Raw genomic sequence first — 57671 nt, 5'->3', positions numbered from 1 at the left:
CCCCCGCCTGTCCGATAGTTATTACGCCGATTTTCTCACCGTATTTTTGGGAAAGCACGTCTATTACCTCATAGTTGCCCTTACCCAGGAGTTCCTTTTCTTCCTGGACCTTGATGCCGTTTTTGTCCACATGTAAGTTATAGTATTTACCACCTTCCGGCATCCCTTCAATAATGATAGCCTTGATACCCAGTCTGGCCAGCTTTTGTGCTGCCGTGCCGCCCGAGTTGCTCTCTTTTATACCGCCTGTCAGCGGGCTTTTGGCGCCCACTGACATGCGCCCTGAATTGGGCGCCGTTGTTCCCGAAAGCAAGCCCGGCGCAAATACGAGTTTATTCCTTTTTCCCAACGGATGGCAGGTGGGATCAACCTCCTTGGCCACAATGGCCGAAGTCAGAGCCCTGCCGCCGAGATATTTCCATTCTTCCGGCACATCTTCAGTACTTACAGATAAATTGGCCATATTTACTCGGCATATTTTCATAAAAAACCTCCTAAAAAAATTTTCTTTTTCATCATTACATCCAGGATGTCTATTAAATCTAAAGAGCATTTTTATAAATCTGAATAATGTCTTCCAGGGTTGCTTTGCGCGGATTGGTAAAGCTGGTGGCATCTTTCATGGCGTTTTCCGCCATCAACGCCAGATCGTCTTCCTTCACCCCAAGCTTCGTCAACCCCGCCGGAATTCCGATGTCTTCAGCCAATATTTCAATGGCCTCTATCGCTACGTCAGCCGCATCCCGGACCGACAGTCCGCTGATGTTTTCACCCATAGCCTCGGCTATATGGGCAAACCGCTCCGGAGCGGCAATCAGGTTAAACCTTTCTACATGAGGCAGTAAAATCGCATTGCAAACTCCGTGGGGTAGGTTATATAAACCGCCGAGTTGGTGCGCCATGGCATGCACAAAACCCAGGCTGGCATTGTTAAAAGCCATACCGGCCAGGAATTCGGCGTAAGCCATCTTGTCGCGGGCTTCAAAGTTATCCCCGTTGGCCACGGCTTCCCGCAGGTTCCGGGCAATAAGCCTGATAGCCATCAAAGCTGCCGAATCCGTTACCGGCGTGGCAATTGTAGATACATAAGCTTCCACCGCATGGGTAAGGGCATCCATTCCCGTGGCTGCCGTCAAACTCGGCGGCATGCCGGTCATCAGCAGCGGGTCATTAATAGCTACATTGGGTGCACACCGCCAGTCCACTATCGCCATTTTCACGTGAGTATCGGTATTGGTAATAATGGCAAACCTGGTCATTTCACTGGCGGTCCCGGCGGTGGTATTTACCGCAATCAGCGGCAGCATGGGTCTGGTCATCTTGTCAATCCCCTCATAGTCCCGGATGCAGCCGCCGTTGGTGGCGACGATCCCTATTCCTTTGGCGCAGTCGTGGGGGCTGCCGCCGCCCAGGGAAACTATCACGTCACACCCCTTCTCCTTCAGTAGCTCCACGCCTTCATGCACATTCTTATCAGTAGGGTTGGGTTCGGCTCCCGGATAAATTTCCACCTCCACTCCTGCCCCTTTAATGTAGCCGGCAATTTGCTCAGCCATCCCGCTGTTGGCTAAAAACTCATCTGTTACGATTAAAGCCTTTCTTCCGAAATTTTTCACCTGGTCACCGGTTTGCTTGGCGGCGCCGGCGCCCATTAAACTCACCGGCGGCATAAAATAGCTGTAAACCGTTTCTCCTAAAGCCATGTTGCCACCTCATTTTCATTATTTATGGTTATTATTCACCAAAACTTTGTACATTTTGCATTCCGCCAAAAAAAAGCTCCGGTTACCCGGAGCTTTAAAAACATCTAACCAAAGTATCTTTTCAGTAACCCATCCAGGGCCAGGGCATGCCGTGCTTCATCCTTGGCCGACTCGTCAAAAACATCATGGGCCTCATCAATATTGTTTTCTTTGGCCTTTACAGCCGCCTCCTTTTTGCCTTTGTTGGCCATGGTTTCCCCTTTCAGCATTTTTTCCACGTTTTCCTTGGTAGAACTGCTAATGAGCCCGTTTAATTCGGCAAACCTAGCCGCATGCCAGGCTTCATCCATGGCAATGGCCTTAAAGACCTCGGCAATTTCTGGGTATCCTTCCCTTTGGGCCTGCCTGGCCATGGCCAAGTATAAGCCCACTTCCATGGTTTCTCCCCGGAAGTTCTGGTCCACTGCCTCCTCAACAGCGGTTCCCTTTGTAACACCAATTTCGTTCTTAGTAGCAAATTCCATATTCATTCCTCCTCACATAATATGTTTTTTAAACTGGATTTACAAAATTTCCAGTTAAAATTGTTCCCTATTATTGTTGGTTTCGAACGAAAATTAATACCCCTGCCGACCGGCTTGGACTTTACCCCGGAATACGCGGTAAACATAGGTTGTATAAAAAAGGACTACCGGTACTCCCAACAGAGCAATAATAAGCATTATCTTAAGAGTTAACGGAGAAGAAGACGCATTGTATATAGTTAAGCTCAGGTTGGGGTCTGTGGCAGGCACCCAGTTGGGATACATACCCAGGGCCATAGTCAAAATCATGGCGGCCATAGTTACCGATGAAGCCAGGAAAGCCATGCCATACCGCCCGGCCTTGGTAGACAGGGGCCCCAGTATTATACCGGCAAGGGCCAGTAAAGGCACCAGGAAAAGCGCCGGCATTTTGGCGTAATTCGCAAACAAACCGGGTGCAACGATATAAGTAGCTACTGCCGATATTACATAAACAGCCACAAATACGATCCATATCCTGGTAAACAGACCTTTGGCCCGCTCCTGAACAGCGCCTTCCGTTTTCAGCATGGTATAGGTGACTCCCTGCATCAGGAAGGCCGCCAAACCAAGGCAACCCAACAGCAGAGAATAAGGATTGAGGAGCGCCAGGAAACCGCCCGTATAATTATAGGCGCTGTCCAAAGGCAACCCTTTAGCTACGTTGCCGACGGCCACCCCAAACAGCAGGGCCGGTAAAAAACTGCCCAGGAAAAAGAGGAAATCCCATCTCTTTTTCCACGTCTCGCTTTCAACCTTGTTGCGGAACTCTATGGCCGCGGCCCGGAAAATCAATCCCAGCAGGACCACCATCATCGCCAGGTAAAACCCGCTGAAAACGGAGGCATATACCTGAGGAAAAGCCGCGAACAGCGCTCCGCCGCCCGTTAAGAGCCATACTTCGTTCCCGTCCCAAAAGGGGCCCACAGAATTTAACAGTACCTGTTTTTCCTCTTCCGTTTTTCCAAGTAAGTAATAGAGAGAACCCACGCCCAGGTCAAAACCGTCTAAAATGGCATAGCCAATAATTAATATACCCACTAACAGGAACCATATTGTGTTTAAATCCATATTCCCCACCCCCAATTATTGCTGTACCGGGACTGTGCCGGAAAGGGAAACAGCAGAAGTTGCGGTCATATCTTCTTCTACAGCCGCCTTTTTTACTTCCCGCCGAATCAAGTAGACCAGCGCCCCCAACAGACCGCTGTATACCACAACAAACAACAGGATGGTCAGCAATATCTCACCGGCGGGCAGTGGTGAAACGGCAACCCCGGTTTTAAGTAACCCGTTGACAATCCAGGGCTGACGACCGATTTCCGCTGCGAACCAGCCGAACTCGTTAGCGGCCAGTGGCAACAGCATGGAATAATAAGCCGTCTTAAGGAATCTCCTGTCTGTATATATCCTGCCTTTGATGAACAGGTAAGCGCCCCAGAGTACCAGTAGCACAAACCAGCCAAAAAGGAAGATCATGACCCGGTAAGACCAGTAGGTAGCCAGAACAGGCGGCCTGTCTTCAGGCGTGAATGCCTTGAGGCCTGTTATCTCAGCCCTGGTGTCTCCGTATACCAACCAACTCAGGAGACCGGGAACACCGATAGAAAATCGGGTTTCTTCCTTTTGCGGATCAGGAAAGCCGATAAGATTTAATGAGGCATTGGCACTGTTTTCCCACATTCCTTCAAAGGCCGCCAGTTTAGCGGGCTGGGTAACAGCAACCTGCTTGGCGTGCATATCACCAAGGAACCCCTGGGCCACCACGGCAAACAGGGCAAATATCAGGGCAATCTTCATGGAACCTTTGGCCACTTCTACATTTTTATTGCGTAAAAGGAACCAGGCACTGATACCGATGACAAAGAAAGCAGCGGTAATGTAGGAAGCATCAACAGTGTGCAAGTATCTTGGTATCGTAGACGGATTGAACACAGCCGCAAAGAAGTCGGTCAACACGGCCCTGCCTCCTTCAATCTGGAAGCCGGCCGGCGTCTGCTGCCAGGAATTGGCCACGATAATCCAAAAAGCCGATAAGGTACTCCCTAAGGCCACAAAGAAAGATGCAAAAAAGCGCATGGCTTTGGAAATCCTGTCGCGGCCGAAAAGCAGCAGGCCCATAAAGGTTGATTCCAGGAAGAAAGCGAAAACTCCCTCAGCGGCAAGCGGCGCACCGAAAATATCACCGACGAACCTGGAGTACTCCGACCAGTTGGTGCCAAACTGGAACTCCATCGTTATACCGGAGGCAACCCCGACAGCAAAGATAATGGCAAAAAGTTTAAACCAGAACCGGGACATCCGGTCGTAAACTTCCTTACCGGTCCGCCAGTACAGAAACTCCATGACGGCAATAATTGTAGCCAGGCCGATGCTCAAAGGCGGAAAAAGAAAGTGAAAAAATGCAGTCAGACCAAATTGCAGTCTGGATAAAAATACGGCATCCATGGCATAACCTCCCATTTTTTATTGTTTACTATTTTGGTATACTTTTGGAGTAAAAATTATACACTACTTTAGTATACTTTTAACGTAAAAAAATTTAATTTATCAGATTGCCAAAGTTATGGTTTTTCAGTTCGTTATACAACTTTTTCTGAATACCGTCCAGGGCCCTGTGCACTTTGCAGCCAGGAGGACCTTTTTTGCTGCAGTATTCGGGATCTATGAGGCACCTGTTAATAGCCACAGGCCCTTCAATAGCCGTTACTACATCCAAAAAGCTGATATCCCTGGGGTCCTTCGCCAGGTAATATCCGCCGCCCACCCCGCGCTGCGACCTGACAATGCCGGCTTTAATCAGGGAGGGCATAATCTTAAGCAAGAATCGCATGGGAATAACTTCTTTCCGGGCAATAACCTGCGCTTCCACCACCTTTCCTTTGGGCTGCTGAGCAAGGAACAGTACTGCTCTGAATGCATAATCTGTTGCCTGGTTTATGTGCATGACCAATTCCCACCTTAATTGTTTACCGTTTTTGTGTACTTTCATTTTACAAAACTATACTATTTTTGTCAAGATTATTTTTAAAAAATCTTAACCAGAGTCTTGCTTTATCATTTTATCATTCTTTCAAAATCATCTTCGCTAATGACAGTAATACCTAACTGTCTGGCTTTTTCCAGCTTGGAACCGGGGTCGGCGCCGGCCAGCACGTAGTCAGTCTTTTTGCTTACACTGGAGCTGACTTTGCCGCCCAGTTTTTCTATGAGTTCCTGGGCCTCTTTCCTGGAATATTTTTCCAGAGCACCCGTTAATACAAAGGTCTTGCCCTCCAGGGGTCTTTCTCCCCTTTCCGGAATATCCTGGGTCATTTTAACTCCGGCTCCCCTCAGGCGCTCGATCAACCGCAAATGGGCAGGGTCCCGGAAATAGGCCACAATACTTTCCGCCATTTTGGGACCTATTTCGGGAATAGCGGTAAGTTCTTCCTGTCTCGCCTCTTTAAGGCGGTCCATGGAGCCAAAATGGGCCGCCAGAATTTTGCCTGCCCTGGCTCCCACGTGGCGAATTCCGAGAGCGAAAACTAAGGAGGCCAGGTCTTTTTGTTTACTCCTTTCTATGGCATTGAGCAAGTTTTCTACCGATTTCTTACCCATCCGTTCAAGTTTAATCAGGTCTTCGGCTTTGAGGTAATACAGGTCAGCGACATCCTTAACCAAGCCTGCCGTCAATAATTGGTCTATCACCGCCGGCCCCAGTCCTTCAATGTCCATGGCATCCCTGGAAACAAAATGAATCAATCCTTCACGGCCCCGGCCGGGACAATCTTTGTTTACGCACCGGACAGCCACTTCACCGGCCGGTTTCCGGACAGGTCCGTGGCAGACAGGGCACTCTGCAGGCATAAAGAACTCCTGCTCCTGGCCCGAGCGCTTCTCTTTCACCACTTCTATTATTTCCGGAATAACGTCCCCGGCCTTGTGTATGATTACAGTATCGCCGATCCGGATGTCTTTTTCCCGGATGATGTCTTCATTATGCAGGGTAGCGCTGCTGATAGTGGAACCGGCCACCCGCACCGGCTCCAATTCCGCTGTAGGGGTCAGCACACCTGTCCGGCCAACCCGCACGTAAATTCGTTTGACCTTAGTTACAGCCTGTTCAGCCGGAAATTTATAAGCTATGGCCCACCTGGGACTTTTGCTGGTGAACCCCAGTGCCGCCTGCTGATCCAAACTATTGACTTTAATCACCATGCCGTCAATCTCATAAGGCAGGTCATGCCTTTTTTCCGTCCAGTTCTGGCAATAATCAATGACCTCATTGATATTTGGCAGCAGAACTATGTTAGGATTAATCCTGAAACCCAGGTCTTTCAGAAGATGTAGGCCTTCCAGGTGGGTTTTAACCGGAGCTTGTCCCTGTACCGCACCAAGGGAATACAGGAAAATGTCCAGGGAACGTTCCGCCGTGACAGCCGGGTCCAATTGCCGCAAAGAACCGGCGGCGGCGTTCCGCGGGTTAGCGAATAGAGGTTCGCCAGCTTCTTCCCTGGCTTCGTTTACCCTGGCAAACTCTTTTTTCGGCATGTAGGCTTCCCCGCGAACTTCCAGAAGCTCCAAATCCTGGCGCAAACGCAGGGGAATGCTCTTAATCGTTTTCAAATTCTGGGTGATATCTTCGCCAACTTCCCCGTCGCCCCTGGTGGCTCCCCGGACAAACCGCCCGTTCTCATAAAGCAGGGAAACAGCCAGCCCGTCAATTTTTAACTCCACTACATATTCCACCCTTTCCCCTGCCAGGCCGTTCCTTACTCTTTTGTCAAAATCAAGCAGATCTGCAGCGGAAAAAGCATTGGACAAGCTCAGCATGGGAGCCAGATGGCGGACACTCTGAAATCCCTGGGCGGGAGCCCCGCCCACCCGCTGCGTGGGTGAATCGGGCGTGACCAAATCGGGATACTGTTCCTCCAGCTCGGTTAACTCACGCATTAGCCTGTCGTATTCAGCATCAGTAATCCTGGGCCGGTCCAGCACGTAATAATAATAGTTATGTTCTTCGATTTGTTTGCGCAGCTCATTAATTCTTTTCGCAGCAGCAGCCTTATCCAAACTCGATTCCCCTCTCTTGACACCTGAAACTTCCGGAAATCCGGTTATTTCGCCTCAACCTGTTGTTTCGAAAGCTAAATCAATTTAGCCACCTGTACAATAAACCAGGCAGCGGGAAAGAAAATCGCCTGGGCGAGGATAGTCCCGCCAATCCGGCTGAGAGCAAGATAAACAGTCATGTCTTTAACATCAGCCTCTGCCCGCAACCCTCTGGCGGCCTGGTCGGTAATGGATGCCACCTTGGGGTCTATGACAGTAACCCCTAAAACCGTCGCGAGCCCGTTAATAATGCCGGTCATATTGGTGGCCGTCCGGACATGATTTATGTCCATCAGCCCCGCGTAAAGAGCAGACAGAACGCCCGTCGTGTAAATTCCCGTAACCAGAATATTTAAAACAACAATCCGCTTAGGTACCTTTTGCCGCGAAATATGCGCAATCTGTTTTTTGCCAGGCAACCTGACGGCGCCCAATAGGCTTTTGATTTTTTGCGGGCTCAACAGCATCTTAACCATTCCGGGTACAGAACCGACCCGTTCAAAGAGAAAAATTCCTTTAGTAAAAATCCTGACAAAACTGGGTATCATAATCGTCCCCAGGATAGTCCCGACGGTAGCGGCCAAAAGCACTAATCTCATTTCCCGGCTAACGGCCAGTAAAACCTCCTGCCGGTTGACAGCCACCATGGCGCCGGCCCGGTCAATTATTTTACCCATCAATGGCGCCTGAATGGTATTGGCCGTGCTGGAGATCAGAAATATGACGTTCCACAGGGAAAAAGCCAAGGCCAGCCGCTGGGTCCGCACTCCAGCCAGGCGGACAGAATAGCCAAGCGTATTGATTAAATGTATTAAGGCCGTCAAAACCAGAACAAGCCACAGACGATGCGTAATAGTCATGCTTCACCAACTTCCCGGAACTGCACACCCACCAAAGATATTTTTATCCCGAAACCTTCTTCAAGGGTGCGTATCGTACCATCAGCTTTTTAATGCCCAGGTCGGGAAAAGCGATACTCAATTCGGCATCCTCCCCCTTGCCGTTGACGGCAACAACCACGCCCACGCCCCATTTGCTATGCTGTACTTTATCACCCAGGTCAAAGAAACTTTCTTTTGGCCTGTCCTCTATTTTGTAACTTCCCACGGGCGAAACATGGGCCCTGTCAGCAAAAGATCTCCGCCTATCGTTATCCCGTGAACCCCGGAACATTTCCCGGGACTCCTGTTCGTGACGGCGCCTTTCGCCACCTTCCGTATCCAGTAAGGTAGGGGGTATCTCCTCGATAAATCTCGATACAGGGTTAAACATGGTGTTACCGAAAAGGTTCCTTTCCCAGGCAGCCGTAAGGTATAACCGCTCTTTGGCCCTGGTGATCCCTACGTAACACAGGCGGCGTTCCTCTTCCAACTGGCTGTTGTCCAGCATTGACCGGGAATGTGGGAAGATCCCCTCTTCCATACCGGCAATAAACACCACGGGAAACTCCAGGCCCTTGGCGCTATGCAGTGTCATCAACACCACGGCATCGGCCCCTTCCGTATATTCATCCACATCGGAAATCAGTGATACCTCCGCCAGAAAGTCTTCCAACCGGTTTTCAGCGGCCCTGGCGTCAAATTCCTTGGTCACTGATAGGAATTCCTTAATATTCTCCAGGCGGGTTTGCGCTTCTACGCTTTTTTCTGCTTCCAGTTCCCGAATATACCCCGTTTGCTGCAACACTTCATTAACCAGTTCAGTTACAGAATAATGCCGGGCCTGCTGCCTAAAAGCTTCTATCAATTGGCCAAAATTCTTTACCGTTGACAGTGACCTTCCTGTAAGCCCCGGTATTTCCTCTGCCCGGATCAGCGCCTCGTAATGCGAAATTCCCTGGTAATTGGCATATTCTGCAATCTTACCCATAGTGGTGTCACCGATCCCTCGCCTGGGCACATTGATAATCCGCTGTAGGCTAATGTTATCGGCCGGGTTGGATATCACACGGAGGTAAGCCAGGATATCCTTTATCTCCTTACGCTCATAAAACTTCAAACCGCCTACGATGGTATACGGAATCCCATTCTTGATGAAAACTTCCTCAATTACCCTGGATTGGGCGTTGGTCCTGTAAAGTACGGCAAAATCACGGTAAGGCCTGTCCTCTTCAAGATGCAGGCGATAAATGCGTTCAGCTATATAATAGGCCTCCTGGTATTGGTCCTGGGCCCTGAAAAATACAGGCAGCAGGCCTTCCTCATTTTCCGTCCACAGGGATTTTTCTTTCCGGCCTATATTCCTTTTGACCACGTGATTTGCCGCCGCCAGGATGTTTTTTGTGGAGCGGTAATTCTGTTCCAATTTGATTACCCTAGCTTCCGGGTAATCCCGCTCGAAATCAAGGATATTCTGAATATCGGCTCCGCGCCACCCGTATACCGACTGGTCGTCGTCTCCGACAACACACAGGTTTCTGTATTTGGCTGCCAATAGCCTGATCAGCCTGTATTGGGCGTGGTTGGTATCCTGGTATTCGTCCACTAAAATGTATTTAAACCTTTCCTGATAATAATCCAGAACCTGCGCAAACTTTTCAAACAGCTCAACGGTTTTCATGATCAGGTCGTCAAAATCCATGGCATTATTTTCCTTTAGCTTGTGCTGGTACAGTTCATAAACCCGCGCCCCGACCTCCTGGTAATAGTCCTGGGCCTGCCGCTTAAAAGCCGCCGGGTCCTGCAAGCCGTTCTTGGCCTGACTAATCAAAACTTGCATGGCCCGGGGAGGATATTTTTTATCGTCAATGTTCAATTCCTTTAAACAGTTTTTCAGTAAAGTTTGTTGGTCTGCCGAATCGTAAATTACAAAATTCCGGCCATACCCTAGCTTATCTATTTCCATTCTCAGAATACGCACACAGGCCGAATGAAAAGTACAAACCCAAAGGTCCCGCGAATCATATCCCAAAAAGCGTTCCACCCGCTCTTTCATTTCCTGAGCAGCCTTATTGGTAAAAGTAATAGCCAGGATGTTGCGGGGGAATACCCCTTTCCTATGTATTAAATGGGCTATCCGATAGGTTAACACCCTTGTTTTACCGCTTCCCGCTCCGGCCAGAATAAGCAGCGGTCCTTCCGTCCATTCTACAGCTTCCTTTTGTTCCGGATTCAAATTAGCTTCAGTCAAAACTTTCCCTCCCTGAATATGTCAAAAGTGACTAATTGTAGTTCTCCACCGTGTAATTGTTGCACCATTAGATTCGGATTACTTATCACTGAAGTTCGCTGCCAGGGAGCCTGTTTCCTCCTAAAACTCCCGGCCGATAAAAATACTTACCGTCAGGATTAAAAGTACGGCCAGGGAAATCAGGGCATATTTTTTGTCCTGCTCAATGAAATAAAAAACAAGAACGGCTGTAACCACCCGCAACAACGGCGTAGCCAAAAGGATGAACAAACCTGCTTTTATAACTGTAACAGCCCAGGATCCCGCTCCGGCCAAATGGAGAATCAACCCGGCCAGAGTAATGATTATGCTGACATAATAACCGACAGACAATACCTGGCTGACAATACTGTTAAGCTTCACATTGACCTGATTACGATTTACCATAGCTTAACCCCCAACCCCTTTAATATCATGTCTGCAGCCAGGTATAAAAAGATGACGACAAATACTTTTTTCAGGCCGGCCACAGAAATTTTGTCATTGAAACGGGTTCCCAGCCGGGCGCCCAGAAAAACCCCCAGGGCTGAAGGCGCTGCGGTAACAGGGTCAATCAACCCACGAAAAAAGAAGATAAAACCGCTGGCCGAGGCAGTAACCCCGATCATAAAATTACTTGTGGCTACAGCCCTTTTTAAAGGAACCCCCATCAAAATATACATGGCCGGAATTTTTATCAATCCGCCGCCAATACCCAATAAGCCAGACAAAACCCCGGCCAGCCCGGATGCGGCAAGGCCTGCCGGCAAGCGGGAATACCGTCCGGCACTATTGACCGATGCCGCTGCCGCTTCCCGGTGCCTGACCATAGAAACTGCATTATATAACAACAAGAGGCCAAATAATATCTGCAAGGTAGAACCGTCAACCATATTGGCTATTAAAGCCCCCGCAATAGCTCCAATAGTAGTACTCAATTCCAATACCATGCCCAACCTGATGTCCGCCTTGCCCTCCCTGACGTAAAGGCTGGCTGCTCCCGTCGATGTGGCTATTACACTGATCAGACTGATGCCTATAGCTTGATGCATGGGTAAACCCAAAACAATAGTGAGGGCCGGAATCAGTATAAAGCCCCCACCTAACCCCAACAGCGCACCAAAAATGCCACTTAATATACCGACGATAAACAACAAAAATAACTCCTGCATTTCCTCCACCTACTTGGCTGCGTTTTTTTTTATTATATCACATTATAGCCAAAATTTAACCTTAAGCAAAAACAACCTCTCCCGAAAAGAGAGAGGTTATCAACAACAACATAAATTAGGACCAGTTGCTTAATCATTAGTGGTCTGTACCCCCATGGTGCCGGTTAAAGTTCTGGTTCTGGTTCTGGTGCTGGGCCTGGTTCCACTGTGGGGTTTGCTGACCCTGTACCTGCTCCTGAAATATATGGCCCGTTTGCATGCCGGGCAGCGTGTAAGGGCTGTATTGGTATTGCTGGGACTGGGCAGGTTGCCTGGCCTGCTGTCCCTGCTGCATCTGGTAAGGTTGTCTCGTTTGCCCCTTTTGGTTGAGCAGTTGCTCCACTTCCTGGCGGCCTTTGGCCAGAAACTGCGCTTCCTGGGAATCCAAAATTTCCATCAAACGCAGCAGTTCTCCCACATGCTGGCGTTCCTCGTCCCGAATGGAATACAATATGGTTTTTACCCGCTGGTCATCAGTAGCCATCGCGTGAGCATCATAGCCCATAATCGCTTCCAGTTCCCCGGCAATGTCCACTCTCAAAGCCTGTATCAACTCTTCCCTGGAGAGTTTCTTTGGCACATTACCCACAAAGGGGTCGCCCATCATTACCATAAAATCGCCTCCTTGATATTTTTTTCTAGTTTTTACAGTTGATTTAAATTTATGTATAACAACTTTTTTCCAATGAACTGAATTTTGCAGGAATTAGTATTTTTTTGTCGAAATTTGGTATTAGTTTAATTTTTCGATATTTACAAACTACCAAGCCAGTTATCCCTTGTAGTAGTTTCCGCGGGAGGTGATATGTAAAGACCCGCATAACAGAAAAACAGGAAAACGTAGCTCCTAACAGGGGGTTTTCAACAGGGGGGTTTTTAATAGGGGGGGTTTTTTTGAAGAATATCACAATCCGTAAAAAAATTTTGTTTGCTTTTGTAGCTCTGGTAATTTTGTGCATTATTCCCATCACATTGGTTACTGTTTTTTCAATGAAGGAAGCAGTTGTCAGTACGGTACTGGAGAAAGCCAAAGCAGATTCGGCTACCGGCCTGGCCATTATTGACCAAACATACCCTGGCAACTGGGCTATCAAAGACGGAAAGCTTTACAAGGGTTCCCAATTGATGAACGACAATTTCGCCATAGTTGACAAAATTGCTGAATTGACAGGTGATACAGTCACCATATTCCAGGGAAATACCCGGATAGCCACTACTGTAAAAAAAGACGGCAAACGGGCAGTTGGCACCACTGTATCCAAGGAAGTTGAAGACATTGTTATCGGCAAGGGAGAGCCATATTACGGTGAAGCCGATGTGGTGGGGGTGAAATACCAGACAGCATATCAGCCTATCCGGAATTCCGAGGGACAGATAATCGGTATCTGGTATGTCGGTATTTCAAAAAAGTTTCTCGATGACCTTACCTTCAGATTTATAGTCAAACAGATCATAACAGGGCTGATTGTTCTCCTGCTGGCCTTTGTACTGGCATGGATAATTGCCGGAACCATTTCCTCACCCCTTTTCCGCCTGAAAAATGCCATGGAGCGCGCTGAAAAAGGAGACCTCACCGTTGACCTCAAAGTTGACACCGGTGATGAACTCGGTATCTTGGCTTCTTCCTTCAACAGAATGGTAGCAAATATCAGAGAAATTATCGGTGACATCATTTCTGCCAGTCTGAAATTGTCCGATACTGCCAATGAATTTACCCAAAACGCCGGTAATCTCAGCAGGTCCAACGAAGAAGTAAACAAAGCAATTGAAGAAGTTGCCAAGGGTAATACCACCCAGACCCAGGAAATTGCCGCAGTAGTGAAAAGCATTGACGAGCTCAGCCAGGCCATTTATTCAATCGCTCAGGGTGCCGATCAACAGGCAACCAATGTAAACAGGGCCTCGTCGGCCATCAGCCAAATGGTTGCCGAGGTGGAGGAAGTAGCCGCAAGTGCTCGTTATGCCGCCAAAACTGCCGAGGAAACATCTGAAGTTGCCAGTGCCGGCAGTGAAGTTGTTGAAAAAGTTGTTGGCGGAATGGAAACTATCAAGGCCAAGGTATTTGAAGCAGCCGACAAAATTAAAGAACTTGGTGAACAGTCGCAGCATATCGGAGAAATAATACAGGTTATAGATGAAATAGCCGAACAGACTAACCTGTTGGCCTTAAATGCCGCTATTGAAGCAGCCAGAGCAGGTGAACACGGAAAAGGTTTTGCGGTAGTTGCCGATGAAGTCAGAAAACTTGCGGAACGAAGCAGCAAAGCAACCAAAGAAATTGCCGAATTGGTCAATAATATCAGGCAGGGCACTGACAAAGCCGTCCTGGCCATGAATGAGAGTACAACAGAGGTTGAAACAGGAGCAAATCTTGCCATTGATGCCGGCAAAGCCCTCGAGAGCATATTAAACAATGTGACCCGAACCAATGACGAAATACACAAAATTTCAAACGCTGTCCAGCGTATCTCCGGTCAGAACGCAGAGGTTGTTGAGGCCATAGATGTGGTGGCTCAGGTTACCGAAGAAAACTCATCCGCTACAGGAAAAATGGCCGCCAACAGCGATGAAGTAAAGAAATCCATCCAGAACATAGCCTATGTTGCCGAAGAAAGTGCTGCTGCCGCCCAGGAGGTAACAGCTTCAAGTGAACAGATGTATACGATCAGCGATGTATTAGCTTCTTCTTCGAAAGAACTGGCTGAAATGGCTGCCGCATTAAAGAACCTGACCGGTAGGTTTAAAGTTTAAGTAGGCTCGTAAAATAACCATGGCCGATTATAGTGAGGTAAAAGTAAAAGGGGCAATCCCAACAGTTAACCGGGACTGTCCCTTTCAAGTTTTCAATCAGGTTTACCGCCTCTTCCCCAATTCCGCAAACACATCATCTGGTTTGATGTCCTGTTCCTTCAGCAGAACAAGCAGATGATACAACAGGTCGGCGACTTCATAAACCACCTCTGCCTTGTTCCTGTTCTTGGCTCCGATTATTACCTCGGCCGCTTCTTCCCCCACTTTTTTCAGTATTTTATCCAGTCCCTTATTAAACAGATATGTAGTATAAGACCCTTCCGGCCGTTCAACATAACGGTCGGCAATGACATCATATACCTCGTAGAGTATCTCTGCTCCCGCTGGTGTCCTGTCCGTAGTTTGATTTCTGACCTGTGAGCAATTTCCCTGAACATCTTGATTTTCCTTAATTCCATCCACTCTGTTATGAAAACAGGTTTTTTCGCCGGTATGGCAAGCCACTCCCTGCTGCTCCACCATAACCAGCAGCGCATCAGCATCACAGTCATAAAAAACCTCTTTAACCTTTTGAATGTTTCCGGAAGTGGCCCCTTTGTGCCAGAGCTCTTGCCTGCTGCGGCTGTAAAACCAGGTTTCGCCGGTTTCCAGGGTTTTATGCAAACTTTCCGCATTCATGTAAGCCAGCATCAAAACCTCTTTGCTTCTTACATCCTGCACAATGGCCGGAATCAGTCCGTCCGCATTAAATTTCAGGTTATTTACCTCACAACTCAAAGTCTCATCGCCACCCCTCGTTGGATACAGAACTCTTTGCACTCCTTGATTGAATACTCGCCAAAATGGAAGATAGAGGCAGCTAATGCAGCATCGGCTTTTCCCTCCAGAAATCCGTCAGCAATGTGCTGAAGATTGCCGACTCCTCCGGAGGCGATAACAGGAATATTGACAGCTTCCGCCACAGCCCTGGTCAGTGCCAGGTCAAAACCTATTTTGGTGCCGTCCCGGTCCATGCTGGTCAGCAGGATTTCCCCCGCTCCCAATTCCTCTGCTTTCTTTACCCATTCCAGCACATCGATGCCGGTAGGCGTTCTGCCCCCGTGGATATATACCTCCCACTTTCCCGGTTCTCCCGTACTTTTGGCATCCACCGCCAGCACGATACATTGCGAACCAAATTTACCGGCTCCCTCCGCAATAAGGGCCGGATTCTGAACAGCAGCGGTATTTACCGATACTTTATCGGCGCCTGCTGTCAGCATCAACCGCATATCATCTATGGTCCTGATCCCGCCTCCCACGGTAAAAGGAATAAACACTTCTTCCGCCGTGCGTCTGACCACGTCTACCATAGTAGCCCGCCCGTCGGAAGAGGCGGTAATATCCAGAAAAACGAGCTCGTCAGCGCCCTCCCGGTCATAAAGAGCAGCCAGTTCCACGGGATCTCCGGCATCTCTAAGATTAACAAAGTTAGTCCCTTTTACTACCCTGCCACCTGTCACATCAAGACAGGGAATAATTCGCTTCATTAGCATATGTATACTCTCCTTTAATGCGTTGGCACTGCAAGGTGAAACAATCGTTGCTCCAATTGACAATTGCCAACTATCAATTCTCAATTCTCAATTCTCAATTGTCAACTGTCAATTGTTAACTGCCAACTGTTAACTGTCAACTGTCAACTGTTAACTGTCAACTGCCAACTGTTAACTGTCAACTGTTAACTGTCAACTGTCAACTGCCAACTGTTAACTGTCAACTGCCAACTGTCAACTGTTAACTGTCCTCAGCGCCTCTTCCAGATCTATACGCCCATCATAAAGGGCTTTTCCCGTAATTACCGCTTCAACGCCGTAAGGTTCCAGTTGGCTGACGGCAATCAGGTCTTCCAGGGAAGAAACACCGCCGGAGGCAATTACTTTCAAGCCGGTGGCCTCCGCCATTTCCCTGGTGCTTTCCAGGTTAGGACCTTTCAATGTGCCATCCCTCTTTATATCGGTATATATTATCCTGGTGACTCCCAGGTCCTTCATTTCCCGGCCCAGGTCCACAGCCTTTTTGGCAGCCGTCTGGTCCCAACCCTCAACAGCCACATAACCGTCCCTGGCATCAATACCCAGCACTATTCTTTCACCGTACCTGGCGCAGGCCTTCTCCACCAACCGGGAATCAGAAATGGCAGCCGTGCCCAGAATTACCCTGTTCAGCCCCATGTCCAGGTACATATCAATGGTATCCATGTTCCTGATACCGCCACCCAACTCAGCCGGTATATCCACAGCAGCAATGATCTTCCTGACAGCTTCCACATTTTTGGGTTCACCGGCAAAAGCTCCGTCCAGGTCTACCAGGTGCAGGAACCTGGCTCCCTTGGCCGCCCATTTCCTGGCCATTTCTGCCGGGTCATCGGAATATATGGTTTCCCTGTCCAGCCTGCCTTCGACCAACCGGACGCATTTGCCGTTGCGCAGGTCTATAGCCGGAATGATTAACATGATACCAGACCTCCAAAATTCTTTAAAATTTGCAAGCCTAACTTGCTGCTCTTTTCCGGATGAAACTGGATACCAAAAACAGTGTCGTTTCCGGCTATCGACGTAAATGGTATGCCGTACTCTGTTCTGGCCAGCGTTACATCTTCTCCGGCATCAACATAATAGGAATGCACAAAATAAAAAGCTGATTTATCGGGTATACCCTTGAGAATAGGGGTTTCTTGCTGTATTTCTATCTGGTTCCAGCCCATATGGGGAATTTTTAAGCCCGGAGGAAACTTTTTGACGCGGCCCGGAAAAAGACCCAGTCCCCTGTGCAGGCCCCATTCCTCGCTCTCTTCAAACATGAGCTGCAGGCCCAGGCAAATACCCAGAAAGGGAGTACCCCGGGATACAACCTCGTAGATAGCTTCAATAAAGCCGGCAGCCCTGAGGTTCCGCATGGCATCGCCAAAGGCTCCCACTCCTGGCAAAACAACGCCTTGTGCCTGCAGAACGGCCTCCGGCCCGGTGACAATCTCGGCAGGAAAGCCTACCTTCTCAAATCCTTTTTGTACACTCCGCAAATTACCCATTCCATAATCGATAATAGCAATCATATGTTCCTCCGCTTACAAGCTCCCTTTGGTTGACAGTACGCCGGAAATGTTTTCATCTATAGCCGAAGCTTCATTTAAGGCTCTGCCCAAGGCCTTAAATATGGCCTCAATAATGTGGTGGGTATTTTTCCCGGCCATCTGTTTCACATGCAGGGTTAATTCGGCATTGACGGCAAAAGCGCGTAAAAACTCCTCCACCAGTTCGGTGTCAAAGTCACCCACCTTCTGGCAGGGAAGCTGCGCATCAAAAACAAGGAAACCACGCCCGCTCAGGTCCACTACCGCCATAGCCAGGGCCTCGTCCATGGGCACTAAAGCAGTACCGTACCGCCGGATCCCTACTTTATCCCCCAAGGCTTCGGCAAAAGCCCGTCCCAGGCAGATGCCTATGTCCTCCACCGTATGGTGGTCATCTATGCCTGTATCACCCTGGGCAGTGATATCTAAATCAAAAAGCCCGTGTTTGGACCACAGGGCCAGCATATGGTCCAGAAAAGGAACACCGGTATCAAGGAAATAGCTTCCTTTCCCGTCCAGGTTCAGTGCTACCTGAATGTCGGTCTCCGTGGTAGTCCTTGTATATTCCGCCGTCCTGCCATGCCCTTTTTTACTTTTACCAGCCACACCCATCACTCCTTGTTATCCCTTAGAATTACACCTAATTTCTCCAAAAAAATTGCGTTTTCCTCTTTTTTCCCAATGGTTACCCGCAGACAATCTTCCAAACCAGGCACTTTTCCTAAATTCCTGATCAGGATGCCGTCTTTAAGCAGTTCCTGATACACTTTATCCGAATTTACCGGGGTTCTGAACAGGATGAAATTGGACTGACTGGGAAAAGCCGTTACACCGCTTAAACCTTGCAGTTCCATGAAAAGTTTTTCCCTTTCTTCAATAATCATCCCTATTTGTTCATCAAAAAGTTCCCTGTATTTGAGAGCTGTCCTGGCAGCCAGTTGGGAAAAAGAATTGACATTAAAGGGTTGTTTTATTTTGTTCAGTTCCTTAATTACTGATTCGTTGGAAATCAGGTAGCCAACCCTCATGCCCGCCAGCCCGAAGGCCTTGGAGAAAGTTCGTAATACTATAAGGTTGGGATACCTGTTTAAATGAGAAACTATGGTTTCCCTTTTAAATTCAAAATAGGCTTCATCTACGATAACAAGAGCGCTGGTATTCTCGAGCACATACATGATGTCTTCCGGTGGAATCACTGTCCCGGTGGGATTATTGGGCGAAACCAATACAACGATGTCGATCCCTGCCCGGGCCCGTTCCACAAGTTTTTGCACAGGTACGGCAAAGTCTTCGCCGGTCCGCATTTCCTCAACGCCTGTACCGGTAATACGGGCATGAATCTTGAACATGGAGAAGGTAGGTACCGGTATTAATACAGTCCTGTCATTACCCCCAAAGGTTAAATAGATGAGCTGGATCAGCTCATCGGAGCCATTACCTGCTATGAGGTTATCCGGCGCCACCCCGTTATAGTCTGCCAAAGCCTGCCTGAGTTCGACCGCCCCGGGGTCCGGATACCGGGTAAAAACATCGCTGTTCAGTTTTTTGATAATTTCCTGGCAAACCGCTTCCGGAAAAGGATAGGGGTTTTCGTTTAAGTCCATTCTGATGACATTGGGATAGGGATGGGTGTCGTAAGGTACCAAATCCCGCAGGTCTTCCCTGACCCTTGTCCGGACATCAAATTGTATGCTCATATTACTACTCCTTTTTGTCTGTTTTTTTTCGCTAATTGGCTTTTATTTTTTTGCTAATTTATCCAACCTTACCTGGATGGAATTGGCGTGGGCGTCCAAACCCTCCACTTTTGCCAGTTTGACAATGTCCTGGCCCACTTTTTCCAGGCGATCCCGGGAATAGGCAATAATACTAATTTTTTTCATAAAGGTGTCCACATTTAACGGAGAATAAAAGCGGGCCGTACCGCCTGTGGGCAGTACATGGTTGGGGCCGGCGTAATAGTCACCGACTGGTTCGGCCGTGTAATGACCCATAAAAACAGCTCCGGCGTTTTTGATTTTTCCCAAAATGTCAAAAGGCTTTTCCACGGCCAGTTCCAGGTGTTCGGGCGCATAAGTGTTGGCCATTTCAATGGCTTCGGCAAGGCTGTCAGTCACAATAATGGCGCTGTAGTCCCGCAAAGAAGCCGTTAAAATCTCTTTCCTGGACAAATATGATACCTGGCGCTCAATTTCTGCTTTTACGGCATGGGCCAATTTTTCGGAAGGAGTAACTAAAACTGCCGAAGCAAGCACATCGTGCTCAGCCTGGGAAAGCAGGTCAGCCGCCACATAAGTGGGATCTGCTGAGGCATCTGCGATGATCAGGATTTCGCTCGGTCCCGCCAGCATGTCTATATTTACCTGGCCGTAAACCATCTTCTTGGCCAGGGTAACGTATATGTTACCGGGGCCTGTAATAAGGTCAACCTTCCTTATGGTCCGGGTCCCGTAAGCCAGCGCAGCCACGGCCTGGGCGCCGCCAACTTTATATATTTCCGTAACTCCGGCCTCCGCCGCAGCAACTATCGAATAGGGATCAATCCGGCCCCCGGCCGTTGGGGGAGCGACCATAACAATCTCTTTAACTCCCGCCACCTTTGCCGGCACGGCATTCATCAGCACAGAAGAAGGATAGGATGCCGTACCCCCGGGTACGTAGATGCCAACCCGTTCCAGGGGGCGTACCAACTGCCCCAGGACAGTGCCGTCCTCTTCTGGGTCAAACCAACACTTTTGCAGTTGTTTTTCGTGATAAGCGGCAATATTGTCGCGGGCCTTTTGCAGGGCAGGCAAAACATCTTTATCAATAACCCGGTAAGCTTCTTCGATTTCTTCTTCCGAAACCCGTAAAGTTTCCGGCGTTAAGCGGGCTTTATCGAAGCGAGCCGTGTATTCCAGCACAGCCTCGTCGCCTCTCTCCCGTACCTCCTTTAAAATTTCGCTTACCCGCTGTTCATAAACGGCCTGGTCTTCATATACTTTGTTTAATACCTTTTCCACCTCGGTCTGGCCGCTTTTTAAAATTCTGATCATTTTTCCTTCCCCCGTTTCTTTAGACTTCTTTAGCTGTTCAAATTTCCTACAGCCCTATTCAGTCGTTCAGTTTTCCCACAACCTCTTTCAACTGCCCAATCAAGGGATTGATTCTGTTGTTCTTCAGCCGGTGGCTGACCCGGTTAGCAATCAGCCTGGCCGTAGACTTAAATATTTCAGCCACAGCCACCAGATTATTTTCCCGCAAAGTCCGGCCCGTGGACACAATATCCACAATCATCTCGGACAAGCCGACCAACGGCGCCAATTCTATGTTGCCATGCAGTTTGATAATTTCCATCTGCTTCCCTTCGGCAGCAAAATAATTTTGGGCCACCCGCGGAAACTTCGTGGCTACCCTGGCATGGGTCATCTGTTCCCATTGTCCGTCCTGGGCCGTCTTTTCAGGAACGGCCACTACGAACCGGCAGGCCCCGTATTTCAAATCCAGAAGTTCGTAAACGTCCTTGTTCTGTTCCACGATGGTATCTTTGCCGACAAACCCCAGATCCGCTGCCCCGTACTCCACAAAAGTGGGAATATCGGTAGGGCGGCAAATGATATATTTTACCCGGTCTTCTTCGTTGACAAAAAAGAGTTTCCGTGAATCAGTCTCCAGTTCATCCACGTTGAGCCCGGCTTCCCTGAGAACCCGGATCGTATCCTTATATAGTGTGCCTTTGGGGATAGCTATAGATAAATAATCATCCATAAAACACCAGGACCCCTTTCGCTTTAGCGCGTTAAAGCGCTAACATGATGAAATTATAGCATGGATTTTGATAAATGTCAATCCAAGGTAATAACCTTTGCATCGCTGAACATGGAATCCTCAGAATTCAGTTGGACACCGGATCTTCTGTCTCTTGTAACTACCCGGTGACCTTCTGCTCTCAATTGGGCAGCTTTATCAAAGGCCTCCAGGCGCCGGTGGCTTTCATATTCAATGATATAATCCAGGTTTTTGAAATCCCGGGAATGTCCCTGGCGTTCCAGAGCCAGCATAATCCTTTCTATCCCCAGGGCAAAACCGGTAGCCGGGCATGGCAAACCAAACTGGCCAAGCAAACCGTCATAACGACCGCCCCCACAAATGGGGAACCCCAATCCCAGGGCCGACCCTTCAAAAACAAGACCTGTATAGTAATCAAAATCCCTCAACAGCCCCAAATCCAGGTCGACATACCGGTCCAGCCTGTAATCAGTTAATACGGCAAAGACTTCCTCCAGGTTATCTAAAGCCTTCAAAGCTTTGGCGCTTGTAAGCATAGGCCTTATACTTTCCAGTTCCCGCCGGCTTCCGCGGAGGGTAATTATCTGCATCACCTTATCAATCTCTTTCTCCGGTAGTTTTTGGTTATGTAATATTTCTTCCACACCTACAAAGTTTTGGTTGCTGATAGTTGTTTTTATTTCTTTTTTTACCTCTTCGGCAACTTCCAGTTCTTCCATAAGTCCATTAAAAATATCTATTTGTCCTACACTCAATTTGAAATTTTGCAAGCCGATTTTTTTAAGAACTTCCACGGTAAGGGCCAGCACCTCGGCGTCAGCTTCGGGGCTGCTTGAACCTATAAGCTCTACTCCGGCCTGGTAATACTCTCTCTGGCGCCCGGCCTGCGGTTCTTCATAGCTGAAAACATTTGCTATATAAAAAAGCCGCAGGGGGAATGGTCCCCTTTTTTGCCTCGATGCCGTCAACCGCGCTATTGGCGTGGTCATATCGGGACGCAAGGCTAAAATCCGTCCCTGCCGGTCAATAAACTTATACATAAGGTCTAACTGTTCGTCCCGCTGACCTATCTTTAAAACATCAAAATATTCAAAGGCCGGCGTAACAACCTCCTGGTAACCCCAGGCCCTGAAAATATCACTGATCTCTCTTTCCAGTTCCCTTTTGCACCAAGCTTCGCCCGGCATCAGGTCCCTCACACCGGAAGGTATTTCGGTTTTAAAACTCCTGGACATCATCCACACCCCTCTACTACTTTAACATATTAAAGTGATAAAGATATCTTACCATACATCCCCATAAGTGTCAAGGCGGAATTGCCTTTCTCCCTACCAAAAAGAAAAAGCACCCCGTAACGCAAACCCTACGGCGTGCCCAATGCGGCATCTAATTAGCCGGCTGTTTTTGGGGAAAATAAACGGTAAAGACCGTCCCCACTTCTTCATTACCGGTCAAGCTGACAGTTCCCCCGTGTTTTTCTGTCAATTTTTTTACCGTATGTAAACCTAAACCGCTGCCTTCCAAACCTTTGGCGGAAAAACCTTTTTCAAAAATTTTATCTCTTAATTGTTCCGGTACTAACGGTCTCCGGCAGGCAACTTCCAAAAAGAAACCTTCGCCGTTTTCACTAAATGTAACTTTTACCTGCCTGTCGTCAGCGGATACGTTTTCTGCCGCATCCAAAGCATGGTCAATCAAATTGCCGATAATTTGAGATATAGTAATAGCAGAAATCTTTAGGCCAAGTAACTTTGATTTCAGGTCAACGGAAAACCGAATCCCCCTTGACTCGGCATTATGTCTTTTTTTCAGCAAGAGGGCTGCTATTTCCGGATGTTCCAGGTTACTTATTGAGGTGTCTGTTTTTAAACGATCGGTCACTTCTTTAATATACTGCAGGGCATGATCCTTTTTGCCCAATTGAATAGAACCCATGATCACCTGTAGGTGATTAAAAAAATCATGCCTATGGGTGCGTAAAATACCGACCAGCTCCTGGCTTTCTTTTAAACAGGCCTGGTTTAGTTCCGCCTCTTTTTCCTTTTTCGCCAACCTGATAATTTCCCTTACCAGGTAAATGGCCGCTATTCCCAGAACTACCCCGGCTGCTAACGAGAAGCCAAACATAGTCTTCATGGGTTTGGCAACTTTTTGGTACAAAGAAAAATAGCCCCAGAACCCGTTTACAAAAAAAATTAAAACTTGTAGCAAAATTACCATAATCAGGAATGCTGATTTTTGGTTAAATTGTGACGGTGAAAGCATGGTTTTCCTCCATTTAAAGTATTTACATGTCAAGATACTTCTGGCGCCTGAACATTTTTCGGAAAACAGATTGCAAAAACAGTACCTTTTTCTTCGTTACTGGTTAGTTCAACAGTCCCTCCGTGTTTTTCAGTAAGCTCCTTGACAATATACAAACCCAATCCGCTGCCATTACGACCCTTGGTTGTAAAGCCCTTCTGAAAAACCTTTTCCTGTAATTCCGGCGGTATGGCAGGCTTGCTATTACAAACCTTGATAATAAAACGCCGGCTGTCTTCGCTGAAAGTTATTTCTACAGTTCGATCCTCTTCTGCCGGTAAATCCTTGACGGCATAAAAAGCATTATCCACTAAATTTCCCAATATTCTGGAAATAACACTTGCAGGAAGGTCCAAGCCCCGTAAATCCGATTCCGGCCTTACAACAAGGCGAATCCCATCCTGTTCCGCATGGTGCATCTTTTTAAACAACAAAGCAGCCACTTCAGGATGTTCCATATTACTGATCAGGGATTCGTTTTTCAGGGAATCCACCACTTCATTGATATAATTGAGGGCATTTTCCGCTCTGTTCAAATGGATACATCCCATTATCACCTGCAGGTGGTTGAGAAAATCATGGCGGTGAGAACGCAAAACATCAATGAGCTCCCGGTTCTCCTCTAAATGAACCTTGTACACCTCGGCCTCCTGTTCCCTGGCTGCCAGCCGGATAACCTCCCTGAGCATCAGGACAGACCAGCCGCCCAGTACAATACCGGCCGATAATGAAAGGATGCCAACGGTTCTCAGGGAAATGCCCACTTTCTCATGCAGAGCAAAATAAGTCCATATTCCCGTCTCAACCACCACAAAGCTCTGCAGCAGTATCAAAAAAAGGAGTAATATTTTTTTGTCAACTTTATATCCTGGTATCATAACTGTTCCTCCGCTAACCACTGGACCCCCATTTCACAGTTGTCTACTCCCGCGGTGGCCGGAGTCTTGACCTGTCGCTTTAAGCCTATCGGCCCAGGTGTTCAATATTTATCAGCGCCCGGCCGGTAAAGGCAGTAAACAGACACGCCAAAATAAGTAACGCATCGCCCAGGTAACCGGTGACAATATGGAGCCAGGTATTGGACATTATATCTTCAATAGTGATATTTAGTTTACTAAGAATAAAGGGGAAAGTAGCTGATTCGCTAAGAATCAGAATAATAAAGCCCACCAGGCCGGCCACGGCACTGGCACCCCAGTTCCTGCGGCCGACCAGACGCAAAATGATGATTAACCCCAGCAGGTTCAGCACAGTATGAGTGCCTAACGGCCACTGGTTAATGGTATAAATACCGCGTACCAGGTAGACCAGCAATCCCTGCAGCAGGCCTACCATGACAGTCTGTTTCAGGTTTAGCCTGATGCCAATCAGCGCCATGCCGGTATAACCGACCAGAGCGCCTTCTATGATGTAAAAGAAAACCAGCACCCTGAGATCTTCCACGATAATTGCCTCCTTTGCAAGTACAGCTATGGGTAAATATTTTTATTCAGCGTTTTACATCACCAAGCTTTATTTTCTCAGTGCTTCGGGCAGCGAAGGTTGGTATCCGCTTACATTACACGCGGAAACCACGCTTATTTGGGCCAGAAATGTAAACAGCGCAATAGCCAGCATCAGCAATCTTCTGTACATGGGTTCCCTCCCCCTTTCTCCAGAGGCTAAGGCAACATTCTGTCCACCATTGCCACCAGACGATACCCACAGGGTGTCAGGCTGAAAATCTGCCACATCAGTCCCAGGGTGCCGGCCAAAATAACATCGGATTTGAATAAGTTTACAATACCGCAGGCGCTCCCGCCCCAAAGAATAAACCAGGCAACCAGATACATCCGTGATAATCTGCGCAGCCGCTTCTTCATTTTTTCTTCGGTAATCGGTTTGTTGGGCGTATCGGCAGGCGCATATTTATAAACAGCCCACAAACCCAGCAACCATACTGCTGTTACCAGTGCCGAAAGCAGAGGAGAGGAAAAATAGATGTGAGCAAGTCGCGAGAAGATTGCGATGGTGGGAGAAACTATAGCCCCCAGCAGAGAACAGTTCCTGATACTGGCAGAATGAGCGCCTCCGGACAGTACTCTCAGCCCGGCTGCGGTAAAAGCCGCAACCAGGGCCAACTGAACAACTCCAAGCAGCCAGGATATAATGACTATCAGGACAATTCCGGCCAAATTGCTTACAAAAACAGCAAAACCATAAGTTACAATCTCTGCCTGTTCATTGCTTAAGCCCAATTCTCTTTGCAGGTAATCAGAAAATTTACCGATAATTTTTTCCGTTTACATCTCTCCTTCCTGAAACTAAAAGTCTATATTTCTAATTCTTATTATTTCGACATTTTTTGCTAAAATCCTTCATCATGTTATTTTTATCCTGTGAACCTATGTTTTCTTCCGTGTCCCCAAGGAAGAGCTCAAATCCCTGGAACAGAGCTGCTGCCGTCTGTCAGCGGCGGTTTCAGATTTTAACCTTTCCAATACAAGCTTATATCCGTCCGCACCATAATTCAGGCAGCGTTTCACCCTGCTGATAGTGGCCGTACTGGCCCCGGTCCGTTCAGCAATCTCCCCGTAGGTCTTTTCGGCCTGCAGCATTTTGGCCACCTCCAACCGCTGGGCCATGGCCTTGAGCTCGGCCACCGTACATATATCTTCAAAAAAACGGTAGCATTCATCGACATTTTCCAGCAGCAGCACAGCTTCAAACAGTTGGTCAAGCAAAGGATCTTTCAGTTTGAATTCAACCAAAGTTCTCCCTCCATGATCTCTTTTGGTTTACCTAATTCCACAATGAAACATATTTCCCTTCTTTAATATGCTAAAATAAAAAACTAACCATATTTTAGACCGTTTTTTCAGAAAATAGTATACACAAGATTGGTTAGTGGAACTCCGTTCACTTGAAATCACTGAACTTGGCCAAATCGCCGTGCATGGTTTGAGGCCCACGGTTTCCGATGTCCATACTGGAACAGGGGCCAGGGTTGAAAGTAAAATGCCCCAAATCACCGGCTAAGGCCAATAACAGCCGTGGCTGGAGCCACATACGGCAATTCAGCCGGGTCCGTGATTTGGGACACAAAGGAAACAATTAATTTATGTGTTTCATAGATGTCGTAAAGCCTTTTGACCGATATCTTTACGATAATGCATGTTGTCGAAATGGATTTTGCCTACAGCTTTATAGGCATTTTCAATTGCCGCCGGTATAGATGGGCCAAGGGCCGTTACACCGAGCACCCGTCCTCCGGATGTAACTATGCGGCCATCCTGTAAACCCGTTCCTGCGTGGAAGACAATGGCCTCTCTAGCCGCATCGTCTAACCCGGTAATAGGGTCGCCTTTTTTATAGCTACCCGGATACCCCCCTGCTGCAAGCACCACACAGACAGCCGCTTCCGGTTTCCACCTGATATTAACTTCATGCAAACGCTTGTCTATTACCGCCTCCATAATCTCCACCAGATCGCTGTCCAAGCGCGTTAATACCGCCTGGGTTTCCGGGTCCCCAAAACGCACGTTAAATTCCAGGACTTTCGGCCCGTCTTTGGTTATCATCAGGCCGGCATAGAGTACTCCCTCGTAAAGGCGCCCCTCCTGGGCCATACCTTGCACGGTGGGTTTAAGAATCTTTTCCATCACCTGCCGGTGTAATTCATCCGTATAAACGGGAGCGGGCGAATAGGCGCCCATGCCGCCGGTATTGGGTCCTTCGTCATTATCAAATACCCTTTTATGGTCCTGGGAAGACACCATGGGAACCACCGTTTCCCCGTCGGTAAAAGCTAAAATACTTACTTCCTCGCCTTCCAGGCATTCTTCAATGATAATCATATCCCCGGCCTGGCCAAAGGCTTTGTCTTCCATCATCATGCGCACGGCATTTATGGCCGTTTCTTCATCCCGCGCCACCACCACACCTTTTCCGGCCGCCAAACCGTCAGCCTTGACCACGCAAGGCGCCCCCGTTTCCTTAATATATTCGATGGCAGACCCGGCATCAGTAAACTTGGCGTATTTGGCCGTGGGGATGTTGTACTTGGACATAAGTTCCTTGGCCATCACCTTGCTGCCTTCCAGTTCCGCAGCCTGCCGGGAAGGCCCGAATACCTTGAGACCTGCGACTCGAAATTTATCCACCAAACCCATGGTTAACGGCGCTTCAGGCCCAACCACGGTCATATCAATGCCTTCCTGTTGAGCAAAGGTTAACAAACCGTCAATATCCTCGACGGAAATGGTGACACATTCGGCAATTTGCGCCATCCCGGCGTTTCCCGGCGCACAATAGACCTTTGTCACTTTTGGGCTTTGTTTGATTTTCCAGACCAGGGCATGTTCACGCCCGCCACCGCCAACAACCAGTACTTTCAAGCTATTCACCTCTGCAAACAGCCAGTGGTCATCACCACCGGCCGGAAATTTTGTTCACAGCCCGGAGACAGTGGTCAGTTGATATCCAGCCACAGCTATGGTGAAACAGTAAGTTGGGATCTAACGGAGGACGGTTTGTGGCAAACTTTTTTAAACCACATTTTCTCTGTGTTTCCTCTGTGCTCTCTGCGTCCTCTGTGGTGACTATTTAAATTCGCACCACTGTCACGGGCCCCTTTTAGTGTTTGAAATGCCTCATGCCAGTAAAGACCATGACTATGCCATGCTCGTCGGCCGCTTTGATGGATTCCTCGTCCCGTAGGGAACCGCCCGTCTGAATAATGGCCGTAATTCCCGCTTTGGCGGCCTCGTCGACTGTGTCACGGAAGGGAAAGAAGGCATCGGAGGCCAGCACCGCCCCTTTCGCCTTTTCGCCGGCCTGGGCAAAGGCTATCCTGGCCGAACCCACACGGTTCATCTGTCCGGCGCCGACTCCCAATGTGCACTTATCCTTAGTCACTACTATGGCGTTGGATTTCACATGCTTAACAACTTTCCAGGCAAAAAGCATTTCTTCTAATTGTTCTCTGGTAGGCTGTGCTTTGGACACTACTTTCAGGTCATCAACAGTTATTGACCCGGCATCGGATTCCTGAACAAGCAAGCCGCCGTTTACAGCCTTCATATCGTAGCCCGCAGGCGGCCCTTCGGGCATCTGCCCGGTCTTCAAAACCCGCAGATTTTCCTTTACCCCAAAAACTTCCAGAGCCTCCTCCGTATAATCAGGAGCAATAACGGCCTCCAGGAAAATCTCATTCATTTTTTCGGCTGTAGCTTTGTCCACAGTAGTATTTATGCCCACAATCCCGCCGAAGGCCGATACAGGGTCGGCTTCATAGGCCCGCCGGTAAGCCTCGGCTAAACTGGCGCCGCTGGCCACGCCGCAGGGATTGTTATGCTTGATGATGACCACCGTGGGTTCTGTAAATTCCCTGGCTATTTCGAAGGCTGCATTGGCGTCCATAATATTGTTAAAAGACAATTCTTTCCCCTGCAGTTGCTGCGCTGTTCCAACACCCGGCGTTTTTGCCAGCGGGTCCCGGTAGAAAGCCGCTTTTTGATGCGGGTTTTCGCCGTACCGGCAATCCTGCGCCTTGACAAAGCTGAGATGGAGGTTGGCCGGGAACTTTTCCCCCGTCGTTTCCCGTACCAAGTTGTTCATATAGGCGCTGATGTATGTATCATACTCTGCCGTGTGGGTAAAGGCCTCGGCTGCCAACTGCATTCTGAATTCCCTGCTTACTTTTCCTTTTTTCAGTTCTTCAATAACCTGGCCGTATCTCACCGGGTTCACCACAATGATAACATGCTCAAAGTTTTTGGCTGCCGCCCTTACCATGGTAGGCCCGCCGATATCTATGTTTTCAATGGCGTCTTCCAGTGTCACGTCCGGCTTGCTGATGGTCTGCTTGAAAGGATACAGATTCACCGCAACCAAATCTACCGGACCAATGTTATGTTCTTCTAACTGGGCTAAATGCTCGGGGGTTCTCTTCGCCAAGATACCACCGTGGACATACGGGTTTAAAGTCTTGACCCGGCCGTCCAGGATTTCCGGGAATCCGGTTATCTCAGTAACATACTTGGCCGGTATTCCCGCTTCTTTAATAGTTTTGAAAGTGCCGCCCGTGGACACAATTTCAAACCCCAGCCCGTGCAGGGCGCGGGCAAATTCAACAACGCCTTCCTTGTTTGACACACTGATAATCGCTCTCCTGCTCAACTTTACTCCTCCTTTTCCGGTTTCAGCAACGTCCTAGTCACTGATCCGCACTTTTCTTCCCTCAACCTTTAATTTACCGTCAGCAAAGAGTTGAATGGCCTGGGAGTAAATCTTGTGTTCCTCTTGCAGTATTCTCTGAGCCAAAGTGTCTTCATCATCGTCTTGCATGACAGGTACGACAGCCTGCAGGATAATCGGACCTGTATCCATGCCGGCGTCTACAAAATGGACGGTACATCCCGAATACCTGACCCCGTATTCTACCGCATCCCTTTGGCCATGCGCCCCTGGAAATGCAGGCAGCAAAGCGGGGTGAATGTTCATTATCCGGTTGGGAAAACTCTGTAGCAGCACTTCACCGACCAACTTCATATAGCCTGCCAGAACCACCAGGTCAACACCATGCTGAACCAGGGTATCCACTATTGCTTTCTCGTATTCGGCTTTCCCTGGAAAACTTGCCAGTTCAAACCAGAAAGCCGGAATTCCTTTTTTCCTGGCCCTTTCCAGGGCAAAGGCCCCTGGTTTGTCGCTGATGACAACAACCACTTCCGCCGATAGCTTCCCGGCATCAATGTTATCCATGATTGCCTGCAGGTTGGAGCCTCTGCCGGAAGCCAGCACGCCCAGCTTTACTTTGGCCATAGTTATACCCCCTTATATTCTACAGCCGCCTCTCCGGGTACTACCTCACCTATATAAACGGCTTTTTCCCCGTTAGCGGCAAGGGTCTGCATTACAGCTTCCGCTTCGTCGGGAGCCGCAATTATGACCAGGCCTATGCCCATATTGAATGTGCGCAGCATTTCATGGTCTACCACGCGGCCCGTCTCCTGGATAAGTTTAAAGATAGGCGGTACTGTCCAGGCCGACGGGTCAATTACTACCTTACAGTTGTTGGGAAGGATACGGGGAATGTTTTCCGTCAAGCCACCACCGGTAATATGCGCCATCCCTTTAATACGATGTTTTTCCAACAGGGGAAGTACCTGTTTCACGTAAATACGGGTTGGCTCAAGAAGTTCCTCGCCCAATGGCCTGGTTAAAGGCGCCGGTGTCTCATGCAGGGCAAAACCGCCTATTTCCAGCAGCACTTTTCTGGCCAGGGAAAACCCGTTGCTGTGGAGTCCGGATGAAGGCAAACCGACCAGTTTGTCACCAGGCTGAACAGCATGGCCGTCGATTATTTTCTCCCGGTCAACAATACCGACGACAAACCCGGCCACATCATATTCGTCTTCGGCATAAAATCCGGGCATCTCCGCAGTTTCACCGCCAATCAGGGCACACCCGGCCTGGCGGCAGCCTTCGGCAATCCCTTTTACAATATCGGCTACCTTTTCAGGAACCAATTTCCCTACTGCCAGGTAGTCCAGGAAAAACAGGGGTTCCGCTCCCTGCACCAGGATGTCGTTCACACACATAGCCACAGCATCAATACCGATGGTATCATGCCTGCCCGTCATAAAAGCTATTTTTAATTTGGTACCTACTCCGTCCGTTCCGGAAACCAGGACCGGATTTTTATATTTGGCTGCATCCAAGGCAAATAAGCCGCCAAACCCTCCTATGCCGGTCAGTACTTCCGGGCGGAAGGTCCTCTTGACATGGGCCTTCATCAATTCTACCGCCTCATTGCCGGCTGTAATGTCTACACCTGCATCGGCATAAGTTATCCCTTTTTTTTCTTCCATTTCCTTCCCCTCCTATTCCAGAACGAATTTTCCCATTTCCTCCGGTTTGGGGATAGGAATGGGATAATCGCCGTCAAAACAGGCTGTACAAAACTTACCGGGTACGGTATTGAACGCTTTCAAGAGCCCTTCCAGGCTCAGGTAATGGAGCCCGTCGGCCCCGATGAATTGCCTTATTTCATCAAGGGACATCTTGGCAGCTATTAGCTCTTTCCTGTTGGAAGTATCTATACCATAATAACAGGGCCATAAAATAGGCGGCGAACTGACACACATGTGGATTTCTTTGACTCCTGTATCCCGGAGCATTTTAACCATACGGCTACAGGTAGTACCCCTGACAATGGAGTCATCAATCATCAGAATCCGTTTCCCCTTGAGAATGTTTTTGATCGGGTTTAATTTCAGGTGTACCGCCAGGTCCCTCAATTCCTGTGTCGGCTGGATAAAGGTCCTGCCGATATAACGGTTTTTCATGAGCCCTTCCTCAAAAGGCAGCCCTGATTCCTCGGCATAGCCCCGGGCAGCGGCATTTCCCGAATCCGGCACAGATATCACCAGGTCCACATCGGCACGGTACTCTTTCGCTAATTGGCGACCCATCTCACGGCGAACCTGATTGACCATATACCCGTCAATAACGCTGTCGGGCCGGGCAAAATATATGAACTCAAAAACACAGAGGCCTTTTCTTTCCGCTGCCCCGTAATGTATAGACTTAATGCCGTTTTTGTCTATGACGATTACCTCGCCCGGTTCCACATCCCTGACCAACTCGGCCCCAATGGTATCAAGGGCACAGGATTCGGAAGCAAGTATATAAGCGCCGCCCAGTTTACCGAGACACAACGGTCTGACGCCATATGGGTCCCGCACCCCGATTAACTTATCCCCGGTCAAAACCACCAGGGAATAGGCGCCTTCTATTTCATCCATACACCTGGTAATAGCCTTCTCAATAGGCACGTTGCTGTGTCTGGCTATGATGTTTACAATTACTTCGGTATCAATAGAAGATTGGAACACTGCACCCCTTTCCATGAGCTTCGGGCGAAGTTGGTGGACATTGGTCAGGTTGCCGTTATGAGCCAGGGCAATCATACCTTTTTGGTAATAACACACAAGCGGCTGGGCATTGGTGACTAAACTGGAACCAGTGGTGGAATAGCGCACATGTCCAATAGCCGCATGTCCTTTCAGGCTGTCTAACCGGGCTTCGTCAAAAACCTCGGGCACCAGGCCCATATTTTTATGCAGCAGGATGTTTTTACCGTCAGCAGTGGCAATACCTGCGCTTTCCTGTCCCCGGTGCTGCAAGGCGTAAAGCCCGTAATAGGTCAGGCGGGCAACATCTTTATCCGGTCCGAAAATACCGAAAATTCCGCATTCTTCCCTTGGTTTGTCGGCCCGGAACAGGTCCGGTTCGACGTCTTTGTCCGAGGAGAGCCCGTAATCTTCCTTGATCATTTTATCTTCCTCCGCATACAAAGTAAATCATTTCCGGAAATATGCCAAAGCTTAAATACTCTCTCCCGTGAGCCTTCTAAGCACTTCCCGGTAAGCCTCTTCCACGTTGCCCAGGTCTCTTCTGAAACGGTCCTTATCGAGTTTTTCTTTCGTTTCCACATCCCAGAAGCGGCAGGTATCAGGTGAAATTTCATCAGCCAGAATTACCTCGCCTTTATGAATACCAAACTCCAATTTAAAATCAATTAAATCTATTTTTTTATCTTTTAAATACTCTCTGAGAATGTCGTTCACCTGCAAAGCTATGGAAGAAATTGTTTGCACCTGTTCGGGCGTAGCTAAATTAAGAGCATAGATATGGTATTCGTTAATTAGCGGATCACCCAGGGCATCATCCTTGTAATAGAACTCAAGCACCGTCCTGGGCAGCATGGTACCTTCCGGCAGTCCTATCCGCTTGGATAAAGAACCGGCCGCAATATTGCGCACAACAACTTCTACCATGATAATCTTTGCCGCCTTGACAATTTGCTCCCTGTCGTTGACCTGTTTCACCAGGTGAGTTGGTATCCCTTTGCTTTCCAGCAAATTGAAAAAATGGGTAGAAATCTTGTTGTTTAGGATTCCTTTGTTCATGATAGTGCCTTTTTTCTTGCCGTCAAAGGCCGTTGCATCGTCTTTGTACTCCACCCAGTACAGGTCCGGGTCAGTAGTCTTGTAGACTTTTTTGGCTTTCCCTTCATAAAGTAATTCCTGCTTTTGAATATCCATTGTTCTCCCCCCTTAAATTTAAGCCACACAGGCATCTGTCAACCGGTCACTGCACACCGGCCACTAATCATAAACCAAAGCGGGCAAAGATGGTATCTACATACCTGAGATACCACTGGTAATCAAACAGAGAACGCAGTTCTTCGGGTGAAATAAGGGCCGTTACATCCTCGTCCGCTAACAAGAGATCCAGGAAGTTTTGCTTGGTGCGCCAAACCTCCATGGCATTTCTCTGCACCAGTTCGTAAGCTCTTTCTCTAAGGATACCTTTTTCCACAAGGGCCAGCAGTACCCTTTGCGAGTAAATCAGGCCCCTGGTTTTATTCATGTTTTCCATCATAGCGTCGGGATAAACCAGTAGGTTACTAACAATTTTTATAGTCAGATGGAGCATGTAATCAAGTAGGATAGTGCTGTCAGGTATGATTACCCGCTCTACAGAAGAATGGGATATGTCTCTTTCATGCCATAAAGCCACGTTCTCCATGGCCGCCAAAGCGTTGCCCCGCAATACGCGTGCCAAACCGGAAATCCTTTCCCCTGTGATGGGGTTTCTCTTATGGGGCATGGCCGAAGAACCCTTCTGCCCCTTGGCAAAGTACTCCTCGGCCTCTCTGATATCGGTCCGTTGCAGATTGCGCAGCTCCGTGGCGATTTTTTCCAACGTGCATCCTATCACCGCTATGGTCGCCATGTATTCAGCGTGCCTGTCCCGCTGAATAACCTGAGTGGCTATCGGCGCAGGTTTTAAGCCAAGTTTTTCGCAAACCCGGCGCTCCACTTCCGGGTCGATATTGGCGTAAGTGCCTACAGCCCCGGATAACTTACCGACGCTGATATTTTCGATGGCCCTTTTCAGCCGTTCGATATTGCGGTCTGTTTCCGCAATCCAGAGGAGCATTTTCATGCCGAAGGTCATCGGTTCGGCATGAATGCCGTGGGTCCGCCCGATCATCGGTGTATATTTGTACTCTTTGGCTTTTTCCACCAGCTTTTCCCGCAGGATCTGCAGGCGGGGAAGCAAAAGTTCTCCCGCTTCCTTCATTAACAAACACAGGGCCGTGTCCCCCACATCCGATGAAGTCATACCCATGTGAATGTATTTTGACTCTTCACCCACGTTTTCGGCCACGTTGGTCAGGAAGGCAATCACATCATGGTTGGTCACCTTTTCAATCTCGTTAATCCGGTCAACATCAAAAGCTGCCTTTTCCCTGATTGCCTTCGCCGCCTCCACCGGTATATAGCCCAGTTCGGCCATGGCTTCACAGGCGGCAATCTCCACGTCCAGCCACTTTTGAAACTTGTTCTCCAGGGTCCAGATTTTCCCCATTTCAGGTAATGTGTAACGGTCAATCATCCTTTAGGTACCTCCGTTAAATTTTGTTCTGACAAGATAAAATTAGCTCTGGCGAGTCCAGAACCAGGGAACCACCAGAGCCAAAAATCAGCATGGTATACCGGATTCCTTTAAAGGGATGCCAAAAGAACCGGTGTTCCCTCGTAGTCCGGTCATTTACGGTGCCGGGTAGAGACTCTCGAACCATATTATCGAGTATATACGAGGGTCTCAGGATGTTTAGGTAACATCCGGAGACTATTCATTTTTTCAAGCTTCTATTAACTGCCGTTGTTCAAATAACCTTCTATACCCAATTCGGCAAGTTTGGCAGCTTTCGCCTCCACTTCCCGTTCCATTTTCGCTTTATATTCCTTTATTTTTTCCCTGACTTCAGGGTACTTGGCGCCAATAATCTGGGCGGCCAGGATACCTGCATTCTTTGCCCCGTTTATGGCAACCGTGGCTACAGGAATTCCCGGCGGCATCTGAACAATAGCGTACAGGGCGTCCACTCCTTCCAGAGCCCCTGATTTGATAGGCACCCCTATAACCGGCAGCGGAGTGAGGGCAGCAATGACTCCTGGCAGGTGGGCAGCCATACCGGCCCCGGCAATAATTACTTCCAGTCCTCTTTCTGCGGCCGTTTTGGCATACTGCGCCGTCTTCTCAGGTACACGGTGGGCCGAAGAAATGATAACCTCGCTTTCGATACCGAACTCTGCCAGTATGTTGGCCGCATCCCGCATTATCTTCAGGTCTGAGTCACTCCCCATTACAATACCAACAAGCGGTTTAGCCATAAGCCACCTCCAAAGCTATTATCATACAGTAAAAAGTTTTTCTAAATAAATTTTCCACATGCAAGGTTAAGTTTCCTGTGTCAAAAACCTTTATCCTTTAAAATTATGCGCTCCCCAGCATAGTGTACCTAACAGCCACCAGGACAACCAGTATATACATCAGCCAGTGAACTTCCCTTGCTTTTCCCGTGGCTATTTTTAAAAATACGTAAGTAAATATGCCGGCTGAAACGCCATTGGCAATATTTTGGGTAAAAGGCATAAATACAATGGTAAGGAATGCCGGAATGGCCTCAGTCATTTCCGAAAAATCAATATCCCTGATGGCCGATACCATCAATAAACCCACCAGAATCAGAGCAGGAGCAGTGGCCGCGCTCGGAATCAGAACGAAAAAAGGCGCCAGAAAAATGGCCAGCAGGAACATTATTCCGGTGGTGACTGCCGTAAGGCCTGTCTTACCACCTTCTCCTATACCGGCGGCGCTTTCAATATAAGCAGTAACGGTACTGGTTCCCATGAGCGCTCCAAAACTGACACCGAGAGCGTCAACCAGCATAGCCCGGCCAATTTTGGGGTTATTCCCCTTCTCATCAAGCAGTCCCGCTTTGCCTGCAGTCCCCACCAAAGTACCAAAGGTATCAAAGAGCTCAACAAAGGTAAAAGTCAATATTACGGTAATCAGTCCTGCTCCGAGAGCGCCCTTCACATCAAGCTGGCCTATGGCAACATTACTGAAAGAGGGAAGGGCATACTTAAAACCTTCAATTTTGGTTACCCCCAACGGAATGCCTATAACAGTCGTTATGATAATTCCCCAGAGCAAAGAACCTTTGATTTTTCTGGCCATCAACAGGCCGGAAATAAGCAGACCTATAATCGCCAGGAGGGCCGGGCCGTGACTGATGTTCCCCAGTTGAACCACCCATTCTGTCGGCTGGATAACACCTTTGCCTGCTTTGGCAATCCCTTCCAGTGTGCCGCCAAATTTGCCGGGCAGTAATTCCAGGAAGACAACGGTAAGCCCGGATAATTTCACACCTATAAAAGTAATAAACAATCCAATACCGACGGTAATTGCTTTTTTCATAGAATTTGGCACAGCTTCTACCAACAACTGTCGAATGTTGGTTACTGTCAAAATCAAAAAAATAACTCCGGAAATGAATACAGCTCCCAGGGCCACTTGCCAGGTCATCTGGCCTGAAGCCACAACAGCGGCAAAGTAAGCATTCAGACCCATACCCGGCGCCAGGGCGATGGGGAAGTTCACGAACAGCCCCATGGCTATAGTAACTATCCCTGCCGCCAGCGCCGTAGCCAGGAAAACGGCATTGTAATCCATGCCTGCCCCGGAGAGAATAATGGGGTTGACGGCAAGTATGTAGGCCATCGTCATAAAAGTGGTCAACCCGGCAACAACTTCTGTTCCGACACTGGTGTCTAATTCCCTGAGTTTGAATAACCTTTCCAGCATAGCAGAATACCTCCTTAAGTTTAAAGTGCGTTAGCTTGGGTAACCATTAAAACATTGAATATTGATTTTATAATTGTACTGCTTAAGCAATTTCTACAATGCTAAGGTTGCCGGTAATATTCTCCCACTTAACTGTGAAATTAGAACAAAAAACAAAAAAGTTTACCAAAATAAACAAAAGTATGAAATATTAAAATAGCCCAGACCGGTAGATCTACTCAATCGAGTGAAACCTACCCGTCTGGGCTTTTATCCCGTCGGTGTAGTGTTAAAAAACACCTGTACCACTCGGACCAGTCCTATAAGTTAGAACCAAATGACCACTTGTACCAGCAACCGGTCATTGGCCGCTAACTACAGCGGAACCCTAGGCACACTTTCCCTCGTATAACGGTGCAGCTTACCGAAAAACGAGATTTAATTTTACAAATTTATCTTAACAAGGGAGCATGTTTGTGTCAAGATTAGAGTTTTAAGCAAAATACCTTACCCCGGCCTCAAACAGCTTTTGGTCTTTTTCTCCGGGTACATTCTTATAGACATTGGAGCTAATTCTCTCTGAATGTCCCATTTTGCCCAGCACCCGGCCGTCAGGGCTGGTAATACCTTCAATGGCATGCATGGATCCGTTGGGGTTAAAGGCAATGTCGTAAGTTGGTTTCCCCTCGAGGTCCACATATTGAGTAGCCACTTGCCCGTTTCTCATCAACTGTTCTATCTCTTCCTCCCTGCCCACAAAACGCCCTTCGCCGTGAGAAACAGCTATAGTATGGACATCGCCCACATTTACATTGTTAAACCACGGAGACAAGGTAGACGTTACCTTGGTCCGCACCAGGCAGGAAACATGGCGCCCGATGGTATTAAAGGTGAGGGTAGGGCAGTCTTGCGAAATATCTCTGATTTCACCGTAGGGCACCAAACCAAGCTTAATCAGAGCCTGAAAACCGTTGCAGATGCCCAGCATCAGGCCGTCTCTTTGTTTTAACAATTTCATGACTGCCTCTTTAACCCTGGAGTTTCTGAATATAGCAGCGATGAACTTGCCGGAACCGTCAGGCTCATCACCGGCGCTAAAGCCGCCGGGTATCATAATTATCTGCGAATTATCAATGGCCTTGACCATGGCCTCAATTGATTGCTCTATTTCCACGGGGGTAAGGTTCCTGATAACCAGGGTTTCCACTATGCCGCCGGCCTTTTCAAAGGCCCTGGCGCTGTCATATTCACAGTTGGTGCCGGGAAATACCGGGATAAATATCCGTGGCCTGGCCACCGGTATAGCCGGCTTGCCGGTGTTTCTCCCGGTAAACCATGCTGTTTTTGGCTTTTCAGATATGGCGTCTGTCCTGGTAGGAAAGATTTTTTCCAGGGGTTTCTCCCACTCAGCAACAGCCTCTGCCAAGCCTATTTCTACACCGTTTACCTGTAAAACAGCCTTTTCGCTGGTATACCCCAACACCTTGTAATGCACAGAACCGAAAACCTCTTCCAGATTTATCTTTTCGTCCAGCTCCAGGACTATGGAACCGTAATCGGGCGCAAAAAGGTCAGCCGGTTCCATTTTGGCGGTAAAGACCATGCCTATCCGGTTGCCAAAGGCCATCTTGCTCACAGCAGCAGCCAACCCGCCCATTCTTACCGAGTGCGCTGCCAAAACCTTGCCTGACTGGATCAGTTCATATACCTTGGAGAAGTTTGCAGCCAACCGGTCGAAATCAGGCATCTCCTTGGCATCCCGGGCAGCCGGAACCAAAACAACTTTACTGCCAGCTTTTTTGAATTCCGGCGAAACCACTTTATCCACTTTCACAACACCGGCGGCAAAAGCTACCAAGGTAGGAGGAACATGCAGGTCTTTGAAGGTACCTGACATGCTGTCCTTGCCGCCAATGGCCGGAATGCCAAATCTTTTCTGGGCATAGAAGGCCCCCAGCAAAGCGCTGAAAGGCTTGCCCCACCGGGCTGCGTCTTTCCCCAGTTTTTCAAAGTATTCCTGGAGAGTAAGCCTGATTTTTTTATAATCTCCGCCTATAGCAACCACTTTGGCCACAGCTTCCAGAACAGCATACAAAGCGCCGTGGAAAGGACTCCACTTGGCTAATTGGGGGTTATATCCGAAGGTCATCACCGTTCCCGTCGTGGTATCCCCCGCCAGAACAGGGATTTTGGCCACCATACCTTCCGCCGGGGTGGCCTGGTATTTCCCGCCAAAGGGCATGAGCACGGTGCCGGCGCCGATAGTACTGTCAAATCTTTCTACCAAACCCTTTTGACTGCAGACGTTTAAATCCCGCAAGTTGGCCAGCCAGGCAGCCTTTAAATCCCCCAACTCTTTTTCCACACCGGGGTTGAGCCTGGCAAAATAGCTCTCATCCTCTGCCGGCGCCTTCACCGCTACCCTGGTCTTCTGTTTTACCCCGTTGGTGTTGAGGAAAGCCCGGCTGATGTCAACAATGTATTGCCCCCGCCAGCTCATGCGCAGCCTGCCGGTGGAGGTTACTTCCGCCACCGCAGTGGCTTCCAGGTTTTCTTCCCGGGCTAATTGGATAAAGCGCTGCACATTTTCCCGGTCCACCACAACAGCCATGCGCTCCTGGGATTCGGAAATGGCCAGCTCCGTACCGTCCAGCCCCTCATACTTCTTGGGTACTGCATCAAGGTTTATATCCAGCCCGTCAGCCAGTTCTCCGATAGCCACCGATACCCCGCCGGCGCCAAAATCATTGCACTTCTTTATCATTACGCTGACTTCGGGGTTTCTGAACAGCCGCTGGATTTTGCGTTCCTCGGGGGGGTTACCCTTCTGGACCTCAGCGCCGCAGGTCAGAATAGACTCTTCAGTGTGCTCCTTGGAAGAGCCTGTAGCCCCACCGCAACCGTCCCGGCCTGTGCGGCCGCCCACCAGGATAACCACATCTCCCGCTGCCGGTTGTTTCCTGACCACATTTTTCCTGGGCACAGCGCCTATGACGGCGCCAATTTCCATTCGCTTGGCCACAAATCCCTCATCATACAGCTCAGCCACCTGGCCGGTGGCCAAGCCGATCTGGTTGCCGTAGGAACTGTAGCCATGAGCCGCCTCGGTGGTTATCTTACGCTGGGGCAGCTTGCCGGGCAGGGTGTTTTCTATCCTGGTCCGGGGGTCACCGCTGCCGGTAACCCGCATGGCCTGATAGACATAGGAACGCCCTGAGAGCGGGTCCCTGATGGCTCCGCCCAGGCAAGTGGCCGCGCCACCAAAAGGCTCTATTTCCGTGGGGTGGTTATGGGTTTCGTTTTTGAACATAACCAGCCATTCTTCCTCCCGGCCGTCCACGTCCACATTTACCACAATACTGCAGGCATTTATTTCATCTGATTCATCCAGGTCCTGTAAAAGCCCCCTCTTGCGCAGTTCTTTCATGCCCATGGTGGCGATATCCATAAGGCAAATATCCTTCCCTTTATCTTCATAAACAAACCTGCGGGACTGCAGGTACTCCTCATAAGCCTTCTTTACGGGTTGGGTAAAAGTCCCCTCTTCTATGGTCACTTCCTCTATTTCAGTCAAAAAGGTGGTATGCCGGCAGTGGTCGGACCAGTAGGTATCTATTACCCTCAGTTCCGTAACGGTAGGATCCCTTTTTTCAGTGTCCCTAAAATACTCCTGCAGAAACTTGAGATCGGCAAAACTCATGGCCAGGCCCATTTCATCCATCAGGCGCTGCAGCTCTCCGTCAGGCAGGGAAATAAAACCTGCCACCACCGCCACATCAGGGGGAACAATACATTCCATACCCAGGGTTAAAGGCTTGTCCAGAGATGCTTCCCGGGAATCAACAGGATTAATGCAGTAACTTTTTATCCTGGCTATTTCATCATCGGAAATGCTGCCTTTCAGCACAATTACCCGGGCCGACCGGATAACCGGCCTTTCCTTCTGGGTGAGAATCTGCACGCATTGAGCCGCCGAATCTGCCCGCTGGTCATATTGGCCCGGCAGGTATTCCACGGCAAACACTATGTCGCCGTCATCGACAGGCAGCGCCTCGTCATAAACGTAGTCGACGGTCGGTTCTGAAAAAACGGTGGTTCTGGCGTTCCGGTATTCTTCATCGGAAATCCCCTCGATATCATAACGGTTGACAATCCGCAGGCGCTCCAGACCCGCAATATCCAGGTTCTCCTTAAGGTCCCGGTACAGGTTTTGCGCTTCCACATCATAACCGGGTTTCTTTTCGACAAAAATTCTCCGCACTGTCACAGTAATTTTACCACCCCATGAAATTTACTACTTTACAGCTTTATTCTACCATACTAAAATTAATAAGTGTAGTTAATATTACTAATATATTTTATTAGGAGCTCTTATATGGATATCAACTTCGAATTATACAAAGTTTTTTACTACGTAGCCAAAAATCTCAGCTTCTCCGGGGCTTCACAGGAGCTGCACATCTCCCAGTCCGCCGTAAGCCAGTCCGTCAAACTGCTGGAGGAAAAAATGAACTGCCGGCTGTTCATCAGGAATACCAAGCAGGTCAAACTTACTCAGGAAGGGGAGACCCTGTTCAGGCATATTGAACAGGCTTATAACCTGATCAGGGCCGGTGAAAGAAGCATTGAGGAAATCCACTCCCTGCAACAGGGAGAAGTCAGGATAGGGGCAAGTGATACCATCTGTAAATACTACCTTCTTCCCTATCTCAAGAAGTTTAACCGCCTTTACCCCAACATTCGCATCAAAGTGACCAACAGGACATCGCCCAGGTGTATTGAACTACTGAAAAAAGGCAGTGTAGACGTGGCAGTGGTGAACATGCCTGGAACAGTGGAGAAAACAATGCGGGTAGATAAGGTGAAAACCATACACGATGTGTTTATAGCCGGGCAAAACTTCGCCCACCTGAAGAGGAAGAAAATCTCCCTGCAAGAACTGGCACAATATCCTGTGCTGATGCTGGAAAAAAACACCACAACAAGAAACTTTATTGATACGTTCCTGGAAAGTAAAGGCGTAAAGATAATCCCCGAAGTGGAACTGGGCAGTGTGGACCTGCTGGTGGAAATGGCCAAAATAGGCCTGGGCATCTCTCTGGTGGTAAAAGAATACATCGAAAAAGAACTCTCCGGCAGCGAAGTTTTTATGTTGAACCTGCGGGAAAAAATACCTGCCAGGAAGCTGGGTGTTTTAACAAATAACAACATTCCCCTGTCGGTGGCAGCGCAAAAATTTGTAGCATTGCTTGTTTAGCCCCTTCTGAAACAAACGGTTGCCCCAGACATAAACGCAAAGACCTGGGCACCGGTGTTCCGTAAAAGATTTTCGCTACTGTGGAAATTGCTTAAAGATACCAAGTCTGCTATAATCACCATAGTAAACAATCTCTCAGTCACCTGTGGAACACCTTTTGCATATAGGCATAAATGGGGCTCAAATACGCTGGAGAGGATGAAAAAATTGACCCGCGAATTAACAACCATGCAAAAGAACAAGGTGGCGGCGCTTTTTCTGTTTTTGGCAATATTGATTTTTGCCATAGTTGTTTTAAGAAACGCCTGGGTTTCCGACGACGCATACATTACCTTCCGGACAGTGAACAACTTTGTCAACGGGTACGGGTTAACCTGGAATGTAGGCGAGAGAGTGCAGGCTTATACCCACCCCCTGTGGATGTTCATGGTATCCGCTCTGTATTTTTTTACCCATGAGGCTTTTTATACGAGCATTTTTTTGTCCCTCTTTCTGTCTCTGGCCGCTGTGCTGATATTTGCCTTGAAAATAGCTAATTCCAGAACAATAGCAATTTTGGGCATCCTGGTATTGACCGGTTCCAAAGCCTTTATCGATTATTCCACATCAGGATTGGAAAACCCCTTGAATCATTTGATTTTAGCATTGTTTTTCCTTGTATATTTCAAAGGCGAACCAAACCAAAAGAAACTGTTCCTTTTGTCGCTTATAGCTTCATTGGGCATGCTCAACAGGATTGATACTGTACTTATTTATTTTCCCTGCCTATTGTATGCAATGCTCAGATTCCGTAAAAAATCAGGACTGTATTGGGCCGCCATCGGTTTTACTCCCATTGTGGTTTGGGAACTGTTTTCCCTCTTCTATTACGGTTTTCCATTTCCTAATACTGCCTACGCCAAACTACATACAGGCATTAGCAACGCGGCCCTGGCAGTTCAGGGAATCCGCTACTTTAAAAACTCTTTTGGCCTAGATCCTTTAACATTGGTAACTATAATTGCTTCGTTGGTCGCCGCACTGTTGAAAAGGGAAAGAGATAAGCTGGCCGTCGCCGGAGGTATGGCCTTGTACCTGCTTTATATTATTAAAATCGGTGGCGATTTCATGAGCGGCCGGTTTTTTACAGTTGTGCTCTTTTCCGGCGTAGCGCTATTATCCCAGTACCATAACCTGGGCATATTCGGGAAAAAGCAGGCATGGATGACAGGTTTATTTATTATAACCGTCAGCCTAATTGGCCCATTCCCCCCCATCCTTTCAAATGCCGATTACGGTTTGCAAAGGCAGGCTATTTATGCCGACGGTATTGCTGACGAACGCGCTTTTTACTATCAGGCTTCAGGTTTACTGAAAGCCAGAAAAGGCCAGATTATGCCAAACCACGTCTGGACAACAGCAGGCTTGGAGGCCAGAAAAAAAGGCCCTTCGGTGGTAGTCCGAAAAGCCATAGGCTACTACGGTTATTTCGCCGGTCCCGCAGTATATATCGTTGACGAAATGGCTTTATCAGATCCCCTGCTGGCCCGGCTGCCGGCTAAAAAGCCCTGGCGTATCGGGCATTTTGAGCGCAATATCCCATCGGGCTACCTGGCAACCCTACGATCCGGCAAAAATCAAATAAAAGATCGGGGACTGGCTGAATACTATGACAAACTTTCCCTGGTTACCCGCGGCAATCTCTTTGACAGAAGAAGACTGCTGGAAATATGGAATTTCAATACAGGGAAAAACGAGTATCTGATAAGGAACAATCAATTATCAACTCTGCGGTAAAAATATTTATTTGAGATAGAATATATTCATCAGAAAACTTTTGGCAACAACATAATACTTATTTTATCCTGATACCCTCTTTCAGTTCCGGCAGATGTGGGTTCAACAGCACCCGGTCGCCTTCTTTAAGGCCGCTTTTAATTTCTACCAGGTCGTCTCCTTCCACACCGGTCTGCACCTTGACAATAGCTGCTTTACCCTGCCTGTTTACCCAGACATAATCTTCGCCCTTGTCGGAAAAAAGGGCTTCTTTAGGCACCGCCGGTACATCAGGCGCCTTTTGGGTGGTAACCACCACATCCACGGTAGCACCCGGTATTACCCTGATTCCCGCAGGCTTTTCCTTTAAATTAACTGTTACTTTGATTTTATCTTCGGGAATGCCCAGGGAAGAAATTATCTCTTCAGCGGCAGGAGCAATCCGGTCAATCACCCCTTTAACCTCCACATCCTCGCCCGGGACTCTAAAGATAACCTTCACTTCATCGCCCGTGTTCACCCGCATCATGTCTTTATTGTTAACATATACCTCAATTTTCGTCTTCCCCCTCCTGCCCACGGTAAACAACAAACTGCCCGGAGAAACTATATCCCCCTCTTTTACCTTCCTGGTAAATACAATGCCATCCCGGTCGGCGGTTACCCGGGATTTGGCTTTTTGTCCCTGCAGGTGCCGCAGTTCAGCTTGCAGACTCTCTCTTTGGCCCTCATACTGCAATTGGCTGCTTTTATTCTGCTTCTTTAAGGAAGCCAGGGCAGCTTCAGCCTGGGATACAGCTTTTTGTCTGGTTGCCAGGTCAGCCTCGCTTTGGTCCAGCTCCACTCTGGTCGCCGCTCCCTGGGCATAAAGTTCTTTGATCCTTTCATAATTTGCTTTGGCCAGCCCCAAGGCTACCCGGGCCTGTTCCACCGCCAGTTCCTGTTGTTTTATTTGGTTAATGTCCACCTGGGATAAAGCCGTTTGCTCCTGACCCTCCACGGATTTTAATTCCCCTTCCAGGCGGGCTATCTGGGTGTCCAGTTCGCTAACGTCGATAACGGCCAATAATTTGCCTTTTTCTACACTGTCGCCGGTATCCACATAAACGGCCTTTACCCTCCCCTGAATTTCACTGTAAATGTCTTCAGTAGAGTCACTTACAACTTTGCCCGTTTCCCATACGGTAGACACCACATCGGTTCTCTGCACGGTGTATGTGTCAACATCCACCGCTTGAAAAGCCACTGAGCTTATCAGGCCTAATATAACCAGCAACCCTACGCCGGCGTAAATCCATTTTTTCCGCTTTTTGTTGTCTTTCAGCCCTGTCTGGAAAACCTCCGGCCATTTGGACATAATTCCATCCCCCTTTTATTCACGCTCTTTGAGTACACCTAACATGGACAACCTGCCTATCTTTCCTTTCATCCGCCACTGGGCGACAACCAGGAATAACAAGGTTCCCAGCAGGCTGATGAAAAAGGTTTTGGGCGCAATTATCAAAGGCATATTGTAAATCTCACTGCCGGCAGCATTAACAATGGCATAAAGCATGCCATAGCTGAGCGGTATGCCACAAATTATCGCCAGTGAACCCAGGAAAACCTGCTCGTACAGTAAAATCCGCCCCACTTCCCGCTCAGTCATGCCCAGTACCATTAAAGTGGCCAATTCCCTTTCGCGCTCCGACAGAGAAATAAGGTTTACGTTATAAATTATGGCAAAACCTGTCAGAAAAGCAAAGAAAAGAAGAATGAACTGGCTGGCCTTTGAGGAGGCCATTAATTCCTCAAACTGTTCTTTCATTTTAGTCTTGTCATGGATTGCGGCCACGTTGCGGCCCTCCTGTAAATCCTTTCGGACCTCGGCCATCTTATCCCGTTCTACTGAAAGCAGTATGGAAGAAGCTGCCGAAGGCATATCCATGAGGTCGCCCAAAGCCCCTATTTCCATATAGGCTCCCAAACCGACGTATTGGGGAATAACCTGCCGTACCACGACCTGCTTTTCTCTTTTATCCCCCAGAAAGGATTTGACTGTTACCAAATCGCCTTCTTTAATACTTAAAACCCTGGCTAACTGGTTTGAAACCACCATACCGTTACGCGGCAGGTCCACTCTCCGGCCATCTTTACTCAACAGAGAAAAAAGCCTGGTGTTGGCCGGGAGCCCGGTAATGACGATATCTTTTTCCAGCCATCTATGGTTCACGGTAACCGGCACTTCCAACAAAGGCTCCGCCCTGATAACCCCATCCAGGTATTCGCTGTCCCGCACACCATGCTCTTTAACCACGTAACGGTCTAATATCACTTTTAAATCATATTTTTCGACCCGTTCAAACTGGAATTTAACCAGGTAGTAGGTAGCATCGAAAGATGCCCCGGAAGCAACCATCATGCTGAAAGCGCCGGCCACACCCAGTACGACAAATAAAGCCCGCTGCTTGTTACGGAAGACATTCCTGACAGCCATTCTGGCCTGGATATTCAACAGTTCCCAGAAAAAGGTGACTTTTTCCACCGGCGTCTTTTTTCCCACAATAGGCGCCGGGGGCCGCATGGCCTCTGCCGGTGTCAGGGTTATAACCCTTCTGCAACCCCGGTAACCCGCAAACAAACTGATTAACAGCGAAAGAAAGGCGCCGGCAATAAGGTAAACCCATGAAAATCGGCCGGTTAAACCAGGAATGTTATAATACATTTGATATATGCGGGCCAGGTAAAATGATAAAGCCGAACCGGCCATACCGCCTGCAAGCCCGCCCACGCTCCCGACTAAAAAGGCATATCCAAGGTAATGCCTGATAATTTCCCGGTCAGTAAAACCAAAAGCCTTGAGCACGCCAAGCTGGCCCCTCTGTTGTTCCACCATACGCCTGAGCATAATATACAGGATGCTGCCTGCAACGGCCAGGAAAATGACTGGCGTTGCGAACGCAGACCCTTCCAGCCCTTTCAGCTCTTGTTCCAGCATGGAATTACTCAACTGATCTTTACGGGGGATAAGCCGGGTCATACCATAAGGCGCCAGCATCCTGGTGACCTGGGTCTTGACACTGGAAAAATCCGTTCCGGAATCCAGCGTAAAAGTCACGTCGTTTACCTGTCCACTCATACCCAGAAGCGATGCCAACACACGATACGGTACAAAAGCCACCCCAAAGGTTTTCGGATTGGGTGTCAATGTCAACCCGTCAGGTATTTCATATACATACTCCGGGCTGTTGGCCGTTCCCGTAATAGTGAATTTTACTTCCCGTCCTTTAATGATAAGGGGAATTTCATCTCCTATCCGGTAATTATTTCCGGCCAAAAAAGCCGGGGTAACCAACAATTCCCTGCTTTCGCCCGCCGGCAGCCGGCCTGATTCCAACTTAAAATTGTTCAACGGCTGCCCCGGTGCAAAGGAGACAAGACGCAAGGTGGTCGTTTCCTCACCAGAAGTTTTATGGACCAAAACGTTCTGCACTATCCTGCCGATAGCCCGGTCAATGCCTTTTATATCTTCCAGCTCGTCTACTATACTTTCCGGGCCCCTGGCAATCTGGGCAAAGCCGTCGGCAAAACGGTAATCCCTATAATAATTATCCTTGCTGATCCTTAAACTTTCCAGGGTCAGGGAAAGAGAAACATAAAGCATCAAGCCGATTACCAAGACGCTGATTACGGCCAGGTAGGCGCCCCAGTTACCCCTGATGTCCCTCCACAGTTTGCGTTTCAGCATTACCAGCTCACCTCGCCGGCAGTTACGGGGTTGGCATTAACCTCTATCTTATCCACCCGGCCGTCCTTGATGTATATAACCCGGTCGGCCATTTTTCCTATGGCGGCATTGTGGGTAATGACCAAAACAGTCTTGCCCATCACCCGATTGAAGTTTCTTAACGTATCTAACACCTGCTTCCCTGTTTCGTAGTCCAAAGCTCCGGTAGGTTCGTCGCAGAGTAAAATATCCGGGTTTTTCGCAATAGCCCGGGCTATAGCAACACGCTGTTGTTGCCCACCCGATAACTGGGACGGAAAATGATTTTTTCTGTCGGCCAGCCCCATTTCGGCAAGAACTTTGGCGGGGTCTAAGGGGTTAACGGCTATTTCCGCCGCCAGGGCCACATTTTCATAAGCTGTCAGATTGGGTATCAGGTTGTAGAACTGAAAAATAAAGCCTACAGCATTCCGCCTGAACATGGTCAGTTCTTTTTTGCCCATATTATGCAGCGGGATACCCCGATAGTAAATCTCTCCTTCGGTGGGAGCATCCATCCCACCAAGAATATTCAGGAGCGTACTCTTGCCGGAACCGCTGGGCCCCAGGATAACCACAAACTCTCCCTCGTTAATGTCCAGGTTAATTCCCTTGAGGGCATGGACAGGCACCTCACCGTTAAAGAAGGTTTTATGCAGGTTTTTCGTTTTAATAACTATTTCCATAATAATTGCCCCTTTGGTTAAAGTTAAAAAATGGGCAGCGCTGACAGCCTAAGGTTGCAACCCGTTACGCAGCAGCTTCATTGTTTCGTCAATAATACCTTTTATTTGTTCCTCGTTGAGCCTCTCTGCCAGTTCAGGCTTCTTAAGAAGATCATCCACGGCGCTGCCCCCGAGGATATCCAGAATATATTCCGTTAGTCCCTGGGACAGCATAGAAGAAACCATATAGGAAGCAAGCTTAATATCTATATCTTTCCTGATGCTACCCTGTTCCTGGCCTCGCCTGACCATTTGGCTGAAATATTCAAGGGTCATCTTCCTGCCCTTGACGATAAAATCGTGCAGCGCTTCTTCCCCGGTAGAATCCATGGCATTGGCAATAACCCGGCTCAGTTTTGGGTGGTCAAGGTTAAAACGGATACCGGCCAGCATGGACTGTTCAAAGGCGGTAAAAAAATCCGCACCGGGATCAACTTCCTGCTCAATATAAGCCAGTTTCTCCCTGGCCGCTAACTCGAGCAGGTACATAAAGAGGTCCTTTTTATCCTCAAAGTACTGGTACATGCTGCCCTTGGCAATCCCCGCCCTGGCCACAATCCTGGACAGGGAGGCTTTGCTGTAAGGCCGGCCGGCAAACTCATCAAGAGCAATATCTATAATTTTTTTTCGTTTATCTTCAGGCAGATTAAAAAAGGTCTGTCTCGGCATAACACCCCTCCCAATCAATAAGCATGACCAACCAGTCATATGACCGGTTGGTCATATTATACTCCCAGAAAAAGCCCCCTGTCAAGGCAAATCTGAGGAGGCCTGAATCTTGCCTAATACCTGATTCCTTAATCAATTTCCAAGTCAAGCTTTCTGACTAACTGGGCATATGTTCTCTTTCCCCAGGCAGCAGCTTTCGCCGCAAAATTATAATTATAGACCACGTCAAAGATAATATCTGCCAGGAGAATACCCCCCAGGACATCCAAAATGACATGCTGCTTCACAAATAAAGTCGACAGAATAATTATACCGGCAATAATCCGTACTGCCACGCTGTTAATTCTGTTCCTTAACGGGCTGACCAGTAAGGCTTTCACCATCAGGTAGCTTGTCGAGACGTGAATACTGGGAAAACAGTTATATGGTTGGTCCTTACTGTATACAAAAGCCATCAACCTGGTCAGGATATCGGCTCCCACCAATTCAGGCCTGGGAACAGTAGTCTGGTAGAAATAAAATATCAGGTAACTCAGCAAGAGGGTCATGTTCAAGGCAATTAATGTAGTATAGTAAGTTTGCCTGTCTTTAAAGCAAAAATAGCATAGTAGGACAAAAATGAATATGTACCAGCCCAGATATGGCAGCACAAAAACCTTTACAAAGGGTATCCACCTGTCCGCTACCGTTACCAGGCTGTGTACACCCCGGCCGGGGTTGTTGAGGATAACATAGGACACATTAATTATTGGGATTGAGAGCATTAACAGGAATGATACCAGATTTCCCTTAACTTGCGCCATCCAATATCCCTCCCCTGATGCAGACAAACTTCCGGAATTGAGTCCATTCTGAGTGTATTCTTTTTTACCTATTATAACATTTTTTCAGATGCGCGGGTTTCGTCTAATATTACAAATAATTTACTTTTCAGCAACATTTACGGATTTTCCTGCTTTATCTGACAGATACTAAATTTTTTTGATATTGCCGACAGTATTCGACAGAATTTTCAGAAACTTTTCTGTATAATTGGAAATGGTGTTTCACTTTTTATAAAATATGGCACATATTTTGGGAAAGGCAGGTGCTACTATTGCTCTTTTTCAAAAAATCAAAAGAAGTGTTAACCGTAAAGGAGCAGGTGATAACTGTTTGGAGCCCGGCAGGCTTAAATACAGCAAAAGTCAGTTGGCCTGTGGCTAATCATATTGCCAGGCATACCACCATCGCCCTTGTGGAACTTCCCTGTATGGGGATCCCCCGTCTTGCCTTACAGGCCGATTGTTTGGACCGTACTCTGCATACCGATGCGGCTATATTGGAATATGAAAGAAAAAACAGTTCACCAATTGACTTTTGCCAAAAGGTTAACGATAACCTGGCCATACTGGCGGCAAACGCTTACGCTTTGCCCGATCACCCAGTGGTGCATAAAGTTGAAAACAGTCAAACATTGCAATCCTTCCCCGCTCACTTTATCAATCGAGCAAGGAAAAAAGGTTACAGCGTTATTATTTTTGACTGCCAGGGGGTACTGGTCTCGCCTATGACCTTTTTTGCTTTAAAACAGGCCAACACAATCATATTAGTGGTGGACGACCCTTCAGATTTGGCGTGGACCTTAATCAACAAAGAACGATTGGTTGATGCTTATGACATTGACGTAAACGCTTTTCTCGCCACAACTATCACCACCTCGCCGCAATATTACGAAGAAATACAAAAAGTGCTCAAATGTCCAGTCCTCCCCCTGCATAAAATTGTCCATGCGCTGGCTGACCAGGGGTCTAGCACGACTGCCAAAAATCAACATCTTAAACAAGAACAGGTGGTTACGGGATGACAGTTACATTGTTCAGGCCTTACGAACACAGAACGGTCGCTCAACCGGTTATAGAGGAAGCGGTTATCTCCGCAACGGAAAAAATCTATAAAATAGCGGAACAGGTCAGGTTTTACCTGCGAGAACGTCATTCCCACCTGTTTGCCAAGTCTCTGATGTCCAGGGAATGCCGGGCTGAGCTGCTGCTTATTATCGCTGACTATATCAAGGAAAACGCCGATTTGCACATTCCCGGCCTCTCGCTGGAAAAACAGATTCAAACGCTGCAGAACGAGATAGTGCATCTGGGGCCAATACAGGATGCTCTGGATGACCCTACTGTTTCCAACATTGAGATCAACGGACCTTACGATATATACCTGGAAGTAAACGGAGAAGAGGTCTACCGCCCGGACCTGGCTTTCCAGGATGAAGACCACCTTTACCGGGTAATTGACAAAATGCTGCTGCCTATGGGCAAAAGCCTTACCGCCAACGAACCTCATGTGGATTCCCAGTTTGAAGGGTTCAGAATCTGTGCAGTTCTTGGCAAGGACCGGGGCGGCATATGCAGTGACGGCCCGGCTGTTTCTATACGCAAGTTTTCTCCGGATATCCTGAGCGACGAGTACCTGATCGAAACAGGCACCCTCAATGAGGAAATTATTGAGTTTTTTAAAGATGCCGTTCCGGGAGGTTCCAACATTATCATCGGCGGTTCAACCAACTCAGGAAAAACTACTACCCTGATCAGGCTTCCCCTCTACCTGGACAAGCATGAACGGATTATCACCATAGAGGACTCCCCGGAAATGATGCTCCGGCAAAAACATGCCTATAAAGAATACAGAAACATCGTGGCGCTGGAAACAAAACCCCATGAAAAACCATCTCGCAGATATGACATCGCCAAATTAACGGGCGTCAGTCTCCGCATGCGCCCTTTTAAAATTATCATCGGCGAAGTGCGTTTCAGTGAAGCGGCAAGACAGGCTCATGAAGCCATGAACACCGGGCATGCCCTCTATATGACTATTCACTGCAGTTCAGCCAGGCATGCCGCCATCCGGATTGTGCAACTGGCCGGCGACGGATATAACGACGACGTTATTGCCGCCCAATTAGCTGACAACGTGGACTTAATCTTCTTCCAGCAAAAAATTAAATCCCAACGCATTATTACCGAAATTGTAGAACTCATAGGCTATGAAGGAGCTAAAAAACCCATCGTCAACCCCATCTTCCGGTGGAGAAAAACGGGCGAAAAGGACGGCAAGGTATTAGGTTGCCATGAACGGGTAGGTACAATATCCGCTTCCCTGGCAGAAAAATGGCGCAACAACCTTATTCCTGAAGAGCGCATCAGGAAATGGCAAACCCTTCCCGGTACAGGAGGTGAAGGTCAATGATATCTATTATACCGGCCCTATTCATTTTCTTTTGGGTTATCATGGCCGGCTCACTGCTGTTAGACCGCAAGAAAAGTACTGTTCGACGCCAACTGAACCTTGTGCACTATTTCGGATACAGCCAGGTCAGCGATCAGGCTAAGGATGCAGGTTGGAACATTACCACAAAAGAATTTTTGGCTATCGTGTTGTTCGCTATAGGTATCGGTCTGGTTTTAGCATTAATCTTTAAAAACCCTTTGATAATTGTTGCCGGGGTTGTAGCCGGATACTATCTGCCGCGCTTTATCGTGCAGCGTTACAAAAAACGCGAAAGAATGACGCTGATGGTTGCCATACCGGATTTTGCGCGAATCTTGATTGCGCGTTTGGTAGACCACCACAGCATAGTAAAAGCTTTTGAAATGACCCAAAAAGATTGCTTTGAGCCGATGAAAACCCTGGCCCAAGAATTTGTTAAAGACGTTGGTGTGGGCATAGGTGTTCAGCTAGCTTTGGAAAATTTAAAAGTCAAGGTGTCTTACCGTAAATTTAACACTTTTATTGAAACACTCTTGTTAGCACACCAGGAGGGTTATTCTACCGAAGCCCTGGCAGCGATGAAAAAAGCGGTAGAGTCCATCGAAAGCGATATTAAGGCTATTGAAGCCCTGCAAATAACTACCAGGAAGAAAAAACGGGAACTGTTCTCGGTAGTAATCGCATCCTGGCTCTTCCCGGTAGTCCTTTCCTTTATGAACACGGATAACACTAACATTTTTTTAGACACTTTTTCCGGCAAGGTCCTGATTTTTTTATACATAATTTCAACCATGGTTGTGTTGATTAAGGGAGAAGACTACCTCAGCCTGAAACTTGAAGAACTATAGACCCTGGGAAAGAAGGTGAAGCCTATTGCTATAATTTGGTCATATATTCTGCCTATAGCTGCTTTTTTGTTGACAATCTGGTTGGGCTCTCTTTTGTTTGCCAAAGACAGAAAAGTTGTCAGGGCAATATTGAAGGCCGGCGACATTACTTTGAGTGAATACGAACTTCAAAGAAGAAAAGACGGCAAGCTAGTCAGCCTGGTAGCTGATTTTCTCCCCAAAATAGAAAAAGCGCTTGACCTGCAAAAACTCTTCGGCTACGACCTGAGAAATATGCTTAAAATGATGGGAGAGAAAAAGAAACCCGAACGGCTGTTGGCTGACCATATAGTAACTGCAGTTTTAGCCGGTTCCGTTATGCTGGTCTTGCCTTTAGTTACGGGATTTGAGCTGTATTTTCTTCTTTATCCTGTGGCCATAATTCTGATTATGGTCGGCCAGGCCCAAATGGTGAAAAAACGGTTTAAAGCATGGCAAAACGAAGTGGTTAAAGATATACCCGAACTTATTGACAAAATGCGCATCAGTTTGGCCAGCGGCAAGGATTACCTATCTGCTTTAAAAAAGGTCCAGGAAAATTCCGGACCCAGGTTAAGCAAAATAGTGGAAAGATTGATAAATGATATGCAGATCATGCGGCCCACTCAGGCCCTGGACGAATTTGCCCAGGCCTTTGGATTGCCGGTAATGGTTAAGTTTGTCGCGGCTCTGAAAGTAGGTATGGAGGTAGGGTACGAACAGGCAGAAAGTTACTTTGCCAATATCGAGGATGATATTAGAGACCTAAGAAAACTGTCTCTGGAAGAGCTTACCAAAAATAAACCAGAAAAAGTTGTTTTCCTCAAAGGAATTATGATTGCCCATGCTTTGGCGGCTTTGGCCTTAACCGCAGTAAACCTGTTTTCCAACGTGAACAAAATCTTTTAGAAGGAGAGGTTGAAAAATGTTGTATTTATTGAAAATACATGCAGAATTACTGTTCAGACGCTATTTAAAAGATGAAAGAGGCGAAGGTATGGTGGGTTGGATTGTAGGAGCCCTGCTTACCGTAACTATTGTGACAATCTTGCATGGAGCCATCACCGGTTGGCTAGGCGATTTCTGGGCCGATGTTGAGGCTAATATTGAAAAAATAACGGAAACCGGCGCAGGCGGTTGATACCATGTTTGCGCTGTGGCATGACCAAAAGGGAGAAAGTATGCTTACTCTCCCCGTTCTAATTCTGATAGTATGTATGGTCCTGTATATGGGCGTAGATATTTTCGGCATTTATGTAACCAACCAAAAACTGCGGACCGTCGTCTCAGAAACTTTAACGGTAATGAAAATGTACAACGGTTGGGATGAAAGGGCCGAAGCCTTTTACAACGATATGTTAACAAAGGTAGGCCTGGACCCAACCAGGGTTAAAATAGATGAACGGACATTGACAGACGAAAACATCAACAGGGGCGATATGGTTACTCTGGAAATTTCCACAACTTATAAAGTACGTTCACTGAAACCTTTGAATAAAGAAATTATTGTACCCATCCGAGTAAGGTTATCAGGTGTCGCGCAGATGTTTAAGCAACCGGGGGGATAAACCGGATGAAAACCTTATGGTCCATGCTGGGCGCTCTTTTAATCAGCGTCATTATCATGGAAGTAGGTAAAATCTATGTAACATACAATAAGATTTACACCGCAATGGAACACGCACTGGATGCAGCATTGATCCAGGGCATCAAAGAAGAAGACGCCAAACTGGGAACCATATATGTCGATGAGGAATTAGCCCGGGCGGCAGCAGAGGCAACTTTCAAAGAAAACCTTAACCTCAACGAGTTTTTCGAAAACGACTTAATGAAGGACACTACCTTTACCATCGAAATAAACCAGGGCAATCCCGACGTCCCTGCAGATAAGCCTTATGTTTCGGGGATTGTCTCGACTTCCGTAGCAATTATGTCCCCCACTATGTTTGGCCAACCGACCATCCCGATTACTATCAGAAAAAACCAATTCCAACTGACCACCTATTGCGGAACAGAGTAGGAGGAGAAGACTTTGAAAAAATGGCTTAAAATAACCTTCGTCCTGATTACCGGCCTGCTGCTGGCCGTCACCACCTTCATATTAAACAAATCATATATAGCCCAACACACCGATTTAAAGCCCGTTGTTGTGGCAAAAGAAACAGTTACTCCCTATAACCCAATTACCAAATATGAACTGGTCAAAAAAGTCAGGTCTTCTATCCCCGAAGATGCAGTAACAGATCCGAAATACCTGGAAAAGAAAAAATGGTATGCCGGAAAATTGGGTATCGGCGCGGGAGATATCATCAGGAAATCCAGAATTGTCGATGAAGACAGCAATCCCTTCGGCAAAGCCATTTCTTTGACAGATAATAAAGTTCTGGTGGGGGTAGAAACAAATCTTGTCAAGTCAGCGGGCGCCAACATAAAACCTGGTGTAAAGGTAAATGCATTGGTGTTTAAACCGGCCAACGACCGGAGCGAACAGGATACAGTCATCACTCCCAACGAAAATCCGCTTCTGGGCAATATCTTAGTTAAACAGGTATTAAATTCCCAGGCCACCAATGTCGCTGGAAAAGGAAAAGAGGCTATGCCAACAGTAGCCGTTTTAGAAACAACTGTTCCCGTTGCGAAATTATTGGTGCTGTATCAAGAAACCGGTAAAATTTATCTGGCTCCCGTCGGTGTCGACATAAAAACAGCCTCTAAAATAGCTGAACATAAGCAAACTAATGGCGCACCGGTATCCAAGCCGGTCCCTAAACCCAATACCAGTCCTGCCGCAGGACCGTCCAGACCCACCGCGCCGCAGGTTTCGGCACCGGTTCAAAAAACAATTCCTGCGGCAGCTCAAACAAATGATGTTGCTTCCACCGGGCCCCGAACCAGGCCCCGTTAGCCAATTCTTTTCCGATACAAGGCGGGTTGAACAATGAAAAGGGCTTTTGTATTTATATTACCTTTCCTGGCCATTGTATTTAATATTTCTTTTGCCTGGGCACAAACAACTATAAAGGTCAACGTAAACGGTGAGCCTGTTTCTTTCCCCGATGCTCAGCCTTATCTTAACGCCTGCAACCATATATTGGTCCCGGTTCGTTTTGTAGGTAAATTCCTGGGTGCACAGGTAAATTGGGACGGTAACGACAAGAAAGTCACCATCCAACGGGGATGCACAACAATCATCTTGAAAATTGGCGAAAATAAAGCAGTGGTCAATAGTGAAACTTTGTTTTTGGAGACTGCGGCCACCTTGCATAATGGGAGAACTATGGTTCCCCTGCGCTTCATTTGTGAAACTCTAGGCGCCGGAGTGGACTGGGAACCACAAACCAAAACAGCGAAAGTACTTGTCAATAACGGTTATAACATACCTGATAAAACAGATTTAACCTACGAAATTCCGCCGGCGGAAAATCCGGAGCAGACTGATATCGGCATTTTGATTTCTTTAGAAAAAGACCTGGACAAACAGTTGGCAGATGTCCAGGCCATTTTATTCAGCAAGTTTTCGCGGGAGAAGGTTCGGGAAATAGTTGATTATTTGTCCCTAAAAACCGGCCCTGCCAAAGACCTCCCAATACAGAGGTGGAGAATTGGCGAGTACATCATCACCGCCGGGCCCGGCGCGGATACAAGTCTAATTAAAGTAACAGTCACCAAATTAAAGAAATGAAGCTGACAGCTTCGCTGTGCGGGGCACAGAAGGCATCTTGTCGCTGTACGGTGCAACAACGTTGCTCCGATGCTACGCCTTCCTTCGACCACGGAAGGGGTGGGTGGGGTTCTCCGCTACCAAGGAGCTTTGTGCTGCAAAACCTGGCCAGGCAGGCAGTGTTCCAGAACTCGATGGCTCATGTTGCATTTCTAATAAGTCAGGCCGCCTCCAGTCCGGTTACTCAGCATATGTTGCGTGCCGCAGATTGGAAAAGGGGAGGTTAAATGATTCCTCCGCTCCGGACGAAATCTCCATTGGATAACCGCTCCCGCTTACGCGGCTCGCGGACCGATGGACGATTTAAGCCCCGCTCCGGAAAACATTTAACCTCCC

54 protein-coding genes and 1 riboswitch (1 of these 55 running past the window's edge) are annotated in these 57671 nt (G+C 48.0%); of the genes, 12 read left to right on the top strand and 42 right to left on the bottom strand.

Annotation, left to right across the window (positions count from 1 at the left end):
* The 12 genes from ACSNJE_RS12570 to ACSNJE_RS12515 all read right to left on the bottom strand — a co-directional run.
* Window positions 1-484: the beginning of an aldehyde ferredoxin oxidoreductase family protein gene (locus tag ACSNJE_RS12570; protein WP_495252786.1), read on the bottom strand. The gene continues 1271 nt to the left of window position 1, outside the view; the window shows 484 of its 1755 coding nt (coding positions 1-484); it begins with the start codon at window positions 482-484; its stop codon lies beyond the left edge, outside the window.
* A gap of 58 nt (window positions 485-542) precedes the next feature.
* Entirely contained in the window at window positions 543-1703 is a 1161-nt protein-coding gene (locus ACSNJE_RS12565) for an iron-containing alcohol dehydrogenase (RefSeq protein WP_495252785.1), read from the bottom strand.
* A 104-nt stretch (window positions 1704-1807) separates the two neighbouring features.
* Complete coding sequence (locus tag ACSNJE_RS12560) at window positions 1808-2227, bottom strand: ferritin-like domain-containing protein (RefSeq protein WP_013119741.1); 420 nt, start codon at window positions 2225-2227, stop codon at window positions 1808-1810.
* Window positions 2228-2320: 93 nt separating this feature from the next.
* Window positions 2321-3337 carry a cytochrome d ubiquinol oxidase subunit II gene (cydB, locus tag ACSNJE_RS12555; RefSeq protein WP_013119740.1) on the bottom strand — a complete coding sequence of 339 codons (1017 nt, stop codon included), beginning with the start codon at window positions 3335-3337 and terminating at the stop codon, window positions 2321-2323.
* A gap of 15 nt (window positions 3338-3352) precedes the next feature.
* Window positions 3353-4714, bottom strand: coding sequence for a cytochrome ubiquinol oxidase subunit I (locus ACSNJE_RS12550; protein WP_052218471.1), 1362 nt, complete (start codon window positions 4712-4714; stop codon window positions 3353-3355).
* A gap of 94 nt (window positions 4715-4808) precedes the next feature.
* Entirely contained in the window at window positions 4809-5213 is a 405-nt protein-coding gene (locus ACSNJE_RS12545) for an RrF2 family transcriptional regulator (protein WP_495252784.1), read from the bottom strand.
* Between the two features lie 110 nt (window positions 5214-5323).
* Entirely contained in the window at window positions 5324-7321 is a 1998-nt protein-coding gene (ligA, locus tag ACSNJE_RS12540; protein WP_495252783.1) for an NAD-dependent DNA ligase LigA, read from the bottom strand.
* A gap of 74 nt (window positions 7322-7395) precedes the next feature.
* Window positions 7396-8220: a lipid II flippase Amj family protein gene (locus ACSNJE_RS12535; RefSeq protein ID WP_474659593.1), complete on the bottom strand. Its 825-nt coding sequence runs from the start codon at window positions 8218-8220 to the stop codon at window positions 7396-7398.
* A 43-nt stretch (window positions 8221-8263) separates the two neighbouring features.
* Window positions 8264-10489, bottom strand: coding sequence for a DNA helicase PcrA (gene pcrA / locus ACSNJE_RS12530; RefSeq protein WP_495252782.1), 2226 nt, complete (start codon window positions 10487-10489; stop codon window positions 8264-8266).
* Window positions 10490-10609: 120 nt separating this feature from the next.
* Window positions 10610-10915: a DUF1634 domain-containing protein gene (locus ACSNJE_RS12525; RefSeq protein WP_052218467.1), complete on the bottom strand. Its 306-nt coding sequence runs from the start codon at window positions 10913-10915 to the stop codon at window positions 10610-10612.
* Window positions 10909-11679, bottom strand: a complete 771-nt coding sequence (locus ACSNJE_RS12520; RefSeq protein ID WP_474774584.1) for a sulfite exporter TauE/SafE family protein — start codon at window positions 11677-11679, stop codon at window positions 10909-10911. Before ACSNJE_RS12520 ends, ACSNJE_RS12525 begins: the two co-directional genes overlap by 7 nt.
* A 136-nt stretch (window positions 11680-11815) precedes the next feature.
* Complete coding sequence (locus ACSNJE_RS12515) at window positions 11816-12331, bottom strand: demethoxyubiquinone hydroxylase family protein (protein WP_461569529.1); 516 nt, start codon at window positions 12329-12331, stop codon at window positions 11816-11818.
* Between the two features lie 281 nt (window positions 12332-12612).
* On the opposite strand from ACSNJE_RS12515, the gene ACSNJE_RS12510 reads away from it, so the two are divergent.
* Window positions 12613-14469 carry a methyl-accepting chemotaxis protein gene (locus tag ACSNJE_RS12510; RefSeq protein ID WP_495252781.1) on the top strand — a complete coding sequence of 619 codons (1857 nt, stop codon included), beginning with the start codon at window positions 12613-12615 and terminating at the stop codon, window positions 14467-14469.
* A 102-nt stretch (window positions 14470-14571) separates the two neighbouring features.
* On the opposite strand, the gene hisIE is transcribed toward ACSNJE_RS12510, so the two are convergent.
* From hisIE to ACSNJE_RS12385, 25 genes are all read right to left on the bottom strand, one after another.
* The gene (gene hisIE / locus ACSNJE_RS12505) at window positions 14572-15246 is read right to left on the bottom strand and encodes a bifunctional phosphoribosyl-AMP cyclohydrolase/phosphoribosyl-ATP diphosphatase HisIE (protein WP_013119730.1); all 675 of its coding nucleotides are present in this window, start codon (window positions 15244-15246) and stop codon (window positions 14572-14574) included.
* Entirely contained in the window at window positions 15243-16004 is a 762-nt protein-coding gene (hisF, locus tag ACSNJE_RS12500) for an imidazole glycerol phosphate synthase subunit HisF (RefSeq protein WP_013119729.1), read from the bottom strand. Before hisF ends, hisIE begins: the two co-directional genes overlap by 4 nt.
* Before the next feature lie 234 nt (window positions 16005-16238).
* Window positions 16239-16964 (bottom strand): 1-(5-phosphoribosyl)-5-[(5-phosphoribosylamino)methylideneamino]imidazole-4-carboxamide isomerase, encoded by a 726-nt coding sequence (gene hisA / locus ACSNJE_RS12495; protein ID WP_013119728.1) that lies wholly within the window; start codon window positions 16962-16964, stop codon window positions 16239-16241.
* On the bottom strand, window positions 16958-17563 hold the full coding sequence (hisH, locus tag ACSNJE_RS12490) for an imidazole glycerol phosphate synthase subunit HisH (RefSeq protein ID WP_052218462.1): 606 nt from the start codon (window positions 17561-17563) through the stop codon (window positions 16958-16960). The genes hisA and hisH overlap by 7 nt, the downstream gene beginning before the upstream one ends.
* 12 nt (window positions 17564-17575) lie before the next feature.
* Complete coding sequence (gene hisB, locus ACSNJE_RS12485) at window positions 17576-18193, bottom strand: imidazoleglycerol-phosphate dehydratase HisB (protein ID WP_049771595.1); 618 nt, start codon at window positions 18191-18193, stop codon at window positions 17576-17578.
* A complete protein-coding gene (gene hisC / locus ACSNJE_RS12480; RefSeq protein ID WP_495252780.1) occupies window positions 18193-19278 on the bottom strand; it encodes a histidinol-phosphate transaminase in 1086 nt (361 codons plus the stop codon). The genes hisB and hisC overlap by 1 nt, the downstream gene beginning before the upstream one ends.
* A gap of 42 nt (window positions 19279-19320) precedes the next feature.
* On the bottom strand, window positions 19321-20616 hold the full coding sequence (gene hisD / locus ACSNJE_RS12475; RefSeq protein WP_495252779.1) for a histidinol dehydrogenase: 1296 nt from the start codon (window positions 20614-20616) through the stop codon (window positions 19321-19323).
* A gap of 58 nt (window positions 20617-20674) precedes the next feature.
* Entirely contained in the window at window positions 20675-21328 is a 654-nt protein-coding gene (gene hisG, locus ACSNJE_RS12470) for an ATP phosphoribosyltransferase (protein ID WP_052218459.1), read from the bottom strand.
* A 77-nt stretch (window positions 21329-21405) separates the two neighbouring features.
* Window positions 21406-22584: an ATP phosphoribosyltransferase regulatory subunit gene (gene hisZ, locus ACSNJE_RS12465; RefSeq protein WP_495252778.1), complete on the bottom strand. Its 1179-nt coding sequence runs from the start codon at window positions 22582-22584 to the stop codon at window positions 21406-21408.
* 151 nt (window positions 22585-22735) lie between these two features.
* Complete coding sequence (locus tag ACSNJE_RS12460; protein WP_052218457.1) at window positions 22736-23614, bottom strand: sensor histidine kinase; 879 nt, start codon at window positions 23612-23614, stop codon at window positions 22736-22738.
* 29 nt (window positions 23615-23643) lie between these two features.
* Window positions 23644-24531 carry a sensor histidine kinase gene (locus ACSNJE_RS12455; RefSeq protein ID WP_495252777.1) on the bottom strand — a complete coding sequence of 296 codons (888 nt, stop codon included), beginning with the start codon at window positions 24529-24531 and terminating at the stop codon, window positions 23644-23646.
* An 85-nt stretch (window positions 24532-24616) separates the two neighbouring features.
* Window positions 24617-25096, bottom strand: a complete 480-nt coding sequence (locus tag ACSNJE_RS12450; RefSeq protein ID WP_495252776.1) for a hypothetical protein — start codon at window positions 25094-25096, stop codon at window positions 24617-24619.
* A gap of 69 nt (window positions 25097-25165) precedes the next feature.
* Window positions 25166-25288, bottom strand: coding sequence for a cyclic lactone autoinducer peptide (locus ACSNJE_RS12445; protein ID WP_083436911.1), 123 nt, complete (start codon window positions 25286-25288; stop codon window positions 25166-25168).
* Window positions 25289-25314: 26 nt separating this feature from the next.
* A complete protein-coding gene (locus tag ACSNJE_RS12440) occupies window positions 25315-25923 on the bottom strand; it encodes an accessory gene regulator ArgB-like protein (RefSeq protein WP_282432069.1) in 609 nt (202 codons plus the stop codon).
* A 114-nt stretch (window positions 25924-26037) separates the two neighbouring features.
* Entirely contained in the window at window positions 26038-26403 is a 366-nt protein-coding gene (locus ACSNJE_RS12435; RefSeq protein WP_052218453.1) for a YerC/YecD family TrpR-related protein, read from the bottom strand.
* Between the two features lie 357 nt (window positions 26404-26760).
* Complete coding sequence (purD, locus tag ACSNJE_RS12430) at window positions 26761-28029, bottom strand: phosphoribosylamine--glycine ligase (protein ID WP_495252775.1); 1269 nt, start codon at window positions 28027-28029, stop codon at window positions 26761-26763.
* Window positions 28030-28267: 238 nt separating this feature from the next.
* Window positions 28268-29812 (bottom strand): bifunctional phosphoribosylaminoimidazolecarboxamide formyltransferase/IMP cyclohydrolase, encoded by a 1545-nt coding sequence (gene purH, locus ACSNJE_RS12425; protein WP_052218451.1) that lies wholly within the window; start codon window positions 29810-29812, stop codon window positions 28268-28270.
* A gap of 33 nt (window positions 29813-29845) precedes the next feature.
* Window positions 29846-30457, bottom strand: a complete 612-nt coding sequence (purN, locus tag ACSNJE_RS12420) for a phosphoribosylglycinamide formyltransferase (RefSeq protein WP_052218450.1) — start codon at window positions 30455-30457, stop codon at window positions 29846-29848.
* A 2-nt stretch (window positions 30458-30459) separates the two neighbouring features.
* Complete coding sequence (purM, locus tag ACSNJE_RS12415) at window positions 30460-31506, bottom strand: phosphoribosylformylglycinamidine cyclo-ligase (RefSeq protein ID WP_495252774.1); 1047 nt, start codon at window positions 31504-31506, stop codon at window positions 30460-30462.
* 12 nt (window positions 31507-31518) lie between these two features.
* Entirely contained in the window at window positions 31519-32973 is a 1455-nt protein-coding gene (gene purF / locus ACSNJE_RS12410) for an amidophosphoribosyltransferase (protein ID WP_495252773.1), read from the bottom strand.
* 51 nt (window positions 32974-33024) lie between these two features.
* Window positions 33025-33744, bottom strand: a complete 720-nt coding sequence (purC, locus tag ACSNJE_RS12405; protein WP_013119714.1) for a phosphoribosylaminoimidazolesuccinocarboxamide synthase — start codon at window positions 33742-33744, stop codon at window positions 33025-33027.
* Window positions 33745-33811: 67 nt separating this feature from the next.
* Window positions 33812-35104 carry an adenylosuccinate lyase gene (gene purB / locus ACSNJE_RS12400; RefSeq protein ID WP_052218448.1) on the bottom strand — a complete coding sequence of 431 codons (1293 nt, stop codon included), beginning with the start codon at window positions 35102-35104 and terminating at the stop codon, window positions 33812-33814.
* A 124-nt stretch (window positions 35105-35228) separates the two neighbouring features.
* Window positions 35229-35329, bottom strand: a riboswitch (purine riboswitch).
* 35 nt (window positions 35330-35364) lie between these two features.
* On the bottom strand, window positions 35365-35886 hold the full coding sequence (purE, locus tag ACSNJE_RS12395) for a 5-(carboxyamino)imidazole ribonucleotide mutase (RefSeq protein WP_474774201.1): 522 nt from the start codon (window positions 35884-35886) through the stop codon (window positions 35365-35367).
* Between the two features lie 103 nt (window positions 35887-35989).
* The gene (locus tag ACSNJE_RS12390; RefSeq protein WP_052218446.1) at window positions 35990-37363 is read right to left on the bottom strand and encodes an NCS2 family permease; all 1374 of its coding nucleotides are present in this window, start codon (window positions 37361-37363) and stop codon (window positions 35990-35992) included.
* A 472-nt stretch (window positions 37364-37835) separates the two neighbouring features.
* Entirely contained in the window at window positions 37836-41609 is a 3774-nt protein-coding gene (locus ACSNJE_RS12385) for a phosphoribosylformylglycinamidine synthase (RefSeq protein WP_495252772.1), read from the bottom strand.
* A 108-nt stretch (window positions 41610-41717) separates the two neighbouring features.
* Between ACSNJE_RS12385 and ACSNJE_RS12380 the strand changes: the two genes are divergently transcribed.
* Window positions 41718-42599: a LysR family transcriptional regulator gene (locus ACSNJE_RS12380; RefSeq protein ID WP_052218444.1), complete on the top strand. Its 882-nt coding sequence runs from the start codon at window positions 41718-41720 to the stop codon at window positions 42597-42599.
* 207 nt (window positions 42600-42806) lie between these two features.
* Window positions 42807-44375, top strand: coding sequence for a glycosyltransferase family protein (locus tag ACSNJE_RS12375; RefSeq protein ID WP_495252771.1), 1569 nt, complete (start codon window positions 42807-42809; stop codon window positions 44373-44375).
* A gap of 58 nt (window positions 44376-44433) precedes the next feature.
* On the opposite strand, the gene ACSNJE_RS12370 is transcribed toward ACSNJE_RS12375, so the two are convergent.
* The 5 genes from ACSNJE_RS12370 to ACSNJE_RS12350 all read right to left on the bottom strand — a co-directional run bounded on the left by ACSNJE_RS12370 (window position 44434) and on the right by ACSNJE_RS12350 (window position 50296).
* Entirely contained in the window at window positions 44434-45711 is a 1278-nt protein-coding gene (locus ACSNJE_RS12370; RefSeq protein WP_495252770.1) for an efflux RND transporter periplasmic adaptor subunit, read from the bottom strand.
* A 15-nt stretch (window positions 45712-45726) separates the two neighbouring features.
* Window positions 45727-48081 carry an ABC transporter permease gene (locus ACSNJE_RS12365; protein ID WP_495252769.1) on the bottom strand — a complete coding sequence of 785 codons (2355 nt, stop codon included), beginning with the start codon at window positions 48079-48081 and terminating at the stop codon, window positions 45727-45729.
* Window positions 48081-48785 (bottom strand): ABC transporter ATP-binding protein, encoded by a 705-nt coding sequence (locus ACSNJE_RS12360; RefSeq protein WP_474774196.1) that lies wholly within the window; start codon window positions 48783-48785, stop codon window positions 48081-48083. The genes ACSNJE_RS12365 and ACSNJE_RS12360 overlap by 1 nt, the downstream gene beginning before the upstream one ends.
* A 48-nt stretch (window positions 48786-48833) precedes the next feature.
* Window positions 48834-49493 carry a TetR/AcrR family transcriptional regulator gene (locus ACSNJE_RS12355; protein WP_474774195.1) on the bottom strand — a complete coding sequence of 220 codons (660 nt, stop codon included), beginning with the start codon at window positions 49491-49493 and terminating at the stop codon, window positions 48834-48836.
* Between the two features lie 128 nt (window positions 49494-49621).
* Window positions 49622-50296: a phosphatase PAP2 family protein gene (locus tag ACSNJE_RS12350; protein ID WP_474774194.1), complete on the bottom strand. Its 675-nt coding sequence runs from the start codon at window positions 50294-50296 to the stop codon at window positions 49622-49624.
* A gap of 293 nt (window positions 50297-50589) precedes the next feature.
* On the opposite strand from ACSNJE_RS12350, the gene ACSNJE_RS12345 reads away from it, so the two are divergent.
* The 9 genes from ACSNJE_RS12345 to ACSNJE_RS12305 all read left to right on the top strand — a co-directional run bounded on the left by ACSNJE_RS12345 (window position 50590) and on the right by ACSNJE_RS12305 (window position 57296).
* Entirely contained in the window at window positions 50590-51339 is a 750-nt protein-coding gene (locus tag ACSNJE_RS12345) for a hypothetical protein (RefSeq protein ID WP_474774193.1), read from the top strand.
* Window positions 51336-52727, top strand: coding sequence for a TadA family conjugal transfer-associated ATPase (locus ACSNJE_RS12340; protein ID WP_474774192.1), 1392 nt, complete (start codon window positions 51336-51338; stop codon window positions 52725-52727). The genes ACSNJE_RS12345 and ACSNJE_RS12340 overlap by 4 nt, the downstream gene beginning before the upstream one ends.
* Complete coding sequence (locus ACSNJE_RS12335; RefSeq protein WP_495252768.1) at window positions 52724-53596, top strand: type II secretion system F family protein; 873 nt, start codon at window positions 52724-52726, stop codon at window positions 53594-53596. Before ACSNJE_RS12340 ends, ACSNJE_RS12335 begins: the two co-directional genes overlap by 4 nt.
* A 69-nt stretch (window positions 53597-53665) precedes the next feature.
* On the top strand, window positions 53666-54523 hold the full coding sequence (locus tag ACSNJE_RS12330) for a type II secretion system F family protein (protein WP_474774190.1): 858 nt from the start codon (window positions 53666-53668) through the stop codon (window positions 54521-54523).
* Window positions 54524-54539: 16 nt separating this feature from the next.
* Complete coding sequence (locus ACSNJE_RS12325) at window positions 54540-54755, top strand: hypothetical protein (RefSeq protein WP_013119698.1); 216 nt, start codon at window positions 54540-54542, stop codon at window positions 54753-54755.
* Window positions 54756-54759: 4 nt separating this feature from the next.
* Entirely contained in the window at window positions 54760-55182 is a 423-nt protein-coding gene (locus ACSNJE_RS12320; RefSeq protein WP_013119697.1) for a DUF4320 family protein, read from the top strand.
* A 5-nt stretch (window positions 55183-55187) separates the two neighbouring features.
* Complete coding sequence (locus tag ACSNJE_RS12315) at window positions 55188-55634, top strand: hypothetical protein (protein WP_052218433.1); 447 nt, start codon at window positions 55188-55190, stop codon at window positions 55632-55634.
* Window positions 55635-55646: 12 nt separating this feature from the next.
* A complete protein-coding gene (gene cpaB, locus ACSNJE_RS12310) occupies window positions 55647-56519 on the top strand; it encodes a Flp pilus assembly protein CpaB (protein WP_052218432.1) in 873 nt (290 codons plus the stop codon).
* 33 nt (window positions 56520-56552) lie between these two features.
* On the top strand, window positions 56553-57296 hold the full coding sequence (locus ACSNJE_RS12305; RefSeq protein WP_495252767.1) for a copper amine oxidase N-terminal domain-containing protein: 744 nt from the start codon (window positions 56553-56555) through the stop codon (window positions 57294-57296).
* Window positions 57297-57671 lie beyond the last annotated feature (375 nt).

Source organism: Thermincola sp. GK-1 (assembly GCF_059412445.1).
Note: the sequence above shows the minus strand (reverse complement) of the source record. Positions and strands in the feature narration are given on the sequence as shown.

What these genes read in the sequence shown, in the direction of transcription:
- ACSNJE_RS12525 (WP_052218467.1), bottom strand. Translation starts at nt 10,915, where the DNA reads ATGGTAAATCGTAATCAGGTCAATGTGAAGCTTAACAGTATTGTCAGC.
- ACSNJE_RS12340 (WP_474774192.1), top strand. Translation starts at nt 51,336, where the DNA reads ATGACAGTTACATTGTTCAGGCCTTACGAACACAGAACGGTCGCTCAA.
- ACSNJE_RS12515 (WP_461569529.1), bottom strand. Translation starts at nt 12,331, where the DNA reads ATGGTAATGATGGGCGACCCCTTTGTGGGTAATGTGCCAAAGAAACTC.
- ACSNJE_RS12535 (WP_474659593.1), bottom strand. Translation starts at nt 8,220, where the DNA reads ATGACTATTACGCATCGTCTGTGGCTTGTTCTGGTTTTGACGGCCTTA.
- hisD (WP_495252779.1), bottom strand. Translation starts at nt 20,616, where the DNA reads ATGATCAGAATTTTAAAAAGCGGCCAGACCGAGGTGGAAAAGGTATTA.
- hisH (WP_052218462.1), bottom strand. Translation starts at nt 17,563, where the DNA reads ATGATTGCTATTATCGATTATGGAATGGGTAATTTGCGGAGTGTACAA.
- ACSNJE_RS12315 (WP_052218433.1), top strand. Translation starts at nt 55,188, where the DNA reads ATGAAAACCTTATGGTCCATGCTGGGCGCTCTTTTAATCAGCGTCATT.
- purF (WP_495252773.1), bottom strand. Translation starts at nt 32,973, where the DNA reads ATGATCAAGGAAGATTACGGGCTCTCCTCGGACAAAGACGTCGAACCG.
- hisG (WP_052218459.1), bottom strand. Translation starts at nt 21,328, where the DNA reads ATGGATGATTATTTATCTATAGCTATCCCCAAAGGCACACTATATAAG.
- ACSNJE_RS12565 (WP_495252785.1), bottom strand. Translation starts at nt 1,703, where the DNA reads ATGGCTTTAGGAGAAACGGTTTACAGCTATTTTATGCCGCCGGTGAGT.
- hisF (WP_013119729.1), bottom strand. Translation starts at nt 16,004, where the DNA reads ATGCTAATGAAGCGAATTATTCCCTGTCTTGATGTGACAGGTGGCAGG.
- ACSNJE_RS12355 (WP_474774195.1), bottom strand. Translation starts at nt 49,493, where the DNA reads ATGCCGAGACAGACCTTTTTTAATCTGCCTGAAGATAAACGAAAAAAA.
- ACSNJE_RS12335 (WP_495252768.1), top strand. Translation starts at nt 52,724, where the DNA reads ATGATATCTATTATACCGGCCCTATTCATTTTCTTTTGGGTTATCATG.
- hisB (WP_049771595.1), bottom strand. Translation starts at nt 18,193, where the DNA reads ATGGGTGTGGCTGGTAAAAGTAAAAAAGGGCATGGCAGGACGGCGGAA.
- ACSNJE_RS12560 (WP_013119741.1), bottom strand. Translation starts at nt 2,227, where the DNA reads ATGGAATTTGCTACTAAGAACGAAATTGGTGTTACAAAGGGAACCGCT.
- purC (WP_013119714.1), bottom strand. Translation starts at nt 33,744, where the DNA reads ATGGATATTCAAAAGCAGGAATTACTTTATGAAGGGAAAGCCAAAAAA.
- cydB (WP_013119740.1), bottom strand. Translation starts at nt 3,337, where the DNA reads ATGGATTTAAACACAATATGGTTCCTGTTAGTGGGTATATTAATTATT.
- ACSNJE_RS12460 (WP_052218457.1), bottom strand. Translation starts at nt 23,614, where the DNA reads ATGCTTTCACCGTCACAATTTAACCAAAAATCAGCATTCCTGATTATG.
- ACSNJE_RS12305 (WP_495252767.1), top strand. Translation starts at nt 56,553, where the DNA reads ATGAAAAGGGCTTTTGTATTTATATTACCTTTCCTGGCCATTGTATTT.
- ACSNJE_RS12445 (WP_083436911.1), bottom strand. Translation starts at nt 25,288, where the DNA reads ATGTACAGAAGATTGCTGATGCTGGCTATTGCGCTGTTTACATTTCTG.
- purB (WP_052218448.1), bottom strand. Translation starts at nt 35,104, where the DNA reads ATGATTGACCGTTACACATTACCTGAAATGGGGAAAATCTGGACCCTG.
- hisA (WP_013119728.1), bottom strand. Translation starts at nt 16,964, where the DNA reads ATGTTAATCATTCCGGCTATAGACCTGCGCAACGGCAAATGCGTCCGG.
- ACSNJE_RS12360 (WP_474774196.1), bottom strand. Translation starts at nt 48,785, where the DNA reads ATGGAAATAGTTATTAAAACGAAAAACCTGCATAAAACCTTCTTTAAC.
- ACSNJE_RS12390 (WP_052218446.1), bottom strand. Translation starts at nt 37,363, where the DNA reads ATGCTGGAAAGGTTATTCAAACTCAGGGAATTAGACACCAGTGTCGGA.
- hisZ (WP_495252778.1), bottom strand. Translation starts at nt 22,584, where the DNA reads ATGTCCAGGAGTTTTAAAACCGAAATACCTTCCGGTGTGAGGGACCTG.
- ACSNJE_RS12325 (WP_013119698.1), top strand. Translation starts at nt 54,540, where the DNA reads ATGTTGTATTTATTGAAAATACATGCAGAATTACTGTTCAGACGCTAT.
- ACSNJE_RS12455 (WP_495252777.1), bottom strand. Translation starts at nt 24,531, where the DNA reads ATGATACCAGGATATAAAGTTGACAAAAAAATATTACTCCTTTTTTTG.
- purM (WP_495252774.1), bottom strand. Translation starts at nt 31,506, where the DNA reads ATGGAAGAAAAAAAAGGGATAACTTATGCCGATGCAGGTGTAGACATT.
- ACSNJE_RS12520 (WP_474774584.1), bottom strand. Translation starts at nt 11,679, where the DNA reads ATGCAGGAGTTATTTTTGTTGTTTATCGTCGGTATATTAAGTGGCATT.
- ACSNJE_RS12370 (WP_495252770.1), bottom strand. Translation starts at nt 45,711, where the DNA reads ATGTCCAAATGGCCGGAGGTTTTCCAGACAGGGCTGAAAGACAACAAA.
- purN (WP_052218450.1), bottom strand. Translation starts at nt 30,457, where the DNA reads ATGGCCAAAGTAAAGCTGGGCGTGCTGGCTTCCGGCAGAGGCTCCAAC.
- hisC (WP_495252780.1), bottom strand. Translation starts at nt 19,278, where the DNA reads ATGAGCATACAATTTGATGTCCGGACAAGGGTCAGGGAAGACCTGCGG.
- ACSNJE_RS12320 (WP_013119697.1), top strand. Translation starts at nt 54,760, where the DNA reads ATGTTTGCGCTGTGGCATGACCAAAAGGGAGAAAGTATGCTTACTCTC.
- ACSNJE_RS12380 (WP_052218444.1), top strand. Translation starts at nt 41,718, where the DNA reads ATGGATATCAACTTCGAATTATACAAAGTTTTTTACTACGTAGCCAAA.
- purE (WP_474774201.1), bottom strand. Translation starts at nt 35,886, where the DNA reads ATGGCTAAACCGCTTGTTGGTATTGTAATGGGGAGTGACTCAGACCTG.
- ACSNJE_RS12550 (WP_052218471.1), bottom strand. Translation starts at nt 4,714, where the DNA reads ATGGATGCCGTATTTTTATCCAGACTGCAATTTGGTCTGACTGCATTT.
- ACSNJE_RS12545 (WP_495252784.1), bottom strand. Translation starts at nt 5,213, where the DNA reads ATGCACATAAACCAGGCAACAGATTATGCATTCAGAGCAGTACTGTTC.
- ACSNJE_RS12365 (WP_495252769.1), bottom strand. Translation starts at nt 48,081, where the DNA reads ATGCTGAAACGCAAACTGTGGAGGGACATCAGGGGTAACTGGGGCGCC.
- ACSNJE_RS12350 (WP_474774194.1), bottom strand. Translation starts at nt 50,296, where the DNA reads ATGGCGCAAGTTAAGGGAAATCTGGTATCATTCCTGTTAATGCTCTCA.